59 protein-coding genes and 1 tRNA gene (2 of these 60 cut by a window edge) are annotated in these 57671 nt (G+C 45.3%); 42 read left to right on the top strand and 18 right to left on the bottom strand.

Annotation, left to right across the window (positions count from 1 at the left end; translation table 11 throughout):
• The 3 genes from IPP67_08760 to IPP67_08750 all read left to right on the top strand — a co-directional run.
• Nucleotides 1-1034 carry the 3' portion of a hypothetical protein gene (locus IPP67_08760; GenBank protein ID MBL0339230.1) on the top strand. 580 nt of this gene lie to the left of the window's left edge, so 1034 of the gene's 1614 nt are visible here — the last part of the coding sequence; its start codon lies off the left edge, out of view; the stop codon is at nt 1032-1034.
• 136 nt (nt 1035-1170) lie between these two features.
• Complete coding sequence (locus IPP67_08755) at nt 1171-1584, top strand: Hsp20 family protein (protein ID MBL0339229.1); 414 nt, start codon at nt 1171-1173, stop codon at nt 1582-1584.
• 23 nt (nt 1585-1607) lie between these two features.
• Entirely contained in the window at nt 1608-1826 is a 219-nt protein-coding gene (locus IPP67_08750; GenBank protein MBL0339228.1) for a hypothetical protein, read from the top strand.
• Nucleotides 1827-1969: 143 nt separating this feature from the next.
• Here IPP67_08750 and raiA read toward each other — a convergent pair whose 3' ends face one another.
• The 6 genes from raiA to IPP67_08720 form a co-directional block, all read right to left on the bottom strand.
• Entirely contained in the window at nt 1970-2584 is a 615-nt protein-coding gene (raiA, locus tag IPP67_08745) for a ribosome-associated translation inhibitor RaiA (GenBank protein MBL0339227.1), read from the bottom strand.
• A 203-nt stretch (nt 2585-2787) separates the two neighbouring features.
• The gene (gene lptB / locus IPP67_08740; GenBank protein ID MBL0339226.1) at nt 2788-3570 is read right to left on the bottom strand and encodes an LPS export ABC transporter ATP-binding protein; all 783 of its coding nucleotides are present in this window, start codon (nt 3568-3570) and stop codon (nt 2788-2790) included.
• Complete coding sequence (locus IPP67_08735; protein MBL0339225.1) at nt 3567-4400, bottom strand: hypothetical protein; 834 nt, start codon at nt 4398-4400, stop codon at nt 3567-3569. The genes lptB and IPP67_08735 overlap by 4 nt, the downstream gene beginning before the upstream one ends.
• A gap of 21 nt (nt 4401-4421) precedes the next feature.
• Nucleotides 4422-4988, bottom strand: a complete 567-nt coding sequence (gene lptC / locus IPP67_08730; protein ID MBL0339224.1) for an LPS export ABC transporter periplasmic protein LptC — start codon at nt 4986-4988, stop codon at nt 4422-4424.
• 161 nt (nt 4989-5149) lie between these two features.
• The gene (locus IPP67_08725) at nt 5150-5794 is read right to left on the bottom strand and encodes a ribonuclease D (GenBank protein MBL0339223.1); all 645 of its coding nucleotides are present in this window, start codon (nt 5792-5794) and stop codon (nt 5150-5152) included.
• A gap of 63 nt (nt 5795-5857) precedes the next feature.
• Nucleotides 5858-5944, bottom strand: a tRNA-Leu gene (locus tag IPP67_08720).
• Nucleotides 5945-6200: 256 nt separating this feature from the next.
• Between IPP67_08720 and IPP67_08715 the strand changes: the two genes are divergently transcribed.
• Nucleotides 6201-7142 carry a complex I NDUFA9 subunit family protein gene (locus tag IPP67_08715; GenBank protein MBL0339222.1) on the top strand — a complete coding sequence of 314 codons (942 nt, stop codon included), beginning with the start codon at nt 6201-6203 and terminating at the stop codon, nt 7140-7142.
• Nucleotides 7143-7210: 68 nt separating this feature from the next.
• A complete protein-coding gene (locus IPP67_08710) occupies nt 7211-8059 on the top strand; it encodes an SDR family oxidoreductase (protein ID MBL0339221.1) in 849 nt (282 codons plus the stop codon).
• On the opposite strand, the gene IPP67_08705 is transcribed toward IPP67_08710, so the two are convergent.
• Complete coding sequence (locus tag IPP67_08705) at nt 7993-8784, bottom strand: alpha/beta hydrolase (protein MBL0339220.1); 792 nt, start codon at nt 8782-8784, stop codon at nt 7993-7995. The genes IPP67_08710 and IPP67_08705 overlap by 67 nt on opposite strands.
• A gap of 15 nt (nt 8785-8799) precedes the next feature.
• A complete protein-coding gene (locus IPP67_08700; protein ID MBL0339219.1) occupies nt 8800-9345 on the bottom strand; it encodes a cytochrome c family protein in 546 nt (181 codons plus the stop codon).
• Nucleotides 9346-9789: 444 nt separating this feature from the next.
• Between IPP67_08700 and IPP67_08695 the strand changes: the two genes are divergently transcribed.
• Both IPP67_08695 and IPP67_08690 read left to right on the top strand, forming a co-directional pair.
• Nucleotides 9790-10509 carry a hypothetical protein gene (locus IPP67_08695; protein MBL0339218.1) on the top strand — a complete coding sequence of 240 codons (720 nt, stop codon included), beginning with the start codon at nt 9790-9792 and terminating at the stop codon, nt 10507-10509.
• 79 nt (nt 10510-10588) lie between these two features.
• Nucleotides 10589-12001 carry a DUF4139 domain-containing protein gene (locus tag IPP67_08690; protein ID MBL0339217.1) on the top strand — a complete coding sequence of 471 codons (1413 nt, stop codon included), beginning with the start codon at nt 10589-10591 and terminating at the stop codon, nt 11999-12001.
• 547 nt (nt 12002-12548) lie between these two features.
• Here the strand turns inward: IPP67_08690 and IPP67_08685 are convergent.
• The 5 genes from IPP67_08685 to IPP67_08665 form a co-directional block, all read right to left on the bottom strand.
• The gene (locus tag IPP67_08685; protein MBL0339216.1) at nt 12549-12911 is read right to left on the bottom strand and encodes a hypothetical protein; all 363 of its coding nucleotides are present in this window, start codon (nt 12909-12911) and stop codon (nt 12549-12551) included.
• A gap of 347 nt (nt 12912-13258) precedes the next feature.
• Nucleotides 13259-14179 (bottom strand): Hsp33 family molecular chaperone HslO, encoded by a 921-nt coding sequence (locus IPP67_08680; protein ID MBL0339215.1) that lies wholly within the window; start codon nt 14177-14179, stop codon nt 13259-13261.
• A 146-nt stretch (nt 14180-14325) separates the two neighbouring features.
• Nucleotides 14326-15504 (bottom strand): aspartate aminotransferase family protein, encoded by a 1179-nt coding sequence (locus tag IPP67_08675; GenBank protein MBL0339214.1) that lies wholly within the window; start codon nt 15502-15504, stop codon nt 14326-14328.
• Nucleotides 15505-15599: 95 nt separating this feature from the next.
• Nucleotides 15600-16415, bottom strand: coding sequence for an ABC transporter permease (locus tag IPP67_08670; GenBank protein MBL0339213.1), 816 nt, complete (start codon nt 16413-16415; stop codon nt 15600-15602).
• A gap of 21 nt (nt 16416-16436) precedes the next feature.
• Nucleotides 16437-17036, bottom strand: a complete 600-nt coding sequence (locus IPP67_08665) for a hypothetical protein (GenBank protein MBL0339212.1) — start codon at nt 17034-17036, stop codon at nt 16437-16439.
• 320 nt (nt 17037-17356) lie between these two features.
• Between IPP67_08665 and IPP67_08660 the strand changes: the two genes are divergently transcribed.
• The 35 genes from IPP67_08660 to IPP67_08490 all read left to right on the top strand — a co-directional run bounded on the left by IPP67_08660 (nt 17357) and on the right by IPP67_08490 (nt 52435).
• Complete coding sequence (locus tag IPP67_08660) at nt 17357-18628, top strand: mechanosensitive ion channel (GenBank protein ID MBL0339211.1); 1272 nt, start codon at nt 17357-17359, stop codon at nt 18626-18628.
• 82 nt (nt 18629-18710) lie between these two features.
• Entirely contained in the window at nt 18711-19388 is a 678-nt protein-coding gene (locus IPP67_08655) for a sulfite oxidase-like oxidoreductase (protein MBL0339210.1), read from the top strand.
• Complete coding sequence (locus tag IPP67_08650) at nt 19378-19944, top strand: glutathione peroxidase (GenBank protein ID MBL0339209.1); 567 nt, start codon at nt 19378-19380, stop codon at nt 19942-19944. Before IPP67_08655 ends, IPP67_08650 begins: the two co-directional genes overlap by 11 nt.
• 145 nt (nt 19945-20089) lie before the next feature.
• Complete coding sequence (locus IPP67_08645) at nt 20090-20758, top strand: RlmE family RNA methyltransferase (GenBank protein MBL0339208.1); 669 nt, start codon at nt 20090-20092, stop codon at nt 20756-20758.
• Nucleotides 20759-20972: 214 nt separating this feature from the next.
• The gene (gene corA / locus IPP67_08640; protein ID MBL0339207.1) at nt 20973-21947 is read left to right on the top strand and encodes a magnesium/cobalt transporter CorA; all 975 of its coding nucleotides are present in this window, start codon (nt 20973-20975) and stop codon (nt 21945-21947) included.
• A gap of 14 nt (nt 21948-21961) precedes the next feature.
• A complete protein-coding gene (locus tag IPP67_08635) occupies nt 21962-22360 on the top strand; it encodes a DUF861 domain-containing protein (protein MBL0339206.1) in 399 nt (132 codons plus the stop codon).
• Between the two features lie 120 nt (nt 22361-22480).
• Nucleotides 22481-23185 carry an endonuclease/exonuclease/phosphatase family protein gene (locus tag IPP67_08630; protein ID MBL0339205.1) on the top strand — a complete coding sequence of 235 codons (705 nt, stop codon included), beginning with the start codon at nt 22481-22483 and terminating at the stop codon, nt 23183-23185.
• 37 nt (nt 23186-23222) lie between these two features.
• Nucleotides 23223-24632, top strand: a complete 1410-nt coding sequence (locus IPP67_08625) for a PLDc N-terminal domain-containing protein (protein ID MBL0339204.1) — start codon at nt 23223-23225, stop codon at nt 24630-24632.
• A gap of 121 nt (nt 24633-24753) precedes the next feature.
• Nucleotides 24754-25401, top strand: a complete 648-nt coding sequence (locus IPP67_08620) for an IS1595 family transposase (protein ID MBL0339203.1) — start codon at nt 24754-24756, stop codon at nt 25399-25401.
• 107 nt (nt 25402-25508) lie between these two features.
• Nucleotides 25509-25853, top strand: coding sequence for a cupin domain-containing protein (locus IPP67_08615; GenBank protein MBL0339202.1), 345 nt, complete (start codon nt 25509-25511; stop codon nt 25851-25853).
• 350 nt (nt 25854-26203) lie between these two features.
• Nucleotides 26204-27370, top strand: coding sequence for a Re/Si-specific NAD(P)(+) transhydrogenase subunit alpha (locus IPP67_08610; protein MBL0339201.1), 1167 nt, complete (start codon nt 26204-26206; stop codon nt 27368-27370).
• The gene (locus IPP67_08605; GenBank protein ID MBL0339200.1) at nt 27367-27801 is read left to right on the top strand and encodes an NAD(P) transhydrogenase subunit alpha; all 435 of its coding nucleotides are present in this window, start codon (nt 27367-27369) and stop codon (nt 27799-27801) included. The genes IPP67_08610 and IPP67_08605 overlap by 4 nt, the downstream gene beginning before the upstream one ends.
• Complete coding sequence (locus tag IPP67_08600; protein MBL0339199.1) at nt 27798-29258, top strand: NAD(P)(+) transhydrogenase (Re/Si-specific) subunit beta; 1461 nt, start codon at nt 27798-27800, stop codon at nt 29256-29258. The genes IPP67_08605 and IPP67_08600 overlap by 4 nt, the downstream gene beginning before the upstream one ends.
• A 58-nt stretch (nt 29259-29316) precedes the next feature.
• A complete protein-coding gene (locus IPP67_08595) occupies nt 29317-29577 on the top strand; it encodes a hypothetical protein (GenBank protein ID MBL0339198.1) in 261 nt (86 codons plus the stop codon).
• A 101-nt stretch (nt 29578-29678) separates the two neighbouring features.
• Complete coding sequence (locus IPP67_08590; GenBank protein ID MBL0339197.1) at nt 29679-30746, top strand: aspartate-semialdehyde dehydrogenase; 1068 nt, start codon at nt 29679-29681, stop codon at nt 30744-30746.
• 145 nt (nt 30747-30891) lie between these two features.
• Nucleotides 30892-31734: a universal stress protein gene (locus tag IPP67_08585; protein ID MBL0339196.1), complete on the top strand. Its 843-nt coding sequence runs from the start codon at nt 30892-30894 to the stop codon at nt 31732-31734.
• Between the two features lie 199 nt (nt 31735-31933).
• Nucleotides 31934-32305, top strand: coding sequence for a succinate dehydrogenase, cytochrome b556 subunit (gene sdhC, locus IPP67_08580; protein MBL0339195.1), 372 nt, complete (start codon nt 31934-31936; stop codon nt 32303-32305).
• A gap of 10 nt (nt 32306-32315) precedes the next feature.
• Nucleotides 32316-32678, top strand: a complete 363-nt coding sequence (gene sdhD, locus IPP67_08575; protein ID MBL0339194.1) for a succinate dehydrogenase, hydrophobic membrane anchor protein — start codon at nt 32316-32318, stop codon at nt 32676-32678.
• A 1-nt stretch (nt 32679) separates the two neighbouring features.
• Nucleotides 32680-34506: a succinate dehydrogenase flavoprotein subunit gene (locus IPP67_08570; GenBank protein MBL0339193.1), complete on the top strand. Its 1827-nt coding sequence runs from the start codon at nt 32680-32682 to the stop codon at nt 34504-34506.
• Nucleotides 34507-34516: 10 nt separating this feature from the next.
• On the top strand, nt 34517-35293 hold the full coding sequence (locus IPP67_08565) for a succinate dehydrogenase iron-sulfur subunit (protein MBL0339192.1): 777 nt from the start codon (nt 34517-34519) through the stop codon (nt 35291-35293).
• Between the two features lie 26 nt (nt 35294-35319).
• Nucleotides 35320-36504 carry an AFG1 family ATPase gene (locus IPP67_08560; protein MBL0339191.1) on the top strand — a complete coding sequence of 395 codons (1185 nt, stop codon included), beginning with the start codon at nt 35320-35322 and terminating at the stop codon, nt 36502-36504.
• Between the two features lie 73 nt (nt 36505-36577).
• Nucleotides 36578-37543, top strand: coding sequence for a malate dehydrogenase (mdh, locus tag IPP67_08555; protein ID MBL0339190.1), 966 nt, complete (start codon nt 36578-36580; stop codon nt 37541-37543).
• Between the two features lie 82 nt (nt 37544-37625).
• Nucleotides 37626-38795, top strand: coding sequence for an ADP-forming succinate--CoA ligase subunit beta (gene sucC, locus IPP67_08550; GenBank protein ID MBL0339189.1), 1170 nt, complete (start codon nt 37626-37628; stop codon nt 38793-38795).
• 1 nt (nt 38796) lies between these two features.
• Nucleotides 38797-39672, top strand: coding sequence for a succinate--CoA ligase subunit alpha (gene sucD / locus IPP67_08545; GenBank protein MBL0339188.1), 876 nt, complete (start codon nt 38797-38799; stop codon nt 39670-39672).
• A gap of 59 nt (nt 39673-39731) precedes the next feature.
• Nucleotides 39732-42596, top strand: coding sequence for a 2-oxoglutarate dehydrogenase E1 component (locus IPP67_08540; protein ID MBL0339187.1), 2865 nt, complete (start codon nt 39732-39734; stop codon nt 42594-42596).
• Nucleotides 42597-42626: 30 nt separating this feature from the next.
• Entirely contained in the window at nt 42627-43874 is a 1248-nt protein-coding gene (odhB, locus tag IPP67_08535) for a 2-oxoglutarate dehydrogenase complex dihydrolipoyllysine-residue succinyltransferase (protein MBL0339186.1), read from the top strand.
• A 28-nt stretch (nt 43875-43902) separates the two neighbouring features.
• Nucleotides 43903-45312: a dihydrolipoyl dehydrogenase gene (gene lpdA / locus IPP67_08530; GenBank protein ID MBL0339185.1), complete on the top strand. Its 1410-nt coding sequence runs from the start codon at nt 43903-43905 to the stop codon at nt 45310-45312.
• Between the two features lie 257 nt (nt 45313-45569).
• Nucleotides 45570-46136 (top strand): ATP synthase F1 subunit delta, encoded by a 567-nt coding sequence (atpH, locus tag IPP67_08525; GenBank protein MBL0339184.1) that lies wholly within the window; start codon nt 45570-45572, stop codon nt 46134-46136.
• Entirely contained in the window at nt 46137-47666 is a 1530-nt protein-coding gene (locus IPP67_08520; GenBank protein MBL0339183.1) for a F0F1 ATP synthase subunit alpha, read from the top strand.
• Nucleotides 47667-47695: 29 nt separating this feature from the next.
• Complete coding sequence (locus IPP67_08515) at nt 47696-48601, top strand: F0F1 ATP synthase subunit gamma (GenBank protein MBL0339182.1); 906 nt, start codon at nt 47696-47698, stop codon at nt 48599-48601.
• 50 nt (nt 48602-48651) lie between these two features.
• Nucleotides 48652-50076, top strand: a complete 1425-nt coding sequence (gene atpD, locus IPP67_08510) for a F0F1 ATP synthase subunit beta (protein ID MBL0339181.1) — start codon at nt 48652-48654, stop codon at nt 50074-50076.
• 29 nt (nt 50077-50105) lie between these two features.
• On the top strand, nt 50106-50525 hold the full coding sequence (gene atpC, locus IPP67_08505; protein ID MBL0339180.1) for an ATP synthase F1 subunit epsilon: 420 nt from the start codon (nt 50106-50108) through the stop codon (nt 50523-50525).
• Nucleotides 50526-50607: 82 nt separating this feature from the next.
• Nucleotides 50608-51084, top strand: coding sequence for a hypothetical protein (locus tag IPP67_08500; protein MBL0339179.1), 477 nt, complete (start codon nt 50608-50610; stop codon nt 51082-51084).
• Between the two features lie 153 nt (nt 51085-51237).
• The gene (locus IPP67_08495) at nt 51238-52071 is read left to right on the top strand and encodes a ferritin-like domain-containing protein (GenBank protein ID MBL0339178.1); all 834 of its coding nucleotides are present in this window, start codon (nt 51238-51240) and stop codon (nt 52069-52071) included.
• Between the two features lie 199 nt (nt 52072-52270).
• Entirely contained in the window at nt 52271-52435 is a 165-nt protein-coding gene (locus IPP67_08490) for a hypothetical protein (GenBank protein ID MBL0339177.1), read from the top strand.
• A gap of 357 nt (nt 52436-52792) precedes the next feature.
• Here the strand turns inward: IPP67_08490 and IPP67_08485 are convergent, their stop codons facing one another.
• The 5 genes from IPP67_08485 to IPP67_08465 form a co-directional block, all read right to left on the bottom strand.
• Entirely contained in the window at nt 52793-53317 is a 525-nt protein-coding gene (locus IPP67_08485; GenBank protein MBL0339176.1) for an RNA pyrophosphohydrolase, read from the bottom strand.
• Nucleotides 53318-53389: 72 nt separating this feature from the next.
• Nucleotides 53390-54691: a S41 family peptidase gene (locus IPP67_08480; GenBank protein ID MBL0339175.1), complete on the bottom strand. Its 1302-nt coding sequence runs from the start codon at nt 54689-54691 to the stop codon at nt 53390-53392.
• 251 nt (nt 54692-54942) lie between these two features.
• Nucleotides 54943-56223, bottom strand: a complete 1281-nt coding sequence (locus IPP67_08475) for a S41 family peptidase (GenBank protein ID MBL0339174.1) — start codon at nt 56221-56223, stop codon at nt 54943-54945.
• Between the two features lie 5 nt (nt 56224-56228).
• Entirely contained in the window at nt 56229-57479 is a 1251-nt protein-coding gene (locus IPP67_08470; protein MBL0339173.1) for a peptidoglycan DD-metalloendopeptidase family protein, read from the bottom strand.
• A 69-nt stretch (nt 57480-57548) separates the two neighbouring features.
• Nucleotides 57549-57671, bottom strand: partial view of a 2,3-bisphosphoglycerate-independent phosphoglycerate mutase gene (locus IPP67_08465; GenBank protein MBL0339172.1) — the 3' end only. 1419 nt of this gene lie beyond the right edge of the window; the window shows 123 of its 1542 coding nt (coding positions 1420-1542); the start codon falls outside the window, past its right edge; it ends in the stop codon at nt 57549-57551.

Raw genomic sequence — 57671 nt, 5'->3', positions numbered from 1 at the left:
AAGATAAAAGCCTCCTGAATTGGAGAAATTATGCAAAGGAGATAGCTGGTTCTTATTTTTTAACAGTCACCATCGGAATTTGGGTCATCTTATTATTCATGGGTAATCAGCGCCCTTGGGGTGGATATTATGACTATCAAGAATTATGGGCCTTATTAAAGCGGGATTTGTTTTTATTGCCCTTATTGCTTTTCCCCTGGTTATGGTGGCCAAGATTATGGAGGGTGATGAGAACTGAGCCGAATTTATGGCGTGAGCGGCAAGTTACTTATTGTCTGACTGGTGTAGGAGGTTGGGTGCTGGCAATTTACTTTTTGCCGAAGCACGAACTTAGCGCCTTCCTGCCGTTATTGCCTTTTATGGCGATGATGGTTGCCAGGGCTTGTTGTTTGCTGAAAGACCGGATTCGCGATTTCCACGCAATTATTCCGGCATTGGTGCCGTTGATATTTGGAATTTTTGCTTTATTATTTAGTATGGTTCCTTTGGCCCATCTGGATGTGGTGTGGTATGAAATGACGGGAACTGCCGGACTGCCAATCTGGCTGGAGGGAACTAGCTGGAGAGCGTGGGTAATCTTATTGGGGGGTGGGTATTTAGTTGCCCAAATATCCCCTCGGAGATCGTTCTCCCAAGTGACGCAGTTGGCGCTTCTGACCCTTATTTGGGTGGCTGCAATCAATTTGGAATTCTATTTTTCTCTAAATAAATTTTTTGATACCCAGGAAACAGCCCATGCTATCGCCAACCGCCAACAACAAGGACAAGAAATCGCCATAATGGGAACCCATAATCGGCAATTTGATTTTTTAGGGCGATTGCAACAACCGATTCCTGCCTTGTTATCTATGCAAGAAGCATTGGGCTGGGCTGTAGGTAACCCGCAAGGATTGATTTTGATGTATTATGACGGCGACCCTTTCCTGGCCGCTGTACCGGAATATATATCCCCGGGGGGGCAGTACCAGATTATCTTTTGGTCGGCTGTTAAAGTGTTGGCGACCAACGGAAAAGTGTTGGATAATTATCAATGATTGCGTGACGGGTTGATTTTTTTAATCAGGGTTATTATCTCCTGATGGGGAGTTGATGGCAATGCCAGTGCGGGTTGTCTTAAAAGGGATATATCCTTAACTGATCAAAGCTCGCTTTTGGAAGGAGCAGGAAGATATGACAAAAATATCGTTTTTTCAAAATCCTTTTCTTTTGGGATTTGATCAAGTTGAAGAGATGATGATCCGGCTGACCAAACAGGCTGGGGAAAGCGGTTACCCGCCCTATAATATTGAACAAACCGAAAATTCATTAAAAATTATTTTAGCGGTAGCTGGGTTTGCCGTTAACGATTTAGAAATAAATTTGCAAGACAATCAATTAACGATCAAAGGCAAACAAGAAGATAAGGATAAAATATACTTACATCGGGGCATTGCGGCGCGACAATTCCAGCGCAACTTTATTTTGGCAACCGGCCTTGAAATTGTCGGTGCTTATTTAGAAAAGGGGTTGCTAGAAATTGAATTAAAACGTCGGCAGCCTGATTTAAGGAAACAAAATGTGCCCATCCATAAGATCGGTGACTAATCAATCAATCATGAAGGTGTACTATGCAATCCTCTTCTGACAGACTTCGCAAAATCAGCAAAAATGATTTAGAAAAACTGGGGTTAAACGGTTTAGCTTATATCCGCCCAATCATTGTTGATAACGAAACGGTATTTTCTGTGCATGCCGCCGATGGCAGCAGGCTAGGGGTTGTCCCAACGATGGAAGTTGCGATGATAGGGTTGGAACAAGGCAATCTGCACGCTGTCTTATTGCAATAAGCGCAAAATGGGGAAATTTTTAGTGTCCTTTGACGGCACAAACGCCCTGCACAACAAAACCCTTCATAGGGAATTTTTGCTGACTTGTTAAAAAAGGCCGAGAGCCACTGCAAGCATGTTATACCTGGGCGGGAACAGCTGGCCTATCCTCGTTTAGAGGGACGGGAAGGAGAGGTTGGGCTGACAGCCTTTTTATTTCCGTCTGGATCGACCCAGCCGATATTTCCATCGACCCGCCGGTAAACCATATTGAGCTGGCCATGGCTGTGGTTGCGAAACATAAGGGCGGCAAGGTTGGTCAAATCCAACCGCATGACGGCCTCACTGACGGATAGCGTATCAATTTTTGCCTCCATCTCTGCGACAATAGCAGGTTGTATGTCAGCTGTACTGGCCTGTTTATCTGTTTCTGTAGCAGGTGATAAAACAGAATACCAGGCATTTTCGTCGGTTACGGTGCGACGGCGATGGTTTTGTAGCCGCTGCTTATAACGTCGCAACTGTTTTGCCAAATTTTCAGCCGCCAAATCAACGCTGATATAAGCGGTTTCTGCATCCGCTTCTGCCTGGACCAGAATGGATTTGCTGACATGTGAGGAAAGGTGGGCACGAAATTTGTGTCCTTCTTGGGACAGAGTGACTGTGGTGTCAATTGCCTCACCAAAAAATTTCTCATATACATGTTTTAAACGTTCATTCACATGCTGGCGTAAAGCGTCGGTTATTTCCAGATGTTTGCCCTTAACAACAACAGTCATTTTGATCAAAACACAATTTAGGGGTTGATAATAAAGTCATACACGCCGTTAACCGGCTTATATAGGTGCTTAATGCCCCTCATGGTAAAGTAAATTATTCGCCAGTCAACAGGAATTCGTCCCTGGCCCTAAGCAACAGTCATTTTAAATATCATAAGCGTATAGAATAGGTTCAAACAGAGGAAGTGAGGCGCATAGCTTGGTTACGTATTATTAAAAGCATTCCCCAAATACACTTCTCTGACCAACGGATCCTGGATGATTTCTGCAGGCGATCCTTGACGAAGCACTTGACCGCTGTGGATAATATATGCACGATTAACGATTTTCAAGGTTTCTCGGACGTTATGGTCGGTGATTAAGATTCCTATCCCTTGCTGACGCAGCAAAAGAATCAGGGAACGAATTTCGGTAATAGCGATGGGATCAATACCTGCAAAGGGTTCATCCAATAAAAGAAATTTGGGATTGCCCGCAAGCGCTCGAGCAATCTCGGTACGCCGCCGCTCTCCCCCCGATAAAGCAACGGCCGGTGTTTTACGCAAATGTTCAATGGCAAGTTCTGCTAAAAGCTGATCCAACCGCTGTTTCCGCTGTTGCCGATTGGAATAAATAATCTCTAAAGGCACTAAAATATTTTGTTCAACCGTTAATCCGCGAAAAATAGAAGATTCTTGCGGCAAATATCCTAACCCCAATTGGGCTCGCCGGTACATTGGTAACAGGGTGATTTCTTTGCCATTAAGCAAGACACTACCAGAATCTGGTTTGATTAAACCGCTGAGCATATAGAAACTAGTCGTCTTGCCTGCCCCGTTGGGGCCTAACAATCCAACTATTTCGCCTGAATCGATGGCAATCGATACGCCGTGAACAACCGAGCGTTGACGGAATTGCTTGCACAAATTCACGCAACTGAGCGAATTTTTTGCCAAAGTGGTGTTTGGTAAGAGGCTTGGTTCAACCGGCAAATCCGTTTCTTTCATTTATTTATGGGATCAAGCAATAAAAGGGTATTAACCTTTTGTGATGAGCCCGGGGTGGCGGTGATCGATATCGATTCGCTGGCCAAATTGATCAACATGTTTTCGCCCTGCATTTGGTTATTACCTTGAGTGATTTGGGCATGGCCCGACATCAAAATAGTCTTTTCCTGGACGGTATAAACAAGCCGGTCAGCTAAGGCAATGGTATCTTTTTGCTGCAGGCGGACCTGATGGTCAGCTGTCAGCTTTTGGATCCGTGATAACTTATCTGAGGATTGGCTTTTAAACGGCAGCAGGAAAATTTTTATTTCATCGCCTGCAAGTGATAGATTCATTGGTTTATTAGACAAAGTTGGTTTTCCCAACGCCGTTATTTGGTGGACTTCATCAACATATTCAATTTTCCCCAGGGCCGTTAAAATATAATCGCCCAGCCTCACTGAAATGACCTGGCTATCCTGGCTTTGGAGGATGAAGGAAGATCGATCAAAATCAATCGTCGCTTCCGAAGAATTAATCTGGTCTGCTTCGGAAGTAAGTTCTACGTTCCCCTGGGCATGGATTTTCCAGATTTCAAACCCCTTCCCTTGTTTTTTATCCCGGTAATAAGCGGTGACGGTATCTGCCTGTAACTGAAGGGTGCCTCGCATAATTTTGACATTGCCACGAGCAACATAAATTTTTTCTTGTTGGCGAATTTCAACGCCGCTATCCGCCTCAATCGAAAGTGGTTGGTTTTTTAAGGTAAAATCAAAAAGATCTGCCTGTGCTGAATGATATGGAAAAAGGGCAAGAAGTAGGCACCCAAAAATATAATACTGTCTGATCAAGCTAGAAAACCCTTATCATCGTTAATTGTTAATGTGAATGATGGTTTTCCCATTCAAAAAAATGACATTTTGCTCGCGGTCCATCCATAGACCGTCGGCCAATAAATTCCCAAATTCTCCCGCCCCGGTGACTGGTGATTGCGTGGTAATCTGATGATTTGATAAATCGATTTGTAAGGCTGAAGACATAAATTGGAGCTCCTTGCCTAAATGTATCCGGACATTATTGGTCAAACTCAACATTTTTTCACTGCGACGGAAGAAACCTTGGTCGGATGAAAAAGACAATCCCTGATCATCCTCTAGCAAAATATCGCCGCTTAGCTGTTGCAATTGGAAAAGATTGTTTGAGACGTTACCCTCAGCTGACCCCATGACATCGCCGCGTAAAGTAAAGGCGCGGTGATGTTGGTCGGTTCCACGGAAAACAACATCCTGCATCGACAAAAGGCCGTTTTCTTGTTCACTAACGCGGCTTTCTGACAAACGCACATGCGATGTTTGCAGCCGTTCCTGGGATAACCAGAAAATGGCAGCCCCCGCCATAATCCCGAGTACCGGGATGCCATATTTTAATAAACGCCACATCAACATAAAGTGCCTGCCATCTCCACCTTTTGTAAACCCTACATTAAGTATAGTCTATCTGGCTCTTTTATACAACCCTCAACAAGGGCCAAAGATTCAACAAGATCAGGCGGTTGAAGATCGCTAACGTAATCCTTAAGGGCCGGAACAACGCTATAACGTTAAGAATGATGGGCAAAAATGTCCACTTCTTCTAACCCCATCAAATCCAGATGGATGCGGGTATTTAAGAAATGGAAACAATTTTTGGCGATATCTAAACGCCCCTCACGCTTTAAAAGGATATCTAATTTTTCCTTGAGCAGATGCAAATATAAAACATCAGAGGCCGCATATTTTTGTTGATCCGCTGTCAAAGTGGCAGCTCCCCAGTCAGAAGATTGTTGTTGTTTAGATATTTCAATTTCCAGTAAATCTTTGCATAAATCTTTCAATCCATGCCGATCGGTGAAGGTACGCACGAGCTTGGATGCAATTTTGGTGCAATAAACAGGGGTGCAATCAACACCTAGGTAAAACTTGAGTACGTGCAAATCAAAGCGGCCAAAATGAAATATTTTTTGTATAGCCGGATTTTCCAGCATTTTTTTTAAGCGAGGGGCATGATACGGTTTTTGACCGGGCGAAAATTGTACTAAATGGCAAACACCGTCGCCCCCCGATAATTGGATCAGACATAAACGGTCGCGCTGGGGCTTTAACCCCATGGTTTCTGTATCAACCGCAACAGAATGGGTAAAATTGACGCCTTCTGGCAAATCACTCTGATGTAGGAATATTTGCGGCGTTAAAACATTTTGTTGCATTCTTGCTGTAAGATTCCTTGTTGGCGGCTTTTATGTAGCGGTTATCGGCAATCGGTAGTTACATGGTGCCCAGAATAAGACTCGAACTTACACAACCTTGCGGTTACAGGTACCTGAAACCTGCGCGTCTACCAATTCCGCCATCTGGGCATAAACAAAGGTTGAATGATAAGCCTTCCAGGCTGTTATGGGTAAAAACTTACGAATTGTCAACCGATTTACCGCTTCTATCTATCCACGCCATCCCGAGATATGACCAGAACCGGGCGGTTAGGGGACAAAACTAAAAGAAGACCCAAACTATACATTTTTACTTATCCTCCTTTACTTTCAGGCATACATACGAGTAAATTCGGGAGGGTAATATGTTAGTTTATTCTTATAAAAACGAAGAAAAGCGGTCTTTATGATGAAAATGATCACAGTTTTTGGTGGAAGTGGGTTTATCGGACGTTATTTGATCCCGTTACTCGCGAAACAGGGGTTGATGATCAGGGTTGCCGTGCGGTATCCGGAACGGGCGTTATTTTTAAAACCCTTAGGACAATTAGGCCAGATCAAGCTGATTGCCACAAATATCCATGATCCACAATCGGTTGGCAATGTTATAAAAGGGTCGGATATTGTTGTTAATTTGGTTGGTATCTTGTATCAAAGGGGAAGCCAAAGATTTAACAATATCCATGTACAAGCAGCGGAAAATATAGCCAATGCTGCAAAGGAATACGGCGTTCAACGCTTCATCCATGTATCGGCCTTGGGTGCATCAGCGCAATCAGCCTCACTCTATGCCCGGACAAAAGCTGCGGGTGAAATACAGGTAAGGCAAATTTTTCCAGAAACAACCATTATTCGCCCCAGTGTTATTTTTGGCCCTGAAGATCAGTTTTTAAACCGCTTTGCCCGGATTGCCCAACGAAGTTTATTTTTACCTCTTATCCAGGGGCATACGAAATTCCAGCCTGTTTTTGTCCAGGATGTTGCCCAAGCAATCATCCAATGTTTGGCTGATAAAGGTACTCAAGGAAAAACCTATGAATTGGGGGGGCCAAATATATACGAATTTCATCAACTGCTCCGCTATGTATTGCAGGTGACGCATCGGCAACGTTGGTTGTTGAGGATTCCCAGTATGCTTGCGAAAATAGTGGCTTGGCCAGCAGAATTTTTACCCAATCCGCCCTTGACCCGCGATCAAGTTAGGTTGCTGAAATATGACAATGTGGTCCAGGCGCAGGCCCTATCATTCAAGGATTTAGGCATGCAGCCAGCTGCCTTAGAGTTAGTGGCGCCTGAATATCTACAGCTTTATATGTCCCAGCGTTATTTGAAAAATAATGCCTTATAGAAATGGTACCAATCATTAAACCATCGGCCTGTTTTTGTTTCGGCCTTGGCTATACGGCTGGGTTCCTTATGAAAAAACTGCAACACCAAGGCTGGGCAGTGGGGGGCACTGTCCGTGATCCTGAAAAACAGAAAAAACTTTTAGAAAACGGTTGTTCGGCTTACCTCTTAAGCCCCTCACATCCAATCAAAAATTTATCCAGCCTTCTTCAGGGCTATACCCATGTCTTATTTTCCATCCCGCCTGACCGCCATGGCCACGATCCGTTTTTAAGGGATTATCAGGATGCTTTTAGGGAAATGGGGCACCTAGCTTGGATCGGTTATTTGTCAGCAACGAGTGTTTATGGGGATCAACAAGGAAAATGGGTGGATGAAAATACCCCGCCGAACCCCAGCACGGACCGGGGTCATAAAAGATGGTCAGCTGAGAAAGAATGGTGGTTCCTGCATCGACAATCTCAACTGCCCATCCATGTATTTCGTTTATCCAGCATTTACGGCCCTGGCCGGAACGCTTTGGCAAACATTCTTGGGGGGAAGGTCAAGCTGATTGATCAGCCCGGGCAGATATTCAACCGGCTTCATATTGATGATATTATCCAGGTTTTATGGGCTTCCATGCGACAGCCAAGGTCAGGGGCGGTTTATAACTTGGCCGATGATTTTCCTTCATCTCCCGCGGCAGTGATCCGGTATGCGTGCCAGCTGCTAGGGACAGAAGATTTGTTGCCAACCTCCCTAGATGACCCTGCTATCTCTGAAATGACCCGAAGTTTTTATCAGGAAAATAAAAAGGTTTCTAACCGGCTGATAAAGGAGGAATTGAAAGTAGAACTTTTATACCCCTCTTACCGGGAGGGGCTGGAGAATTTATGGATCAAGATGGCAACCGCCTCTAACCATAAAGAAACATGATGGGGCTGTGATAAGCGGTGATCGCCATCTTTGATAATTGTTAAGTGGCTATGGGGGTTGGTAGTTTGCTGTAGAATATCAAAAGACAACTGCCAAGACACTTCCTGATCCAGCAAACCATGGAACAACCATAGAGGGTGCGGTAAGGAGGAAAGTTTGCCATTCCCTAAAATCAGAAAACGCCGGGACTGTTCTAGAAAATAGGTGCTAATAGGGTATGGGGTGGGACTGTAGGGCGAATGGATGGCGGTAGTACCCTGCTGTTGCAAAGCTTGTTTTTGGGGTGCAGATAGGGAAGGCAAGATAAGCTTTTCCGTGAAATCCGGTGCTGCTGCTAAACCAATATGGGCGATAATACGCTGAGGCCTAGATAAACCCATCAAAGCCATTAACCAACCCCCCATGCTGGAACCTACCAAAATTTGTGGCCCCTTTGTCAAACGGTCTAATAAAAACAGGCAATCATCCAGCCATTCTGCGATTGAAAATTCGGCAGCCTCCCCCTCCGATAACCCATGCCCACGATAATCAAACCGTAAAAACTGTTGCCCCCGCTCAGCGCAAAAATCTCTGAGTGACGAGGCTTTGCTACCGGTCATACGGGAATGGAAACCGCCCAGGTAAATGATGCCTGGATTTTTACCGGCAATATATTCATAAGCCAATTGTAACTTGGGCGTTATATGTATTTTTTGAAAATTGGTGCCAGGAATAAGGGAAGGCAAAATCACATGGTAAATTTATGGGGTGGTTGGTAAAGCTAAGGGAGCATCGCTTTGCAAACGCAACCAAGCAATCAGATTGGCACGCTCCTGCAGTTTTTTGAGGCCAGCAAAAGTCATTTTAGTACCTGTAACATACCCTTTCGGGGAGTACAAAAATTGGTTTAATTCTTCATAGCCCCAATTTTTATTTAATGCCAGCATACCTTGGCTATAACTGAACCCCTCTATATGCCCGGTTTTGTTGCCAACAATATTCCACAAATTCGGACCAATCTTATGGGGGCCAGCTTTGGTAAAACTATGGCAACTGGTGCAGCGCTTAGAAATGGCCTCCCCCGCAGCAATATCTGCGGTTGCAAGCAATGCACTGACTGGATCTATAACGGTTGCACCCGTATCCGTATTGTCGCCAGCGTTGGTAGGGACCAGATCTGTTTGGACAGCGGCTTCCAAGGAGGCAGGCTCGTGGATAACCATTTTACCTACCTGCATAGATACCATCAAGGTCAATGCGCCCAATAAAACTGCCGCGGCAATTTTATTAATTTCAAAAGAATACATGCTCTTCATTCCCTTACCTTGGCAATAAGCCATCTAAGCAATAAGCCCAAAAAATTTACAATCGGCAAGATAAAAATTTTCTAGATTTCTGCACCGATACATAAACAAGAAGTTACACCATTCAAAGGCAAATTTTTTTGTAGCTGATTACCCCAATTTCACTTACAATCCCGTTACTTGGAGTAGTCATAATATTTACCAGGCCTGGAGGGCTATGTTGACGCGGCACTATGTCGCATATTGATCATATAAGCACAGATAAGGACTCGATTTATCAACTCCTCATGAGGCTTGATGCGTTCAATTTTTTGCAGTTAACGCCATTTGATGATTTAAAATTGCTGGCCCATTTTATCAACAACACCTTGCATTCAACTCATACGATAGCGCATCTGGCTTTAGAAATAATGGCAAGAAAATTTAAGGAAGACAAAGGACTTTAGAATGATGGGAATAACAAGTTTCTTTTTACGTCCCCGCGGTTCTTGGAAAAACCGGGTTAATTTTTTGGGCAAAAAATGGTTTTTATGGGCTGCTGTTTTGATCAGCCTTTTTGGTTATATTGTACCCACGCAGGCGCAACAAAACCTGGCACAACAGCAGATAAATTATGATGTTTGGCGTAACGGCAAAATAATTGGTTCCTATGTTTTGGCCTTCAATCCCCAAGGAAAACAATTACGGGTGACTGTTGATTGGAACATCAAAATTAATGGAATGATCTTCACTTTATACAGATCCGAACATCATTCGGAAGAAATATGGGAGGGGAAGCAACTGATCTCCCTCATCAGTGCCAGTAATGATAACGGTAAAAGGCGGCAATTTTCATTGAGGCAAAATAACAAAACCGCCGAAATCGTCTTTGATGATCACACCATCACGACCACCCTTGGGTTGTTTCCTACCAGCCTGTGGCAGCCCGATACCATTAAGCAAACAGTCTTGCTCGATACGGTCAAAGGGAAATTAAGGCAGGTCAACATAGAATATCAAGGGACAGAGAATATTATGATTGGGGGCCACTCTTTGCCAACAAAACATTATCTTATTTCAGGCGAAATGACCCGGCATGTTTGGTATGGGATGGATCAAGATATTGTCCAAGTGTCTTTCCCGGCGTCAGATGGGTCGATGATTATCATCCGAAAGCGTTTGCCATAATTTAGCCATAAAGGAACAATATGTTTTTCAAAGGCGCGAATATTTCTTCAAAAAGAAATGATCAACAAAGGAACAGCAAATGAAAACCAAGCAGTTATTTTTATCAACGGTTGCGGCCCTCGGTGTCACCGGTTTTACGGTGCAGGCACAAGAACAGCAAGTGGGTGTGAATGCCCAAAGCCATGTAGCGGTAACGATTTATAACGAGAATTTGGCTTTGGTGCGGGATCAGCGCAGCATCAATTTCCAGAAAGGGTTGAATGACATTGCGTTTATTGAGGTCAGCACCATGATAAGGCCTGAGACCAGCCTATTTCATGTGCAGGGTGGCGGGGTTGAGATGTTGGAGCAGAACTTTGATTTTGACCTGCTGACCCCGGCCAAGCTGCTGGAGAAATCAGTGGGGGGTAAGGTGCGCTTTGCGGTATGGGATGAGGCACTAAAACAGGAAAAGATTGTGGAGGCTGAGGTATTGAGTGTCACAGGTGGGGTGGTATTAAAGATTGGTGACCGCATTGAAACCCAGTTACCGGGGCGCATTATTTATGACCAAGTTCCCGTCAATTTACGGGCGCGGCCGACCCTGGTTTTAAAGCTGGATAGTGAGGTCGCTGGCAGCAAACAGGTGGAGTTGGATTATTTGACCGGCGGATTGGGCTGGAAAGCGGATTATGTGGCCTCATTAAGCGCGGACGAAACCCAACTGAACCTGACCGGATTGGTAACGTTAACCAATCAAAGCGGTATTACCTATGCCAATGCTCAATTACAATTGGTGGCGGGCGATTTGAATTTGGTCAGAGATGGAATGGCAAGTGGCCGTATCCAACCACCGGTTGCCACGAAATCAACGGCAGCGGATCAGTTGCAGCAGGAATCTTTATTTGAATATCATCTATATAGTTTACCTCGCCCAACGACGATTGCCCAAAACCAAACCAAACAGGTGGTGATGTTAACCGGGGAAGGGGTGAAGGTGGTCAAGGAATACCGGTTTGGGGGGATCACTAACGGTTATACCGATGTGATGGGTGACCGGGAGATGGTGAATGCCAGTGTACGCATCCAGTTTAGCAACACCGAAGCTTTTGGTTTAGGATTGCCCCTACCGAAAGGCATCGTGCGGGTGTATAAAAATGACAGTAAAGGACAAGCGATCTTTGTGGGCGAGGATGCCATTCAACACACCCCGAAGGGCGAGGATGTCACGTTAACCCTGGGCAATGCCTTCGATGTGACGGCCCGGGCCAAGCAGACTGATTTTAGTAAGATTGCCAAGAATGTGTATGAAACTGCCTATGAGGTGGAGTTTAAGAATGCGAAATCTGAGGCGGTAGAGGTGACACTGGTTGAAAGCGTTCCAGGTGATTGGCGCGTGTTGCAACAAAGTGTAGTGGGTAAGAAAATAAACGCCAGCCAGATGCAATGGAAGGTTACCGTTCCTGCCAACGGCAAAACCATCTTTACCTACCGCGTGCGGTTAACCTACTAGCCTTATCTAGCCTACCAAAAACTACAATCCAGCCGGACAAGGGTAACTTTGCTCCGGCTTGTTTTTTGTGATGAATGGGCGAAAGGGGGTAACCGCAAATCATCAGGATCTACCTGAAAAAATGGGTTAAGACTGGATTGATGGGGTCGGGAAGGGCAGGGTTGACGGGGCTTTGCAGAATGATCACTTTTTGTTCTTAATTTACCTTACCGTAATTCCTCCTCTTGTCAAGAATTTATGCTTGCTAGCATGTTTGCCGAAATGATTGGCAAAAATAGCCAGGCTGTTCAGTTGATGCTTACGCTATTGCTTAACTAGAATAATGATCAATGAAGCCAAAAAATAGGGAGGGGGATGGTTTTGCCAAAAACCAAATCTCCCTCTCTCTATCTTTTTCTTTTCATTTCTTTTCTCTCTCTTTTCTCTCTCCTCTCTCAAGAGAGGGAGAGGAGAGGACACACAGAACTGTGTACAGAGCTGTACACACACTTATCCTTTGCTATTTCAATTTTAGGAGTTTTGCGGGTTGATAAAAGCCAGCCTCTCATTATTTGCACTGGAAAGCATAAACATATTGGGTGGATTTAATCCGGCCTTGTTCATGCAAGTAAATAGTGTATTCGCGGACGAGATAAAGGGGACTGTCATCTTTACAATCATTTTTGGCAACAAAAGCCCCAGCTGCATCATCAGGATGTGCCTTGAAGTCATAGGGGATTAACTTATCGAATCCCTCATGCCCACGTGGCCAAATCTTCACCAAATACAGCTGATAACCCGCTTGATTATAGGATTGATGAATAAGGCGGTAATCATAGCTATAGCCAAATATCGATTTTGTAAGTATAGAATTGCGGCTGCAGCCCCGCAGGGGCATTCTGGCGGTTGGCCAATGCCTCAATTGCGTCATAAAATTCCTTGGTTTCATAAGGCTCGGCTTTTTCCTCACATTAATTTTTTGCGTTTCTGATCCGACATCAGGTGCATGCCAAAAGCTTGCGACATTCCAAAACAATCAAGCGCCATGGCAATCAAAGCTGCCCGTTCAAAACCCATTTCAGTTTTTTGGTAATAAATGCAATAAAAAAGTAATAAAAATACATAAAATTTGTAATAAGAATTATTTTATGTTTTGATTTGTGGAATAGTGCAAGAATCACGGCAATCAATATTGCTTCCTCTGATGATACAAAATAATCCAGGGGTCATAAGCGGAAATGTTTGGTTTTCCGATAAATAGAGGAGTTTTGTTTTAAACTAGGATGGTGCTAAATCTTTTTCAGAAAAGGAATATTGGTGATTGCAGAATTCGCAATTTACTGCAATCACGCCATTTATTTGCAATGTTTGAAGTTCAGCGGATGGGAAAGATTGCAAAACCTGGCGGATCTTGGCCTCCGAACAACGGCATTGGGCAATTAGAGGGCGCACTTTATGAAGTGCCAGTAATTGTTCATGAAATAGCAAGTACAGTAACTGCTCGGATGAGATTTTTGTATCTAATATCTCCGATCGTTTTAGGGTGGATAAGTAAACCAAAGTTTCTTGCCATTCTGCGTCACGTTCTGCCTGTTGGTTGGAGTCATGATAGGCGGCGGTGGGCAGGGGAAGCTGCTGAAGCATCAGTAATTTGCCCCGCCATCCTTGGGCATTTTTTGCAATGGCTATGAAAAGGGTGGTGTTGATTTGTTCCGATTGCCGAAAATATTGATGGACACAATCGGTTAGGGTAAGGCCAGTTAATTCAACAATTCCCTGGTAACGTTCGGTATGCGGGCCTTGATCGACCGTAAAGGCAAGATAACCCTGGCCGAATAACTTGGGGACACTTAAAAAGTTATTGGTTTTTTCCATCGGCAACTGATTTTCTTCAAACTGGGCATAACCCCGCAAATGTCCTTGTTCGGTACAATCGACTACCATCAATCTAATAGGCCCAGACCCTTTGATTTGTAAGGTAAAAACCCCTTGATATTTCAGGGCGCTGGATAGGCTTGTGGCCAAAAGCAGGCATTCTGCTAAAGCATAGGCGACTGGGTAGGGATAATGATGCTGCTCAATAATCGTATTGAAACTTTGCTGTAGTTCGATCAAGCGGCCTTGGATATTGGCTTTCTGCAGGGTAAAGGGTACAATACGGTCGGCCAGCAAGTTTTTGAGATCAGTTTTCTGTTTCATTCACGTATTCCACCTCCGGTATCGATTGGGTTTGTCATTGATAAAAAACCGTCAAACAGGGCTACAAATAACAATTTTTACGGAATAGGAGATGATCCATTCTTCCATAGGTATGGAAAAAATAATAATCACAGCGCGCCAGATTACTATTTTTGGCATATCGTCGTTAAAATGGCGATTGCGTGGTTGATATGACTGTCTTCAATAATCAGGGGAGGGAGCAAGCGCACAATATTATCGCCTGCGGTGACGGAGAGCATACCTGCTTCCCTTAAACGGTCGACAAATTCGGTATTGGGGCCGACACATTTAATCCCAATCATCAAGCCTTTTCCGCGAACTTCCGATAATTTTTTAGGGAAGCGTTTAACCAAGCCTTCCAAGGCTACGATTAATTTTTGGCCGATTTCTTGGACATGTTTCATAAAACCGGGTTTTAATAGGATATCCAAAGCCGCGTTGCCAACCGCCATTGCCAAGGGGTTGCCGCCGAATGTGCTGCCATGGCTGCCGGGTTGCATAACCGCCCCGACTTTAGCTGTTGTTAAACAGGCGCCAATCGGGAATCCCCCGCCTAATCCTTTCGCAACGGCAACCAAATCCGGCTTTATGCCCGCCCATTCATGGGCAAATAGCTTGCCGGTGCGTCCCATGCCGCATTGAATCTCATCTAAAAAAAGCAGCAGACCGAATTCATCGGCAATTTTACGGACCTCCCGCAGATATTCCAAGGACAAAGCGCGCATGCCGCCTTCGCCCTGGACAGGTTCAAAAAGGATGCCAGCTGTTTGTGGGGTGATTGCCGCCCGTAATTCATTGAGGTTGCCGAAAGCGACCTGGTCAAATCCGTCCACCACCGGGTCATAGCCTTTAGAATATTTTTCTTGCCCGGTTGCGGCCAAGGCAGCCAATGTGCGGCCATGAAACGCACCTGCAAAGGTAATCAGGCGGTATTTCTGGGATTGTCCGATTTCATCATAATATTTGCGGATGATTTTAAAGCCGCATTCAATTGCCTCAACCCCGGAATTGCTGAAAAATACCGATTCCGCAAAGGAATTTTCAACTAGCCTTTTGGCTAGTGTTTCTTGCCCGGGAATTTCAAATAAATTCGAACAATGCCATAATTGTTGGGCTTGGGTGGTTAAAGCTTGAATTAAATGGGGATGGTTGTGACCGAAAGCGGTAACGGCAATACCGCTGACAAAATCAAGATATTTTTTACCGTCATTGCCAAATAAATAGGCTCCCTCCCCTTTAACGAAAGATAAAGGAGCGCGTTTATAAGTGGGCAGGACAACAGGAAATTGGGGATTAAGGGGCATAAGCAAATCCAGTATCAACAGTAATGATTAATATCAAGTTACAATATATAGGCATATTTGAAATAACAATAAATGGAGGGGGCAAAAAACGACCACTAATTTTTTAAACGGTAACCGCTTTTAAACAATTGATAAACCCCAATGATCATTAATAAATTTGTTATTACCAAAACCACGACCCCAATCCAAATGGAACCGTCTGTATGGCCTGTAAAACCATAACGGAAACCATCAATCATGTAAAAGAAGGGATTGGCATGAGCCACCCCTTGCCAGAAAACCGGCAATTGGTGGATAGAATAGAAGGTACCTGACAAAAAGGCCAGGGGGGTAATAATAAAATTGGTTAAAGCCGCCAAATGGTCAAATTTTTGGGATATCAACCCACCGACAATTCCCAGCAAAGATAAAAGCAAACTAGCCGCAATTCCATGGAAAAGTACCAGGGGCAGGTTATAAATATGCAGGGGGGTTAATATCCAAATAAACAGGCCAACCATACAACCTACCAACAAGCCACGGGTAATACCACCGGCCGCTAAAGCGATGGTTAATTCGGCCGGTCTTAAGGGGGGCATTAAAATATCCACCACATTACCTTGCATTTTCGCAAGCATCAGGGAAGAAGATGTGTTGGCAAAAGCATTTTGTACCATGGCCATCATCATCAGCCCTGGCGGCAGGAAGGCGCCGTAGCTGATATTGTTAATGACAGGGGTGTCATGGCTAATGGCCAGGGCAAAAATCGCATAAAACAACAACGTGCTAACCACCGGTGCAAAGAGTGTCTGCGTCGCTACATTGAGGAAACGCCGAACTTCTTTAAGGTATAACGTCCACAGCCCCACCCAGTTCAACAAACCGAATTCCTGGCGGGAAGGTTTATAAAAATCAATATTTGCAGCGGACATAGGGGTCACTTTCTTCAATGGTTAATTTTTGGCAAAACGGCCAAGTGCCGGTACTAAAATCAGCCCTGCCAAAACCAGCAAATCAAGCGCGATGAGCACCCGCCAGCCCAATAAAAATGGACTGCTACTTAAAATCAAATTCAGCAGAAATACGGCAATCACACTGGCAGCTAAAATGAATAAAATCTGGCAAACAATCATGAAAATGCGAGTATTGCGAAAATACAGCAGCAAGCTGATATAACCCAAATAAGCAGAAAGCACTACCAAAACTAGGGCGGTCTTAACCACTCCCTCCGCATGTTTAGATAGGATAAACTCGCTTGTAAGCCAGGTTGCATAAAGCCATAAAGTTAATCCTGCGACCGAGCAAATAACGCCTAAATACCCGAGTATTTTTAACGAGCGGTCAGGAACCAACAAACTGGAAAACAGAATGGTGGCACTGAACCCCATCACCCCTAGGCTAGTGGTAAAAATTTGGTATTCAATCCCCTGGCGGAAGTCGCTTAGCAAGATCATATAAATACCTACGCCAAGACTTAAAGCAAAAGATATAAGGAAAATATTCTTTAAAATTTTTCGGAAGGAAGGGGAAGGATTGATTGCAGTATCAGTCATGCGGATTTATCCTTATCGAAGGCGATTGGTCAAAAGATATCAGGCGTTTCCTGGATTGTCAAAAAAGATTAGCTATAAGATAGTCAATCCCTTTTTGTCGCCCCAATAGCAAACCAGCAAAGATTAACAAGGAATATCCTCATAAATAACCAAAAATTTGCTTGGGATAGCAATCGTCGTCACTCTTGACGAATGAAGTATAGTCTTTCATATCATAAAAGGAATGATGTATATGAAGCAATGGTTGGCTAGATTAATCAGCAATCATTGAACTTAAGGGGACAAAAATTTTAACTATTGCCGATCTAAGGGAATTTTTCTTGCAGTTTTTTGGCCAATTCCGCCTAGGGGCCGAGTTATTTTTTAGTTATTGGACCAATCTGGCCCAGTTGGCATTGATTGCAGTCTTTGGATTGATTGCTTTTGTAGGCCAGAATTATGTCAAAAACCTCAGCGATCGTCGGCTACAAACAGCAAACTCCCAATCTTTTAAAAAGTTTTTCTGGCAAGCCATCCGGCAGCATCCTTTTTGGTTTTCATGGTCTTCGCTGTTGATCATCGACCTTTTCCTTGCCCTTCCTCTTGTTATTTTTTCAGATTTTTCCAGCCGTATCTTATTCCTGGCATCGATTATTGCTGGTTGGTGGTTGCTTCATCGATTAGTCAAGGAAATGGCACCACAACGCTGGGTTCCGCGGTTACTTCTTTTTATTATTTTCTTTCTATTTTTGTTCCAATTTTCAGGAATTTTACAGCCTATATCGGATTTTCTGGAAAGCATTTCTTTTAATCCCGGCAATCTTAATTTTTCCCTATTATTTGTGGTTAAAGCAATTGTTTGGTTGATCGTTGCCTTGGGTATCACTAGTTTGTGCATGGAAATAATCGAACGTCGCTTACGTTCGGCCCATGCTATTTCTCCGTCCGCCCAAGTATTGCTTGTCAAAATCTTGCGGGTGGTTTTCTATGCGGTTGCGCTTTTAATCGTCATTGGCGGATTGGGGATCAATCTAACGGCCTTGACGGTTTTTTCAGGAGCGATCGGGGTGGGGATCGGTTTTGGGTTGCAGCGGGTTTTTGCCAATTTGATCAGCGGGCTGATTTTATTGATGGATAAATCCATAAAGCCAGGCGATGTCATTGAGGTTGGCAATAATTTTGGTACCATTACGGCTTTGGCTGGCCGCTATGTGGCGGTACGCACCAATTCGGGTAAAGAAATATTAATTCCGAACGAAGATTTGATCACCCGCCCCGTGATTAATTGGACTTTTACGGATGACCGCTTGCGGGTGGAGATCCCTTTTCTCGTTTCAGGAAAATCAGATCTTATGCAGGCCAAGGAATTGGCAATTGCCGCGGCCGCCAATCGCCGTATCTTGCAAGTGCCAAAACCAGATTGCTTGATAACCGATTTTGGGGAAAAAGGGGTGCAGATGATGGTGCAGTTTTGGATTGGTGATCCGCAAAATGGCATCAGCAATATCCGCGGTGAAGTGATGATGAATATTTGGCAGCATTATCAAAAAGCGAAGGTATTTTTTGTTTTCAATGAAGTAAGCCAAAATACCACATCATCTGCCCCTGCCTAAAATTAATTATGGCAAATCCAAATTATCCGGTAGAATAGAAGGGCAAAAATTTTTCTATCTAATAAATTTTCTAGGTGCGGTGATGACACAAGAGCAATCTCCCGAAGGAACATGGGGAAAAATCAAACAAAAATTGATTGACAGTAAACAGCAATGGGCAAAAGAAAAAAGACTGATCACTGGCAAATCCGGTAATCCTAAGCAAGACCGTTTGCCCCCCGGGCAGCGGGAAGTGAAGAACTGGCCAGTGCTTGACCTTGGCATTCAGCCTGATATTTCAATGGAAACCTGGCAATTGCGGATTGATGGGTTGGTGAAGAAACCGACCACTTGGAATTGGCAGCAATTTAGTCAATTCGCCATTCAGGATTTTACTTCTGATATTCACTGTGTTACGGCTTGGTCTCGTTTTGATAATCATTGGCAAGGAGTTTCAACCCGCGCTGTTCTGGAAGCTGTTGAACCGTTGGACCAGGCCAAATTTGTTATCTGCCATAGCCACGATGGCTACACTACCAATTTAACTTTAGAAGAATTTGCGGCGGAAGATGCGTTGCTTGCATTGGCATGGGAAGGCAAGCCTATCTCACGCGAACATGGTGGGCCGGTGCGGGTGGTGGTGCCTAAACTATATTTTTGGAAAAGTGCCAAATGGCTAAAAAGCGTTGAATTAAGCGATCAGGATAAACCAGGTTATTGGGAAGTCCGCGGTTATCATAACCACGGCAATCCTTGGGAAGAAGAGCGTTATGGTCGGTAAAAAATTATGGGATAGTTTCAAATTAGTAACTGGTATGGTTGTACCACCAGCTTTACCGTTGGATAGCAAAATCTCTGGTCTGCAGGATTTCACCTTTCCCCTGCTGGACGGATCGATTTTGCGTTTAAAAGATCTGGCAAGCCAGGTTGTGTTAGTCGTTAATACGGCATCAAATTGTGGTTTTACCCCACATTATGAAAAGCTTGAGCAATTATGGCAACAATACCAACGGCAAGGTTTTTTGATATTAGGCATTCCTTCGAATGATTTTGCTGGTCAAGAACCGGACTCTAATCAGCATGTGGCTAGTTTTTGTCAAACTAATTTTCATATAAGCTTCCCCGTTACGACCAAACAAGAAGTGACCGGCCAGCACGCGCATTTACTCTATCAATGGTTATATCAACAATTGGGAAAGAAAGGTTGCCCGAAGTGGAATTTCCATAAATTTCTATTTGACCGTCATGGGCATGTACGGGCAAGCTGGTCTGCTTTAACAAGCCCTGCCAGTGCTGCCGTCCGCAAAAAAATTGAAGAATTATTGAAAGAAACATAAGGAAAGATCAGGGTACTGGTTTTGAGAGATGCAGGATTTTTATTTGAGAGAAATCAGGCAGGATTGCTAGAAACAGCAGCACCCTCACAATAACAATCCAATTGAATTTCAGCGATCAGTAAAGAAAATGTGATGAGAAAACGGAATGGTTAAAGGCTTAAAATCAAGCTCACGGTTTTTGGCGGTTCGTGTCAAAAAAACAACGGGGCGCAGCATCTCTTCTGCCCGCTGGCTGCAACGCCAATTGAATGACCCCTATGTCCATGAAGCCCAGAAAGTGGGGTACCGTTCCCGGGCAGCCTTTAAATTGGTGCAACTGGACGATCAATATCATTTCTTGAAACCCGGACAAAAGGTTATCGATTTAGGAGCTGCTCCGGGCGGCTGGACACAAATTGCGGTGGAGCGGGGGTGCAAGGTTATTGCGGTGGATATCCTTGATATGCCGCCAATTGAAGGGGCAGAATTCATCCAAATGGATTTCAGCTTGGCCGATGCGGCGGAAAAACTGCAGAAAAGGGTTGGTAGTAAAGTGCAGGTAGTATTAAGTGATATGGCCCCTAATACTACCGGTCATATCAACACCGATCATTTGCGAATTATGGCGTTGGCAGATGTTTCCTATGAATTCGCTCATCTGATGTTGGCTCCCAACGGCACTTTTTTGGTGAAGTTACGCCAGGGGGGGGCCCAGCAAGAATTGTTGATGAAATTAAAACGTGATTTTTCCCAAGTCCGTCATGTCAAACCCCCTGCCAGCCGACCCGATTCTTCTGAATTGTATCTCCTGGCCCTTGGATTCCGAGGGACTTAGCATTCCAAAAAGTCATTATCGAAAAAGGTTGTTTCAGCTGGATCATCGGCGTATAAATAGGCCAATAGATTCATAACCGTTGGATAGATTGAATGGTCAAAGGATCAATCCTATGGCCCAAAAGGATCAATAATATTGGCAGGGATAGGAGAGCGGGAAGTTCGGGGTATTGCTGTGCCCTACATCTCCCGGAACGAATGAGGGGAAAACAGGAATGAGTTCAATTGCTGGCTTTGCTGTTTATGAGAATGGTATTCGTGTCACTGATGTCACGTTGGAGCAGGTCACCCAGTTAAAATGGGGGAAAGACCGTTTTGTTTGGATTGGCTTACATGAACCGGATGCCGAGCTTTTAGACAAAGTGCAACGGCTGTTCGGGCTGCATGAATTAGCAGTTGAAGATGCCCGTGTTGCCCATCAGCGGCCTAAAATCGAACTCTATGGCAGTTCTCTGTTCGTGGTGTTGCATACCGCCCAGAAAAGTGCTGATAACCCGATTGAATTTGGGGAAACCCATGTTTTCATGGGAAACGGTTATATTGTGACGGTGCGGCACGGGGCCTCATCGGGTTATTCCGAGGTAAGGGCCAGATGTGAAAACCAACCGCATATGCTTAGGAAAGGTCCTGATTTTGTCCTTTATTCCCTAATGGATTTTATCGTTGACCATTATATGCCGATCGTCAGCAATATCAAAGATAAAGTGGAGGATCTGGAAGACGACGTTTTCAAGAAACCGTTCGATTCTACAACCGTTGAGGATATATACGGCCTTAAACGCGACCTCATGGCATTAAAGCGGATTATTTCTCCCCTAACAGAAATGATTAACCGGTTGCTGCGCTTTGATATCACTTTGATTGACCGGGATACGCATGCGTATTTTCGCGATGTGCAGGACCATGTCATCCGGTTGCTTGAAAGTATTGATTCGATGCGGGAATTATTAACATCAGCCTTGGAAGCGCACTTGCTGTTAACCAGCGTCCAACAAAACGAAGTGACCAAGAAATTAGCGGGCTGGGCGGCTATTTTAGCCGTACCGACCGCCATTTGCGGCATTTATGGAATGAATTTTGATTTTATGCCGGAATTGAGGTGGCGGTACGGATATTTTACCGTTACGGGGGCTATCATTAGCATTTGTAGTTATATGTTTTACCGTTTCCGCAAAGCCGGTTGGTTATAGGAAGGCCATATCTCATGAAAAAGCAACAGTCGATTCCCCAACCTTTCTCCCTTTCAACCAACGGTCGACCAGGGGAAATTGCTGTCCCTAAAAAAATTATCCACGGGAAACCAGTCACCACTTCTTGGAATCAATTCACCGATGCCCATGAACAGTTTTTCTGCGGTATTTGGCATTCAACAATCGGTTGCTGGCAAGTTCAATATGATGAAAATGAGTTATGTTTTTTACTGAAGGGCAAGGTCCTATTGACAGATACCGACGGCAACCAACAGGTTTTTCAAGCAGGGCAGGCCTTTGTGATCCCCGCGGGTTTCAAGGGAAGATGGGAAACGATTGAGCCCGTAGAAAAAATTTATGCAATGCATCTAGATGCAAGTAAAGCAATCGATAATCACCAGGCAAAAAAATAAAGTCTGGTAAAAAATTGGCATTTCCCTGGAATATTTGTTATTCTTATTCAGCAACGGAAGATACAGATTATTAACCTTTTCCCGTTAGGGTGAATAAAAAACAATTCTTTGGATGAAATAATGAAAAATTCTTCCTCCTTGCGCTTGGCAACTTATAATATTCACCGCTCGCTTGGGGTGGATGGTGAATTTGCGCCGAAACGGATTGCTAAAGTTTTGAAGACATTGGATGCTGATATTATCGGGTTGCAGGAGGTTGGGTGGTATCACGGTAAAGGGCAACGGATCAACCAGTTTGATTTTTTACGCGCAGCCACGGGTTATGAGATGGTTCCTGGACTGGTTCGGGACCATGAGAATGCCTGTTTTGGCAACGCGTTGATTACGAAATATCCCGTTAAAAGCTATGCCTGCATTAATCTGACGATTGCCGGGTATGCGCCACGCGGGGCCATCCAAGCTATTTTGGAAACAAATGCTGGTGAACTGCAGGTCATGGTTGTGCATTTGGGGCTAACCCCTTGGGAACGTTACCAACAAATGAAAAAAATTGCCGATTTGGTCCGCCATAACCAATCAAAGCGGACGATTGTGATGGGGGATTTCAATCAATGGCTGCAACATACCGAAGCTTCCAGTCAAATCACTAGCCTGTTGCCTAAGCAAATCCATGAATTGACTTTTCCAACTCGCTTGCCGGTTGTAAGGCTCGACCGGATGTTTATGTCTGCTAACATTGAATTACTTAAACAAGGTGCTTTAAAAGATGAAATCACCAAAAAAGCTTCCGATCATTTTCCTTTATATGCGCAGGTCGCTTGGTAAATTTTAAATATCCTATTTCAATTTGGGGCAGGTAATTTTGGTTTTTTGGGAAACATTTCTTTTCCCCTATTTAGGGTGGATAATTGGCAGTATTTTTGCTGTTTTCATCCTTTCCCATATGCTGCACCAGCGCCGCCCCCCTGCCAGCACTGTGGCGTGGTTGCTGGCTATTGTCCTGGTCCCCTATATAGGCATCCCCCTCTATATTTTATTTGGTGGCCGAAAAATACGGCAAATGGCCAAAAAGAAAGAAAGAATCTTGTTAGGGAAATTTGCGGAATTACCCAGCATTTCTGCCAAACCAGCCGATCGTTTTTTACGTTCCTACGGCTTACCGGGCGCAACAAGCAACAATCAAATCCAATTTCATACGGATGGCCAACAATCCTACCAAGCCCTGATCGAATTAATTGACCGGGCCCAATATTCCATCCATTTGGCAATCTTTATCTTAAGATTAGATAAGGTGGGTAAGGATTTGCTCGAACGGTTAGAGAAAAAAGCTAAACAAGGATTGGATGTGAGGTTGCTTTTAGATAGTTTTGGTTGCCGTCATGTCGCTTGGCGATCTCTCAAGCCCTTCCTAGATGCAGGAGGGAAAGTTGCTTATTTTATGCCTTTATTATTCCGTTCAATACGTGCTTATTTGAAATTTCCAGGTAATGCCCATCTTCGCAACCATCGCAAATTGGTGGTAGGGGACGGTATGGAGGTTTGGGCGGGTGGCGCCAACTTTACGGAGGAGTATATGGGAGGGCGACCTTCTAGTAAACGTTGGAAAGATCTAACTTTCACGATTCAAGGAGAGGGGGCCAGGGTTTACCAAGAAATTTTCCGGAAGGATTGGAATTTTGCTAGTGTTGATCAACTGTCGAAGCCAATTGAGCCAAAAAGGACAGTGAAACCAGGCCAAGAAATATTGCAAATTATTCCATCTGGTCCCGATATCCCCGAAGATCCTTTTTACACAACCATTTTGATGGCCAGCTACACAGCAACGGAGCGGATATGGATCCTATCTCCCTATTTTATTCCGGACGAGGGGTTAATGCAGGCTTGGACGGTGGCTATCCACCGCGGTGTCGATGTACGTGTTATTGTGCCTAAAAAATCAAACCACTGGGTGGCGGATGTGGCGCGGGGAAGCTTTCTGCGGGATATCCAAAAGGTGGGGGGGACGGTTTTGCTTCATCACGGCGTTATGATGCACGCTAAAGCCCTGATCATAGATCAGGAATTAGCCGTGGCAGGTTCAGCCAATATGGATCCCCGCAGCTTGTTTTTTAATTATGAAGCGGTTTGCTTTCTTTATAGTCAAGCGGGGATTTCTGGGGTTGAAGCCTATATCGCCTCCTTAATTAAATACTGCAAAGTAGGGGTCAGGCGGGTGAGTAAAATCAGGGAATTCGGCGCCGGTATTATCCGCTTATTTGCTCCCTTATTGTAACTAAAAAACTTGGGTTCATAAGGCCTATGCGACCAGCGGTTGGATAGTGACTCAGTTTGAATTATTTGAGGCATAAATTTTAGGGGCTGTACTAGATAAAAGAAATATCTAGGATAGAAATATGGGACTAAGACATTGTCGTATAAGGGTAAATCATCGGAGGAAACTGATTGAATATTTTGTGATGGAAGTGACGGCACGTTTGGCTGCGGACGTGATTGGTGTCCATCCAAATACAGCTGCTCTTTTTTACCATAAGTTACGTGAGATTATTGCTAAGAAAATTGCGGATGACGTGCCATTTGATGGGAAGATTGAAGTTGATGAGAGTTACTTCGGTGGGGTTAGGAAGGGTAAACGCGGTCGTGGGGCGGCTGGCAAAGTGCCAGTCTTTGGCCTGCTCAAACGTGGCGGTAAGGTGTATGCTGTGCCCGTGCCAGACACATCAAGTAAAACCCTGAAAGCTATTATGGTGAACAAGATCAGGCCTGATAGCGTTGTCTATACCGATGGGTATCGTTCCTATAATGTCCTGGATGTATCGGGGTTTAGGCATTTTCGTATCAATCACTCTCTTGACTTTGTTGATGGTCACAATCATATCAACGGAATTGAGAACTTCTGGAACCAGGCAAAGCGGATCTTGCGAAAATACAATGGCATACCCCGCAAAAACTTCCCCTTGTTTCTAAAAGAATGTGAGTTTAGGTTTAACTATGGTTCACCCAGACAGCAGATCAGACTCCTGCTCAACTGGATCAAATCTTAACTTTATCTAGTACAGCCCCTAATTTTAATATAGCCGTGATAAATTTTGTACGTTAAGCTACATCACAAAGTCTTTTAATTTCTTCACCACTCTATAGGTTACAAATCATGAAAATTACTATCGCTGATGCCTTAGCAAAATTGCCATTGCCCGCAACCGAAAAATGGAAACTCGGTGTATGGGACGCAAAAGTTATGTCGCACGGCACGATGACCGTCGAAATTTTTGCCCCGAAAGAGTTTGATTATCAAACGCCTCATGAACAAGATGAATTGTATATCATTGTCAGCGGTACCGGCCTAATAATTATAGAGGATAAGCATTTTCCGTTTGCGCCAAACGATGTACTGTTCGTGCCTGCAGGGGCGAAACACAACTTTAGCGAATTTACGCCTGATTTTGTGGTGTGGGTGGTATTTTATGGCGTGAAAGGCGGGGAAGTATCGCAGTAGGGGAAAATATAGCCATATTTTTAGGCTTATATTACAGATTTTTTCTGCTTTTTTAGTACCCTTTTCTTTTATATGGCCAAAATTTAGAGATCAAAAAGGGTGACCCAGTTTAAAGATTATGTGAGGCTACCACATAGATCGTGCGTACTGCTCCTGGTCATTTAACTATCTTTCAGCATAGTCATTCTTTCATATGCTAGCAAAACACAGATTTCATAGGATCAATCGCCAAGCTAACCTTTCAAATTGAGTCACTACCAGCGGTTGGGGGACAGTTGACTTCAAACGCAATTCGGTCAAGATTGGAAATCATGCTAAAGAAGTTGTGACAAGACGAGTACAACGATAGGATGTCAACCGTGGTTAAAATTGGTGTTATTACAGAAAAAGCCCTTGATGAAAATCGCGTTGCCGTCAGTCCGGACACAGTCCGCAAATTAAAGGCCTTGGGGGTTGATGTATGGATTGAAAGCGGGGCGGGCTTAAACGCCTCTTTCACCGATGATATGTTTGTTAAAGCGGGGGCCGTTATCCAACCCGAGGCAGCAGCGATTTTATCGCAAATAGATATTTTATTCAAGGTCCAGCAGCCTTTTGTCAACCTGTCCGAACAGGTTAACCAAATCAGTTTGCTCAAAGATCAAGCTATTGTCATTGGACTGTTATCGCCTTATACGCAAGCAGCTTCTTTTCCCTTTTATGAGGCTAGAAAGATCACCAGTTTTTCCCTAGAATTATTGCCGCGGACAACCCGTGCCCAATCCATGGATGTGTTGTCATCACAAGCCAATTTAGCTGGATACAAGGCGGTTTTGGAAGCAGCCGCTGCCTATGGCCGCAGTTTCCCTATGATGATGACGGCAGCGGGCACGATAGCACCAGCCAGACTGATGGTTATGGGTGCGGGAGTTGCTGGTTTGCAGGCGATTGCAACAGCCAGGCGTTTAGGCGCGATTGTTTCAGCAACCGACGTTAGGCCAGCAGCTAAGGAACAAGTGGAAAGTTTAGGGGCCAGCTTTGTTGCCGTGATGGATGAGGAGTTCAAGGCCGCTGAGTCAGCGGCGGGTTATGCTAAACAAATGAGCCAAGCTTACCTGGAAAAACAGGCAGCCTTGATTGCGGAAACAATCAAAAAGCAAGACATAGTGATCACGACCGCCCAAATCCCCGGTCGGCCAGCGCCCAAATTAATTACCAAAGCGATGGTTGAAACCATGAAATATGGCAGTGTGATTGTCGATTTGGCGGTGGAGCAGGGGGGGAATTGCGAATTAAGTAGAGTTGGAGAAATCGTGATCCATCGAGGGGTCAAAATTATTGGCTACAGGAATTTGCCGTCACGCCTGGCTGAGGTTGCATCAAGCCAATATGCGAATAATATCTATCAGTTTTTCTTATTGTTGTTTAATAAAAGCGACCGTTTAGTTCAGATTCCTTGGGATGATGATATTATTAAGGCAACTGCTTTAACTCGTGACGGCCAAATAATCAACCCTGCTTTTCAGGTGAAAAAATGACCCCGAATGAATGGATCGAAAATGCAAGAAAACTGACCGGTCAGGCAGATCAGTTGAATGCAGATATCAAAAACCTGGCCGAACAAGCGAAGCAAATCATCTGGCAACAGGCAAGCGGGGGCAGCCAAGACCATAATCTGGTCATGGCGCTGACCGTTTTTGCCTTGGCTTGTTTTGTTGGCTATTATGTGGTTTGGCGGGTAACGCCCGCGCTGCACTCGCCGCTGATGGCGGTAACGAATGCCGTGTCATCGGTTATTATTGTAGGGGCGTTACTGGCCGTTAGCGACTCTGCCCCGCTTTTCACGCAAATTGCCGGTTTCATAGCGATTATGCTGGCTTCCGTCAACATATTCGGGGGATTTGTCATTACTGCCCGTATGTTGTCCAAATTTCGCTCTAAATCGAACATCAGCAGGAAGAAATCATGAACCCAACCCAATCTGGATTGCTGTATCTGTTGGCGGGTGTTTTATTTATTTTCACCTTGCGCGGGTTGTCAGCGCCAAGCTCTTCCAAATGGGGCAATCTATTTGGGATGATCGGGATGGTACTGGCCATTGCCACCACCATTTTCATCATCCCTGATATCAATATTATTGTAGCGGCCTCTGCTATTCTGGCTGGCGGAGCCATCGGCACTTTTATTGCCTGGCGCTTGCAAATGACTGCTTTACCGCAATTGGTCGCCGCCTTCCACAGTTTGGTAGGGTTGGCCGCGGTTTTTGTGGCTTTGGCTGCTTTTTATGCCCCTGAATATTATGGGATTGCTGTTAAAATCGTCACGGGTCATAGGGAGGTTTTCGACATAGTCAAAGGACCCTATTATGAGCCTCAATACGCGCTGATGATTAAGACCGGCAGTTTGATCGAATTGGCCCTTGGCCTGGCGATTGGCGCCATCACCTTTTCAGGTTCGCTAGTGGCTTTTGGTAAATTGCAGGGAATTGTCGGCGGCTCACCGTTGGTTTTCCGCGGACAACATCTTTTAAACGCCCTTTTACTGGTGGGGACAGCTGCCTTAATCGTCTTCCTGGTGCGTGAACAATCGGATATTCTTCTATGGGCATTAGCCATCATTGCCATTCTGTTTGGCTTTTTGCTGATCTTACCGATTGGTGGGGCCGATATGCCGGTCATTGTGTCGATGCTGAATTCCTATTCCGGGTGGGCGGCTTGCGGCATCGGCTTCACCTTAAACAATTATCTTCTTATCATTACCGGCGCTTTGGTTGGCGCCTCCGGTGCTATCCTAAGCTATATTATGTGCAAGGGTATGAACCGCTCCATTATCAAGGTGATATTGGGTGGGTTTGGCGGGGCTGCGGCTCCCGGCGCTACAGGCCCCAAAGGGCCAGATAAACCCATCAAAACCGGCAGTGCCGAAGATGCCGCTTTCATTATGAAAAATGCCCGTTTGGTCATTATCGTACCGGGTTATGGGATGGCGGTCGCGCAGGCCCAACATATTTTAAGGGAAATGGTCGATCTATTGAAAAAAGAAGGGGTGCGGGTGGCTTATGCCATCCACCCGGTTGCTGGCCGCATGCCAGGACATATGAATGTGTTACTGGCGGAAGCCAATGTTCCTTATGACGAAGTTTTTGAATTGGATGACATTAACCCCGAATTGGCAACTGCTGATGTGGCTTTCGTTATAGGTGCCAATGATGTCACTAATCCCTCCGCCAAAACCGACCGCACCAGTCCCATTTACGGGATGCCAATTTTAGAGGTTGAAAAGGCCAAAACCGTACTTTTTGTTAAACGGTCGATGGCATCTGGATATGCAGGTGTTGAAAATCCCTTATTTTTCCGCGATAATACGCTCATGTTGTTTGGTGACGCCAAAAAGGTTTGTGAAAATATCGTGAAAGCCCTGGCATAGAGCAGCATAGCTGAAAGCTTCAGGCAATCAGTTCAACGAGAATTATAGGAGAAAAAAGATGCGAGTCGATTTTTTGAGAAAAGCCTTCTTTATTTTAGCTTTCCTTGGTTTTGCCACATCGGGCCAGGCGCAAACGGCTGATTGTGCCAGTGATATCAAGCAAGTGCAGACCGCTATGACTAATCAAAAAGATGCGAATGTGACCAAAATGGTGCAACAGATGTTGCGCGATGCCAATGATGAGTTAACGGTCGAAAAAGATGAGGCAGAATGCCGCACCATTATGGCCGAGGCAAAAAAATTGTTGAAGTTGAAGTAATTTTTTTACGGATCCTTGATAACACGATGGCCGCGCCTTAAAAAGCCCGGCCACTGTTATTTTTAGCCACCTATTTTTAATTTTCACAGGTTTTTTAATCGATGACCAATCTACTAAATATCGTTATTGCAGGGGCAACCGGTACCATCGGCAAAGAAGTTCTTGGCATGTTTGCGGAACGTAATTTTCCCTCAAGCCAAATTATTGCCTTGGCTTCTTCCAATTCCATTGGTCAAGAAATTTCTTATGGCGAGGAAAAAATCCTTAAAATTCAAGGATTGGAAAATTTTGATTTCCAAAAGGCAGCATTGGTGATTTTTTGCACCCCTGCAGCTATTAGCCAGAAATATATGGGTAAAGCTTTGGCCGCTAATTGCCGCGTCATTGCTCTTGCAGATGCAACACCCGCGCCCGCTAATAGTTTATATGTGATACCAGAGGTTAATGGTTCCCTTCTTGTCAACCATCAAACGCCGGTCTTCCTGACCCCAAATCCTGGGGCTATCATGTTGGCATTAGTATTACAGCCTTTTATGAAAAATGGTGGGATAGCGCAGGCTGTGGTTACCTTGCTTCAGGCTGTTTCTGGGGGCGGGCGGGAAGCCATGGATGAGTTATTTACCCAAACCCGTGCTATTTACATGAATGCTATCATGCAAAAGCGGCATTTTACCAAACAGATTGCCTTCAATCTTATCCCCCATATTGGTGAATTTACGAAAGAAGGGGGGACGGAAGAAGAGGTAAATACCCTGGATCAGCTTCAGCAAGTTTTCAGCTCATCCCTGCCATTATCGGTAACTTGTGTTCAGGTACCAATCTTTATTGGCTATGCGGCGACTATTCACTTGACCTTGCCCCGATCTTTTTCGTTAGCGGAAGTCAAAAAATTGTTGGAACAATCGCCGGGTATTTCCGTGGTTGACCATCGGCGTGCAGAGGGGTATGTCACACCGGTTGAAACGGCAGGCGAAGAAGCGGTTTTTATCAGCCGCATCCGCGTATCAGGGAATCAGGTAGTATTTTGGATTGCTGCCGATAATTTAAGGCGGGGGGCAGCCTTAAACATTGTCCAAACCGCAGAAAAATTATTAAAGCAAACCCCTTTGATCCAAGAAAATAAGAATATTTTAGGAAAAGCTAAGAAGATCACATCCCCGAAAAAATAGGATGGTTATAGATGAATGGTTGATTTTCCTAAAACTCGGCGTACAGTACGTAATGAGGATAGGTAAAAATGTCAGCCACGAGCGACAATTGGGTAATGGTGGCAAAATAAAACCTATATACACGTCCTTAAAAATGGGGGAAGACATGACAATTAAATCGATTCTAGCTTTAATTACCGGCGAAGAACAAGATGTGCCAACCCTGCGGCAAGCGGTGCAGCAGGCCAAAAATTTTCAGGCACAACTTGATATTTTACATGTAAAACCGGATAGCAGGGAAATAATGCCGATTATCGCGGACGGCATGTCCGGCTTAGCCATTGAACAAATGGTTACATCTGTTTTGCAATCAGCCGACGAACGGGCAAAAAAAGCCAAGGCTACTGCAGAAAAAATCGTTACTGAAAATAGTCAACAAATCAAAATTTCTTTCCAGGTAGTCCAGGGGGCTGAGGCCAATGTTTGGGCTTTGGCGGGTCGCTTTGCCGATATTACCATTTTCAGTCGCCCCGGCAGTAATAATGCCAGTATGGGTAATGGCGGGATAGATGCCATTTTATTCGAAACTGGCCATCCTTCCTTAATGGTTCCACCCGTGAAAGCGGAAGCAAAGAATGCTGATATGACTGCCAACCCGGTTATTGCCTGGAATGGCAGTGTGCAGGCGGTGCGTGCCGTGACGGGGGCTTTACCCTTTCTTCAAAAATCAGCCCTGGTGACCATCTTAAATGGGACTGCCCATGCGGAAATGGGGGGCAATCGATTGGTCAAATGGTTATCCGCACATAAGGTCAAAACCACGGTGAAGAATTTTGATCCGGGCAGTCGGGCTATAGGCAGTGCCTTGTTGGAAGAAGCTGGACTGGTTGGCGGTACTATGTTGGTGATGGGGGCGTACGGCCACAGCAGGTTGCGGCAGTTTATTTGGGGTGGTGCCACCCGCGAGATGCTGCAAATCGCCTCTTTGCCTATTTTATTGGCCCATTAATAATTGGCTGATGATTAATTGATTGTCTGAAAGATTGTTGCATCACGTCTTTAAAAGGACAGGAATATCTGTCCTTTTTCTTTATGACAGGCGGGGTTTGGAAGCCTGATTGCTTATTCCAATTGACACTATTTGACGGGCGCGCTAAACCATTATGGCCAAATTACTGGCTTATTTTGCTTTTATGGTGAGCGATAACATGCCAAGACCCCTATCACCCCATTTACACATTTACCGCTGGCAGTTGACCTCGGTTATGTCAATTCTGCACCGTATGACAGGGATTTCCTTGGTTATAGGCTCCTTGCTTTTGGTTTATTGGCTGTGTTCTGCCGCGTTGGGGGAGGCAGCGTATCAAACCGCCCAGGGGTTTTTAGCTTCTTGGATCGGGTTGATCGCATTAATGGGGTGGAGTTTTGCCTTTTACTTTCACTTTGCCAATGGTGTCCGGCATCTATTTTGGGATATGGGGCGCGGATACAGCCTGCATAGTACGTACCGCAGCGGCTGGCTTGCCATTGCCGCGGCTTTTATTTTGACAATCATGACATGGGTTGCCGTTTTTCTTTAAAAGGGATATTATGAAGGACCTGCATCAAGAACCCCATTCAGGTGAAGCGGTTTCCCATTGGTGGAAGCAACGTCTAACGGCTATCGCCTTGATTCCTTTAAGTTTGTGGTTTGTAATCAGCCTGTTGTTGCATATAAATGCGGATTATCAACATTTCATCTTATGGCTACGCACACCTTGGACAGCAACCTTAATGATTTTGTTTTTAGTCAGCCTATTTTATCATGGATATTTGGGGATCCAGGTGGTTGTGGAAGATTATGTGCCCCATTTGGGTTGGCGGGTATTTTGGCTGATATTTTGTAAATTTATTTGTGTTGGGGTTGCTGTGTTATCGATTGTTTCCGTTCTTCTCATTGTATTAAGGGGCTAAAATGGCTGAGCAGCCTTTTGTTGCTAAACCAAACATCACTGGAAAAGCCTATGCTGTAGTTGACCATTATCACGATGTTGTGGTGGTGGGTGCGGGGGGGGCAGGGCTGCGGGCGACTTTCGGGTTGGCCGAACAAGGATTGAAAACAGCCTGTATCAGCAAGGTGTTCCCAACCCGCAGCCATACGGTAGCTGCCCAAGGGGGGATCAGTGCAGCTTTAGGTAATATGGGCGCTGATGATTGGCGCTGGCATATGTATGATACAATTAAAGGTTCGGATTGGTTGGGTGATCAAGATGCCATTGAGTTTATGGTGCGTGAAGCGGCGCCAGCCATTATCGAACTTGAGCATTACGGTGTGCCGTTTAGCAGGACGGCGGAGGGGAAAATTTACCAAAGACCTTTTGGGGGGATGACTACGGAATATGGCAAAGGAATTGCCCAGCGCACCTGTGCCGCAGCGGATCGTACGGGACATGCCATTCTGCACACCCTATATCAGCAAGCCCTTAGGCATTCTGCCGAATTTTTTATTGAATATTTTGTTTTGGATTTGATTTTTGACGCGCAAGGGACTTGCCGTGGGGTGGTGGCTTGGAATTTAGATGACGGTACCATCCACCGTTTCCACTCTCATATGGTTATCTTGGCAACTGGTGGATATGGGCGAGCTTATTTTTCCTGTACCTCTGCCCACACCTGTACGGGTGATGGCAATGCGATGGTTTTGCGAGCGGGATTACCTTTGCAGGATATGGAGTTTGTCCAGTTTCATCCAACTGGTATTTATGGTGCGGGGTGCTTAATCACTGAAGGGGTCAGGGGTGAGGGCGGATATTTGACCAATTCCGTGGGCGAACGTTTTATGGAGCGTTACGCGCCAGCGGCCAAGGATTTAGCATCGCGTGACGTGGTCAGCCGTTCCATGACCATCGAAATTCGCGAGGGACGCGGTGTGGGCAAATTAAAGGATCATATTTACCTGCATTTAGAACATCTAGATCCCAAGATGATCCATGAAAAATTACCCGGCATTGCGGAAACCGCCCGTATTTTTGCAGGCGTTGATGTAACCCGTCAACCGATTCCTGTTATCCCAACCTGTCACTATAATATGGGCGGTGTGCCTACCAATTATCGGACAGAGGTTGTCACCTTAAAAAATGGCAATCCCGATCATGTGGTGCCTGGGTTGATGGCTATCGGCGAGGCGGCTTGCGTTTCCGTCCATGGGGCCAACCGACTGGGGTCGAATTCATTGCTTGATTTAGTGGTTTTTGGTCGGGCAGCTGCTAAGCGTTGTGCCGAATTGATTAAGCCGAACTCTCCCCATCCTGAGCCGCCAAAAGATGCACAAGATTTATCTTTAAGCCGATTGGATTATTTTAGGCAGGCCAAGGGGAAAACCTTGCCTGCTGCTTTAAGGCTCGAAATGCAGCGGATTATGCAAAATGATTGCGGCGTTTTCCGCAGCGGCGATATTTTACAAAATGGTTTAAAAGCTATGAATGAGGCTTGGGAAAAGCGTCATGACCTGGTGCTGCATGACCGGTCATTAATTTGGAACAGCGATTTGGTGGAGATGCTTGAGTTAGACAATTTGCTGTATCAGGCCATGGCCACCATTCATTCGGCCGCGCAACGCAAGGAAAGCCGCGGAGCACATGCGCGTGAGGATTATCCGCAGCGCAATGATGACCAATGGCTCAAGCACAGTATCATCTGGCTGACAGAAAAGGGTAGACCCACGGTTGATTTCCGGCCTGTCCATTTGCAGCCCTTAAGTAAAGACGTTTCATCCTTCCCGCCCAAAGCACGCGTTTATTAGGGGGTCTGCTATGGCACAATTTAATCTACCGGCTAATTCCAAAATTCAACCGGGCAAAACTTTTAAGGCTGATGGCGGAAATAAAACAAAGAAATTAAAAGTTTACCGTTTTGATCCAGAAGCAGGGCAAAATCCAAGTCTTGACACCTATGAAATTGATTTGGACCAATGTGGCCCGATGGTTTTGGATGCATTAATCAAAATTAAAAATGAGATTGATCCGACTTTAACCTTTCGGCGTTCCTGCCGGGAGGGGGTATGCGGTTCTTGTGCCATGAATATTGATGGGACTAATACCTTGGCTTGCACCAAGTATATCCATGAGATCAAAGGGGATATCAAAGTATACCCCTTGCCCCACATGCCGGTTGTGAAGGATTTGGTTCCTGATCTGAAGGGAATTTATAAACAATACGAATCGATCCAGCCTTGGTTGAAGACCAATGAACCTGCCCCCAACCGCGAACGGTTGCAAACCCCGGAAGAGCGGGCAAAACTAGATGGGTTATGGGAGTGTATTTTATGCTTTTGTTGTTCAACCGCGTGTCCAAGTTATTGGTGGAATGGTGATCGCTATCTCGGGCCTGCTGTTTTGCTGCAGGCTTATAGGTGGATTGCCGATAGCAGGGATACCGCAACGGGCGAGCGTTTGCAACAATTGGAAGACCCCTTCAAACTGTATCGATGCCATACCATTATGAATTGCACCAAGACTTGCCCGAAGGGGCTAAATCCTGCCAAGGCGATCGGTGAAATCAAAAAATTGCAGATGGCGCGGCGACTTTAATTATTGCTGGCAAGGAACACAAATTCGTGGCTGCCCTGGCACCTTTCCCTATCATGCAGCAATATCTGGAGGCGTGCTCAAAAGGGCAATGGCACTTTGAACCCCACCAGGCGGCCGTTATCGAAAAGCTGGATCAATTGGCTAGAGAATTGACCAAACATCGATTAAGGCCCCCTGTGCTCAAGAATTTTTGGCATCGTTTGTTTCATGACAAGCGTAAAGCCTTGCCTCCTCGCAAGTACGGTATCTACATTTACGGAGATGTAGGTCGAGGGAAATCCATGTTGATGGATTTATTTTTTAAGAGCATTCCCATCTTTAGAAAAAAACGCAGCCATTTTCATCAATTTATGGCGGAAGTTCATCAGCAGCTTTGGCTGTTACGGGAACAGCAATCGCCTCAAAAACCAACAACCGAAGGGTTATTAACCCTGTTGGCGCAACAAATTGCCACGGAAATAAGCTTGCTATGTTTTGACGAGTTCCACGTGGCCAATATTGCTGATGCGATGATCTTAGGAAGGCTTTTTAAGGAATTATTCCAGCAAGGGGTTGTGGTGGTCGCAACCTCCAATTGGGCGCCGCGTGATCTTTATAAAAACGGGTTGCAGCGCAACAATTTTCTGCCCTTCATTGATATTATTTTGCGGCATATGGATGTGTATGAATTAACCGGGCCCATTGATTACCGCCAGCTAAAATTGCCGGTTGATTGGCGTTATCTAACACCGTTAACGCCCGAGAATCAGCAGAAAATGGAAAATATTTTTTACCAATTGACCAAAAACAACCAGGTCAAACCAACTCTTTTAAAGTTCCAGTCACGTCAACTAATGTTGCAACGGACAGCAGGCCAGGTTTTATGGGCAGATTTTCAAGAACTATGCCTGGCAAATTTAGGGGCCTCGGATTATTTAGAAATTGCCCAAAATTTTCGCTATGTACTGCTTTTGAATGTTCCCCAATTTTCCGATATCCGCCAACCCTCCCTTCACCGTTTTGTAACCCTCGTTGATGTTTTATATGACAACCAGTGTTATTTGATTTGTACGGCTGAAGTGGAAATTCCTGATTTATACCCTAATAAAGATGGCCAATATATGGGGTTTGGGCGCACCATATCGCGTCTGCAAGAAATGCGTTCAGCGGATTATCCTGCGAACGACGGATCATTTTCGAAGTATGCGTCAGATCTTGACCAAAGGTCATAAAAGGTCTACTCCTTAGCACCGTAAATCGATTGATGATAATGATCATTCAATGAAGAAAGTAGAGGCACTGATCATGGCACGGAAGAAAATTGCCCTAGTTGGGGCAGGCAATATCGGCGGTACATTAGGATTACTCGCAAGTCTTGGGGAATTGGGGGATATTACGCTGATTGATGTGGTTGAAGGTGTTCCGCAGGGAAAAGCCTTGGATCTTGCCCAAGCGAACGCCGTTTTTGGGGCCGATGTCCAGGTCAGTGGCAGTAACGACTATAGCGCCCTGAAAGGATCAGACGTTATTATTGTAACTGCGGGCGTCCCGCGCAAACCTGGGATGAGTCGCGATGATCTTTTAAGTATAAATTGTAAAATCGTTCATGATATCGGTGGGTTCATTAAGCAACATGCGCCTAACGCTTTTGTGATCGTAGTGACTAATCCTTTAGACGCCATGGTCTGGGTAATGCGGGAAGCCACAGGGTTTCCAGCGCGGCGGGTGGTGGGCATGGCAGGCGTTTTGGATAGTAGCCGCTTCAGGTATTTTCTAGCCTCTGAAATGAAGGTTTCCGTTCAAGATGTCAGTAGCTTTGTCTTGGGTGGGCACGGAGATAGCATGGTGCCGTTGGTTCGGTATTCAACGGTTGCTGGCATTCCGTTGCCAGATTTGGTTAAACGTGGTTGGATAAGTGAAGAAAAATTGCAGGCCATTGTCCAGCGCACGAGGGATGGCGGTGCGGAGATTGTTAATCTTTTAAAAACCGGCTCCGCCTTTTATGCCCCAGCGGCTTCCGCCATTGATATGGCAAAATCGTATTTATTGGATAAACGCCGGGTCTTGCCCTGTGCTGCCTATTTAAGCGGAGAATACGGGGTAAAAGATTTATATGTTGGAGTACCAGCGGTAATTGGTGCGAATGGGGTTGAAAAGATAGTCGAAATTGATTTAAACAAAACGGAGAAAGAAATGTTTGATAAATCCGTTATATCTGTTCGGCAATTGATCGATGCCGCCCGGAAAATGATCCCAAACGCTTCCAAGTAATCTTATTTTAATCTGCTTATAGTGTTGTTTATATAATAAAAATTGTCTCTTTTTTGCAAATGGAATACCTTAGGAAAATACGATGAATATTCATGAATATCAGGCTAAAGAGCTGGTTAAGACTTACGGCGTCACTGTTCCCAAGGGCAAGGTTGTCTATACGCCGACTGAGGCTAAAAGCGCTGTTGCGGAAATCGGCGGCAAATTATGGGTAGTGAAGGCGCAAATCCATGCGGGCGGACGCGGCAAGGCTGGTGGGGTGAAGCTTGCCAAATCAGCGGATGAAGCGCAAAAATTGGCCGCGCAAATGTTGGGTATGACGCTGGTTACCAAACAAACCGGCCCAAAGGGACGGGTGGTGAAGCGCGTTTATATTGAGCAGGGCTGTGATATTAAACGGGAACTTTATTTAAGTATGTTGGTAGACCGTGATACATCACGGGTTGTTTGTATGGCATCTGTGGAGGGGGGCACGGAAATTGAGGAAGTGGCCGCCAGCCATCCTGAAAAAATTCTGAAGGTCGTTATTGATCCTGTAACTGGGTTAATGCCGCATCATGCCCGTCAATTGGCTTTTGGGTTACAGCTCAAGGGTGCCCAGGTGAATGCGGCTGTTGGCTTTATCAGCTCACTTTACCAGGCTTTTATTGCATTAGATGCCAGTGTTATAGAAATTAACCCCTTGGTTGTGACGGGTGACGGTCAGTTAATCGCTTTGGACGCCAAGATTAATTTTGATGATAATGCCCTTTTTCGCCATCCGGCTATTGAAGCGTTGCGGGACGAAAACGAAGAGGACCCTGCAGAATTATTGGCAACAAAACATAGTTTGAATTATGTCAAATTAGAAGGAAACATTGGCTGCATGGTCAATGGGGCTGGCCTTGCCATGGCTACTATGGATATCATTAAGCTTTTTGGCGGTACACCTGCCAATTTCCTGGATGTCGGTGGTGGTGCTACTAAGGAACGGGTGACAACAGCCTTTAAACTGATTTTATCAGATCCGAATGTGGAAGGGATACTTGTCAATATTTTCGGGGGGATTATGCGTTGCGACGTGATTGCCGAAGGCATTGTGGCGGCAGCGAGAGAAGTTAGTTTGCATGTTCCCTTGGTTGTTCGGCTGGAAGGAACAAATGTTGAATTAGGCAAAAAAATCCTGCAACAATCAGGGTTGCCGATCGCCTCTGCCAGCAATTTGGCAGATGCCGCTAAGAAAATTGTTCAAGCTGTGCGCGAGGGGAAATAAAATGGCTGTTTTAATTGATCGTAATACCAAAGTTATTTGCCAAGGGTTTACCGGCTCCCAAGGGACTTTCCATAGCGAACAGGCCATTGCTTACGGCACTAAAATGGTGGGCGGTGTAACTCCAGGTAAGGGGGGTACCCAACATCTGAATTTGCCAGTATTTGAGACAGTATCGGAAGCGGTCAAAAAAACCAGTCCTGATGCCAGCGTGATTTATGTGCCACCACCGTTTGCAGCTGATGCTATTTTGGAAGCTATTGATAGCGGCATAAAATTGGTGGTTTGTATCACCGAAGGCATTCCTGTTTTGGATATGGTGAAAGTGAAGCGGGCGCTTTCCGGTTCAAAAACCCGCTTGATCGGGCCTAATTGTCCGGGTGTTATTACCCCTAATCAATGCAAAATCGGCATCATGCCCGGCCATATCCACCGTCCCGGCAAAATTGGGATTGTGTCGCGTTCCGGCACCTTAACTTATGAAGCCGTGGCACAAACAACTGCTGCCGGTTTAGGGCAGTCCACTTGTATCGGGATTGGCGGGGATCCGGTGAATGGCACCAATTTTGTGGAATGTTTAGAAATGTTTATGGCTGACCCAGAGACCGCGGGCATTATTATGATTGGCGAAATTGGCGGATCGGCTGAGGAAAATGCCGCAGCCTTTATTAAGGCTGAAAAGCGTAAAAAACCGATTGTCGGGTTTATTGCCGGAATGACGGCACCGGAAGGACGGCGGATGGGGCATGCCGGAGCGATTGTTTCCGGGGGTAAGGGTGGCGCTAATGATAAGATAGAAGCTATGCGTGCGGCTGGCTTTAAAATCGTTGATTCTCCGGCAGCGCTTGGAGAAACGATGGCTAAGGCTTTAAAGGGTTAAAGGATAGGAAAGTTACCGTAAAATTGGGTAACCATCGGCATAGGATCAGCAAAGAAAGCATGAAACCAGAAGATTATATTTTTTTATCAAGTGCAGATAGTTCTTTTATCAACGACCTCTATGGGCGTTACCTAAAGGATCCGCAGCAAATTGATGGCAGTTGGCAGAAATTTTTTGCGAGTTTGCAAGATGATGCTCGCAACCTGTTGCAAGAACAGCAGGGACCCAGCTGGTCTCAGAAAAAAGCAGTTTCTCCTGAAAAACCAACCGATGCGTTTAAAATGGGTGCAGCCGTTTCTCCTGGCCCCCGTGCAACTGTTGTTAATACGGACGCTCAAGCGACTGCGCGTGATTCGATCCGGGCGTTGATGCTGATCCGTTCCTACCGGGTGCGGGGACATTTGGAAGCGGTCTTGGATCCTCTATCCTTGAAACCGATGGAACGCCATCCGGAACTTGACCCGCATAGCTATGGGTTTACCGATGCCGATATGGACAGGCCGATTTTTATTGACTCCCTGTTAGGGCTGGTGCAACCAACCCTGCGACAAGTGATGAAGCAATTGCGCCAAATCTATTGCGGCCCAATCGGCGTTGAATTTATGCATATCCAAGATCCGGAGCAAAAACGCTGGATCCAAGAAAAATTTGAAGTCAATCAAGGAGAGCGGGCGTTACCTGTAGCCGACCGCAAAAAAATTTTAGAGCAGGTAATTAAATCCGAAAGTTTTGAACATTTTCTCGATAAAAAATTCGTTGCCACCAAAAGATTTGGCCTTGATGGCGCTGAATCAACCATCCCTGCTTTGGAATATATTATCTCGCAGGCGGCGGCCTTGGGTACTAAAGAAGTGGTATTGGGAATGGCCCATCGCGGCCGCTTAAATGTGTTAACCCAGATTGTCGGCAAAAAATTGGCCGCTATTTTTGCCGAATTCCGCGGGGAATCTGTTTATCCGCAAGGTACTCAAGGGTCAGGGGATGTTAAGTACCATTTAGGCGCTTCAACCGACCGCGATTTCCACGGTCGTCAAGTGCATGTATCCCTAACCGCCAATCCGTCGCATTTGGAGGCGGTTAATACCGTTGTTTTAGGAAAAACCCGGGCGAAGCAGCGCCAGCGTGGGGATAGTAATCGGGAACAGGTGATGGCTTTGCTACTGCATGGGGATGCGGCTTTTGCGGGGCAAGGATTAGTTGCAGAAACCTTGGATCTGTCTGAATTAAAGGGATACCGCATTGGTGGTACCATCCATTTTATTGTCAATAACCAGATCGGCTTTACGACTAATCCGATCAATCTCCGCTCCGGCCCTTATTGCTCGGAACTGGCCAAAGCTGTCCAAGCCCCTATTTTCCATGTCAACGGGGATGACCCGGATGCCGTTTGTTATGTGGCCAAATTGGCCGTGGAATTCCGCCATCAGTTTAAAAAAGATGTGGTGGTTGATATGTTCTGTTATCGTCGCTTTGGTCACAATGAAACCGATGAACCGGCTTTTACCCAGCCATTAATGTATAAAAAAATTGCTTCTCACCCCTCTATTGCTAAAATCTACAGCCAACGTTTGCTCGAGGAAAGGGTCTTAACCCAGCTAGAAATTGATCAAATGACCAATTCTTACCAGCAGTTACTGGATGCGGATTATCAAGCCGCTGCATTCCGTACGAGCAAGATTGATTGGTTGGAGGGCGCTTGGAAGGGATTGAACCCAGCATCGGGTGAGGAAAGGGCGGGCAATACCGCGCGGGATGTTGCTATGCTGCACGAGGTTGGTCAGGCTTTAACCACAATCCCAGCCGCCTTTAATTTAAACCGGAAAATTGAACGGCAATTAGCTGCCAAAAAACAATCTTTTGAAACGGGCCAAGGAATTGATTGGGCCACAGCAGAAGCTTTGGCATTTGGCACATTGTTGGTGGAAGGATATCAGGTGCGTTTATCTGGCCAGGATTGCAGCCGGGGCACTTTTTCCCAACGCCATGCCGTTTGGATCGATCAAGAAAATGAGACTCATTATGCACCCCTTAATCACATTAGGTCACAACAACAGCATTTGGAAGTGATCGACAGCCCGTTATCGGAAGCCGGGGTCTTAGGCTTTGAATATGGCTATAGCTTAGCAGATCCAAATGCTTTGGTGATGTGGGAGGCACAATTTGGCGATTTTGCCAATGGCGCCCAAGTTATTGTTGATCAATTTCTTAGCAATGGAGAATCGAAGTGGTTCCGGATGTCCGGGTTGGTGATGTTATTGCCGCATGGGTACGAAGGCCAGGGACCAGAGCATAGTTCGGCCCGATTGGAGCGTTATCTGCAGCTTTGTGCGGAAGACAATATGCAAGTCGTGAATTGCACAAGCCCTGCTAATTACTTTCATGTATTACGGCGGCAAATTCACAGGGATTTCCGCAAACCTTTAATCATCATGACCCCCAAATCGTTGCTGCGGCATCGGCTATGTGTGTCACCCCTGCAGGAGATGGCAACTGGCAGCGCTTTCCAACGGGTTATTGGAGATATCACAGCAGCGTTAAATCCCAAAAAAATTAACCGCGTGGTTTTCTGCAGCGGCAAGGTTTATTATGATTTACTGGAGCAAAAAGAGCAAAAGCAATTATCTAATGTGGCTATCATACGGGTGGAGCAATTATATCCTTTCCCAGTCGAACCTATTAAAAAACAGTTGCAATTGTACGGGCAGGCAGAGGTGGTTTGGTGTCAAGAAGAGCCCAAGAATATGGGGGCGTGGAGCTTTGTGGCGCCTTTATTTGAGGAGCTGCTGTTGCAGCAAAAGCACCGTAGCACGCGCGCTTTCTATGCGGGACGCGCAGCGGCAGCTTCGCCAGCAACCGGCTCAATGAAACGCCATGAGCTGGAGCAAGCCCAATTGGTTAATATCGCCCTGACGGGTAAAGAATGATGTCATTATTATTGTGGAAAAGGAGCAGTGATGCCAACACCGATTAAAGTCCCCGCGATGGGCGAATCAGTTACAGAAGCAACGGTGGCAAAATGGCTGAAAAAAGCTGGTGACTTGGTTGCGGCAGATGAACCGATTGCCGAACTTGAAACCGATAAGGTAACGGTTGAAGTGTTGGCGCCAGTTGCTGGTGTTTTACAAGATTTACAAGTCAAAGCCGACCAAACGGTGATGGTTGGGACGGTTCTGGGCTATGTTGATGAAAAGCAGAAAAACGCCGCTCCTACCTCTGCTGGAAATAAATTGGCGGTAGAGGGTAAAACGCTCGCTGTTGGAAAAACGGAAGCTGTCAAACCCATTCCTTCTGCCATTGAACAGCAATCACCAGCCGTGCGTAAATTGTTGCCAGAAAACAACTTGAAACCTGAGGATATTCAGGGATCTGGGAAAGATAACCGGATCACCAAAGGCGATGTCTTGGCTGCTGCTAAAACAGCGGCACAGCCAAAAGTTACCTCATCTGAAACTTCACCAAAATCACCTGCTGCCGGAAACGTTGCCACCATCCCTTCCGCCTTGCGGCTTGAGGAAAAAGTACCGATGAGCCGCTTACGGCGACGGATCGCAGAACGGTTGAAAATGGCACAAAATACTGCTGCTATGCTGACCACCTTCAATGAAGTGGATATGACGGAAATCAACCTTTTCCGCAGTAAATATAAGGAAGGTTTTGAGAAAAAGCATGGGGTAAAGCTTGGGTTTATGTCTTTCTTTGTCAAAGCTTGCACGCAAGCCTTAAAAGAAATGCCGGTTGTGAATGCAGAAATTCGTGATGATGAAATTGTTTACAAGAAATACTATGATATCGGTGTTGCCGTTGGGACAGAACAAGGGTTGGTGGTGCCAATTGTTAGGGATGCCGATCAATTAACCTTTGCACAAATTGAAAACAAAATTGGCGAACTCAGCAAGAAAGCGCGCGATGGTAAATTATCGATGGATGATTTAACGGGCGGCACTTTTACGATTACGAATGGCGGGGTTTATGGATCTTTGTTATCCACCCCGATTCTCAATCCGCCGCAATCCGCTATTTTAGGGATGCATAAAATCCAAATGCGCCCCGTTGCCATCCAAGACAAGATTGAAATCCGCCCAATGATGTATTTGGCGGTTTCTTATGATCACCGGTTGATTGATGGCAAAGAGGCCGTCACCTTTTTGGTACGGATTAAAGAATATTTAGAAGAACCGCAGCGTTTATTATTTGACGTTTAGCATCACCTGAATGAATGGATAAAGCCAAATGGAAACAGCAATATATGATGTGGCGATTATTGGGGGTGGGCCGGGCGGTTATGTCGCGGCCATTCGTGCCGCGCAATTGGGTAAAAAGGTTGTGTGTATTGATAAGCGAGCCAAGCTGGGCGGGACTTGCTTAAATATTGGCTGTATCCCCTCCAAAGCTTTGTTGCATGTATCGGCGGAATATGAGGCAATCCGTCAACATGTAGCCATTTATGGTATCCAGGTGAAAGAACCCACGATTAATTTAGTAACCATGATGGATTATAAAAATAAGGTGGTTGATGATTTGACCAAAGGGATTGAAGGGTTATTCCGCAAAAATAAGATCACCTTTGTCCAGGGGCAAGCTGTGCTCGATTCGCCCGGCAAAATTATGGTCAGAAATAACAATCAGGAACAATTGTTGCAGGCCCAAAAAATTATTATTGCCACAGGCTCTGAAAGCAGCAATGTTCCAGGTGTAACGGTGGATGAAATAGATATTGTTTCATCGACAGGTGCCTTATCTTTTAACCCCGCCCCTGGCAAATTAGTGGTGATTGGCGGTGGTTATATCGGTTTGGAATTAGGATCGGTTTGGCAGCGGTTGGGCAGCCAGGTTACGGTGGTTGAGTATGCCGACCGGATTTTGCCCAATATGGATCAAGAACTTGCCAAAACTTTCCAGCGGATTGTTACCAAGCAAGGGATAAATTTTGTTTTAGGTACAAAGGTTTTAGGGGTCGAAAAAAAGGGTAAATTGGTGCAGGTGCGTTGCCAAGGGGTTCAAGGTGGGGCAGAACAGGTATTAGAAGCGGATAAGGTTTTGGTAGCCGTTGGGCGCACTCCCAATAGTAAAAATTTGGGTTTAGAAAAATTAGGGGTCAAATGTGATGAGCGTGGCCGGATCATCACCGACAACCATTTCCAAACCTCCGTTGCAGGTGTTTATGCCATCGGCGATGTTATTACAGGCCCCATGTTGGCTCATAAAGCTGAGGAAGAGGGGATTGCAGTGGCAGAAATATTGGCAGGCCAATCGGGACATGTCAATTATGCGACCGTACCCGGAGTGGTTTATACATCACCTGAAATTGCAACGGTGGGTAAAACCGAAGAGGAATTGAAGAAAGATAATGTTTCTTACCGGATCGGGAAATTTCCGCTGCAAGCGAACAGCCGCGCTCGTGCCGTAAGTGAAACCCAAGGTTTTGTAAAGGTTTTGGCTGATGCTGCCACCGATAAAATCTTGGGCGTCCATATTATTGCCCCGGATGCTGGCACATTAATCCATGAATGCGTGGTGGCGATGGAATTTTCAGGTTCAGCCGAGGATCTAGCGCGCAGCTTCCATGCCCACCCCACTTTTAACGAGGCTATTAAAGAAGCTGCCTGGGCAGCGTTTAATACCCAAGCCATCCATATTTAAAAAAATACGATAGCAACGATTCCCTTAGGCCAAATCCGTAAAGCCCTGTCAATTTATAAATTGACAGGGCAGAGGGATTGTGCTTGAAAAAGAGCAGAAAATTTATCACTGTGATTTTTTGGGCATCACCTTACTTTTTTATGGATAAGGCAGGGGTTTGTTGTTGTTTTGTAAAATATAAACATTATATTGATAAATGCTTTGATTGATTAAGTGTAAGGCGACGGTTTTTTGACATTTTAAACGGGCTTGAAGCAATGACGGAACAGGCAAAGACAGCAACGATAGATGGGGTTTCCCGTCGCTATGCCATTGCATTTTTTGAATTGGCGCAAGATGCCAAGAATTCCCAAGAAATGATCGGTCAGTTGCAACAATTTGTAAATTTATTAGCACAAGAAAAAAAATTAGCTTCGTTCTTGACCGACCCTCGCATTGCACCCCCGCGTCAACAATCCCTGATGAATGAACTGACTAAGCAATTGAAAACGGATGAATTGCTTAAAAAGTTCTTTTTGTTATTGCTGCGCCAGCGGCGTTTTTATCTTCTTAAGGAAATTTTCACTTATATACGCCATTTCCAAATCGCAAAAGAGGGTGGGTTTGAGGCTGAAGTGACCAGCGCGCAAGCATTGGATGGTTTGCAACAAGAGGAAGTTAAAAAAATGTTAGCTGCACAAGTTGCCAAGAATGTTCAGGTCAATTTTCAAATTGACCAAAATTTGATTGCCGGAATGAAAATTAAAATCGGCAGTCGGGTGATTGATGCTTCCCTGCAATCTAAATTAGCACGTTTACAACAAATGATGAGAGGAGTCGGATAAATGGATATCCGCGCCGCAGAAGTTTCTGCTATTATTAAACAACAAATAAAAAATTTTGATGCTGGTGCCGATGTGGCGGAGATAGGCCAGGTTCTGTCCGTAGGTGATGGGGTTGCCCGTGTGTATGGGTTTGATAATGTGCAAGCCGGAGAAATGGTTGAATTTGCCAACGGCGTTCGCGGGATGGCCTTGAACCTTGAAACCGACAATGTCGGTGTTGTTTTATTCGGGGAAGACCGGGGCATTAAAGAAGGCGACGTGGTTAAAAGAACCCGGGATATTGTTGATGTGCCGGTCGGTCGCGGATTATTGGGTCGGGTGGTTGATGCCTTAGGCAACCCCATTGATGGCAAGGGGCCTTTGCAAAAAGTGGAACGTCGCCGGGTGGAAGTCAAAGCACCGGGGATCATTGCTCGCCGTTCTGTTCATGAGCCGATGCAAACGGGGTTAAAAGCGATTGATAGTTTGGTGCCGGTCGGTCGTGGCCAGCGCGAACTGATCATTGGTGACCGCCAAACCGGTAAAACAGCTGTTGCCATTGACACCATCATCAATCAAAAGACGGCCCATGCCAGCAATGATGAAAAAAATAAATTATATTGTATTTATGTGGCGATTGGTCAAAAACGCTCAACCGTTGCTCAAATCGTCAAGCAGCTTCAAGATGCTGGCGCTTTGGAATATACGATCATTGTGGCAGCCACAGCATCAGAACCTGCCCCGTTACAGTTTTTAGCTCCTTATAGCGGGTGCACGATGGGTGAGTTTTTCCGCGATAACGGCATGCATGCCTTGATTATTTATGATGATTTATCCAAGCAAGCGGTTGCTTACCGGCAAATGTCCTTGCTGTTGCGTCGTCCGCCCGGACGCGAAGCCTATCCTGGCGATGTGTTCTATTTGCATTCGCGTTTGTTGGAACGAGCAGCGAAATTAAATGATGAAAATAAGGGTGGTTCTTTAACGGCATTGCCCATCATTGAAACCCAAGCTGGGGATGTTTCTGCTTATATCCCAACCAACGTGATTTCAATTACGGACGGGCAGATATTCTTGGAAACCAGCTTGTTTTACAAAGGCATCCGTCCGGCCATTAACGTGGGTATTTCGGTAAGCCGGGTTGGCTCAGCAGCCCAGATTAAAGCGATGAAACAGGTGGCAGGGCGCATTAAGCTTGAATTGGCTCAGTACCGCGAAATGGCTGCCTTTGCCCAATTTGCCTCCGATTTGGACGCCTCAACTCAGCGGTTGCTCGCGCGCGGTGCGCGCTTAACGGAACTTTTAAAACAAGACCAATTCAAACCAATGCCAGTTGAAGAGCAAGTTGTATCTATTTTCTGCGGTGTGCGCGGTTATTTGGATACGATTAAAGCAGATCAGATCATGCGTTTTGAAAATGCTTTCTTGCAAGAAATTCGCTCAAAGCATCCAGGGATTCTTGACTCAATCCGCCAACAGAAAGAAATTTCTGCTAAAGTGGAAGAAATGTTGCGGGCGGTTCTGGATAAATTTGTGAAGGCCTTTGCTTAATTTTTGGTTATTTTTGGTGATACGATAAGATGCCCAGCTTAAAAGATCTCAAGCTTCGTATTAATAGCGTGAAATCAACGCAGAAGATCACTTCTGCGATGAAGATGGTTTCGGCTGCCAAATTACGCAGGGCCCAAGAGCAGGCGGAGGCGTCGCGCCCGTACGCGGAACGGATGCAGCAATTAATGGTTGAATTGACCAAGCAATCTTCCCAATTTGACGACAGCCCTTCTTTATTGAAGGGCAGGGAACAACAAAACATCCATCTTCTGATACCGGTGACCTCGGATCGCGGCTTATGTGGCAGTTTCAACAGCTCCATCGTACGCGCTACCCGCCGCCAAATTCGTGATCTACTGGCGAAAGGGAAAACGGTCAAGATTTTACCCTTGGGGCGCAAGGGACGGGATCTTTTAAAGCGCGAATATGCCCATTTATTATTGGATGCACCCGAATCCATCATGAAATCACCGATTGCTTTTAATCTGGTTGAGGAATTGGTGCGGCAATTGCAGCAGATGTATGAAGCCAGTGAATTTGATGTTTGTACGGTTATCTATAACCGTTTTAAGTCGGTGATCAGCCAGATTGTAACTTTGCAAACCATCATTCCCGTTTGGCAGGAAAGCCTTGATGTAGGAAGCGTGGATAGCAAGAAAGTAGAGATTGCTGAACCGACTGCTCTGTATGAATATGAACCGCAACCCGAACAAATACTCGAGGAATTGTTGCCGCGTAACCTGGCCGTGCAATTATATAAAGCGTTGCTTGAAAGTGCGGCTGGTGAGCAGGGTGCACGAATGGCTGCAATGGATAACGCTACCCGGAACGCTGGGGATATGATCAACCGTTTGACCATTTTCTATAATCGCAGCCGCCAAGCCTATATCACCAAAGAATTGATTGAAATTATTTCTGGGGCCGAAGCGGTCTAATTTATTATCCAAGTTGATATGATATTTTTATCTAAGGGAGCTTCCAAAGAATGGAAAAACAAAAGATTGGTAAGATAAGCCAGGTTCTGGGTGCAGTAGTGGATGTGCATTTTGATCAAGAATTGCCTTCGATATTAAATGCACTTACGACAAAAAACCAAGGAAAAACCTTGGTATTTGAAGTGGCGCAGCATTTAGGCGAAAATACAGTACGGGCCATTGCTATGGATTCAACCGAAGGCTTGGTACGTGGCCAAGAGGTCAGGGATACGGGGCAGCCAATCAATATGCCGGTTGGGCCCGAGACGTTAGGCCGTATTTTAAATGTCATCGGTGATCCGATTGATGAACGTGGCCCTGTAAAAGCTAGTAAAACCATGCCGATTCATCGCTTGGCCCCCAGTTTTGCTGATCAATCTACCCAGGCCCAGATTTTAGTCACTGGCATTAAGGTCGTCGATTTGTTGGCGCCTTATGCCAGGGGCGGCAAAATCGGCTTATTCGGTGGCGCTGGGGTTGGCAAGACCGTTTTAATTCAAGAACTGATCAATAACGTGGCCAAAGCCCATGGCGGCGTTTCGGTATTTGCAGGGGTTGGCGAACGGACGCGCGAAGGCAATGATTTATACCATGAAATGATAGATTCTAAAGTTATTCGTTTGGATGGGCCAGGATCCAAGGTTGCCCTGGTGTACGGGCAAATGAATGAACCGCCCGGAGCGCGCGCCCGGGTTGCTTTATCAGCATTAACCATTGCTGAAAATTTTCGTGACCAAGATGGGCAAGACGTACTGTTCTTTGTGGATAATATTTTTAGGTTTACGCAAGCAGGGTCTGAGGTTTCAGCCCTTTTGGGACGTATTCCATCAGCCGTTGGTTATCAGCCGACCTTAGCCACGGAAATGGGGATGCTGCAAGAACGTATCACCACTACCAAAAAGGGGTCAATTACATCCGTGCAGGCCATTTATGTGCCAGCGGACGATTTAACTGATCCGGCTCCCGCCACCTCTTTCAGCCATTTGGATGCCACCACGGTGTTGTCGCGCCAGATTGCTGAATTGGGCATTTATCCGGCGGTTGATCCATTGGATTCGACCAGCCGTATGTTGGACCCAAGGATTGTTGGCGAAGAACATTATAAGGTTGCCCGCAATGTGCAGCGGGTTTTGCAAACGTATAAATCGCTTCAAGATATTATTGCAATTTTGGGAATGGATGAATTATCGGAAGATGATAAACTAACGGTCTCTCGTGCCCGTAAGATCCAACGCTTCCTTTCACAACCCTTCCATGTAGCCGAGGTCTTTACCAACACCCCTGGGGTGTTTGTAAGCTTAGAAGAAACCATCCGTGGCTTTAAAGGAATTGTTGCAGGCGAGTATGATGACCTGCCCGAATCGGCCTTTTACATGACGGGAACGATTGACCAAGTGGTAGAAAAAGCCAAAAAGATGGCGGCAGAGGCTGCTTAAGGGTCACATAACCGAAAAGGAATGGATGAATGGCAGGGGAAACAATAAAACTTGAGATCATTACCCCAGAAAGAGTTATCTTTAGTCAAGAGGTAACCAATGTGGTCGTGCCGGGAGAATTAGGTGATTTTTCGGCATTGCCTGGCCATGCCCCCTTCATTTCCTTGTTGCGTGCTGGCGTTGTGGTAGTTTTCAATGAAACAACGGTTTTTGAGAAAATATTCGTAAGTGGTGGATTTGCCGAAATTACCCCAAGCCATTGTGCCATTCTTGCAACCCAAGCGGTCAAGGTAGAGCAAATTAACCGTGCCCAATTGGAAAAACAGATCAGCCGCCTGCAAGAAGATCAAAAGGTTGAACCCAAACCAGAGCAGCAAGTTTTTTACGAAAAACAACTGGTTGTTATGCAAGCCCAAATCGACGCTTTAGAGCCGAATGTGTATGGGTAAAAAGTTTTCTTTACAAAGCTTTGGGGTTCTGCAGGGCGGAACAATCGCCTAATCGATACTCTTCATCGTCACGTTAAGAGCCATGGAACAGCAAAACATAAACTATTGGGAATTGCTAAAATCCCATTTTGAGTGCGACGGATCGCTGCGCGATATTTATGTTTTCGAGGCGGATGCGGCCTTATGGGATCTTTTTATTGCACAGATTTTGTCGCATTTTCATCCCCAGTTTTGGCATGGTCCAGAAAAAGGGAAAATACTTTTAAATTTTAAATCCGTACTTCATTTTCGAGACAGAGGCCTAGCCACTACGATGAGATTTTTTCTTGTAGGTAATATCGAGGTCAACTGCCACTTCTTTGAGGATGATAAGATAGAAATGGATATAGCGCCGGAAGAAATTCATAATGAAACAGCTTTCAATACGTTGTTATCCTTTCTGTCCTGGTTATCCGATGCTTTACATCGCACCACTCACCTCACTTACGAAAATTCACCAGAATGGATCATTTTAAGCATGGGAAGGAACGAGATAAAAAAGCCTAAATATAATCTATAGGAAAGCTTTCTAACTCTTGCCGATTTTATGGCTTTACTAAACTTTTGCTTTCTTCTATTGGTGGGGAGTATATTTTTTTTGTATCCAAAAGATAACTCTTATGCTATGTTTTAGGGGTTTTTAGATTAAGAGAAACCAACAGGTGCTGGAAAAATGAAAAACTGGACTCTTGATGATATTTCTTGGCAGGATTTTAACCCTCACCTCGTCAAACCCGAATTAGTACCGATTGTCAAGGCAGCCAGCATGGTTGAGTCGAATGCTGCAGACTACGCGACTTACCTCAAAAATGTTTTTCATGATGATTTGGAATTTCAAGATGCCGCCAGAGATTGGGCGGTTGAAGAAGTCCAGCACGGCCAAGCTCTAGGGCGTTGGGCCGAAATGGTTGATCCAACTTTTAACTATCAATCCTGTTTCAAGCGCTTTGCTGAAGGGTATAAAATTGCCGTCAACTCCTCTGCCTCCATTCGCGGCAGTCGCAGTGGAGAATTAATTGCCCGCTGTATTGTTGAAACTGGCACCACTTCTTACTATACTGCCTTAAGGGATGCCAGCCAAGAGCCCTTGTTGAAAGAAATATGCCGCCTGATTGCGGCGGATGAATTCCGCCATTATAAATTGTTCTATATCCATTTGAAACGCTATCTGAAGAAAGAAAATGTTGGCAAGCTACGACGGTTAATCATCGCGTTGGGCCGAATGTGGGAATCTGAAGGTGATGACGAATTGCCTTATGCTTATTATGCCGCTAACAGTGTGATGGACAACAGTTACAGCCATTCCCGATATTCAGCGGAATATGGCGCCAGGGTCTATCCTTTATATCAGCAATATCATTTGCGTAAAGCCAGCAGCATGGTGATGAAGGCGGTTGGGTTAGAGCCACAAGGCCAAATAAGTCAATTAATGACGAAGGGATTGACGAAGTTGGTTGCTTACCGCGGCCAAAAATTGCGTAAGCAAGTCATACAACCGCAGCTGTAAGTTATACGAATCCTCAATATTTCCCTATCATACTCTACTCCTGTCAGGAACACCGCTACTATTCATCCCCCATTTAAAATATTGCCCAAAAGCGTTTTTTTAAGTTGATCACGCAAGCTGGCTAAAATCTATGATTTTATGGCAGAATCACCACATAAAATATGATGGCTATTTTTCGTGTATAAGAGGTTTTCTCAGAATGAGCAAAATTTATACATATTATCTGCTCACAATTTTATTGTTGGTAGGGGGAATAATGCAATCGCATGATGGGTTGGCGCAAGAAAACAATAATAATGAAGGTCCTGCGGTTAAATTTTTTGAACCTCCCGTACAAGGGGACTATTCCTATCGAGGATTATAGCCTAACAGCGATATAAAGGGGCTTTTGAAAGGTTTGCCAAACCTTTCCCAATCTGTATTTTCCTTAAAATTTTGTCTCTCACTAAGGGGGATATCCCTGAAGAGTATCAGCGACCGGCATTGCGGGCCATGCGCTTTAATCCGGGTTCACAAAAAATCATTTGGGATAAGTTGGTCATTTCGAATGTTGATCCGGTGAGCGAGGGATTTTCAGCCGATCCTCATTCAGATCCTACTTTTACTTTCGTAAAATCAACCAAGTCTGGATCAGTCCCATCCTTACACCAGAAGCTCGGAAAACATCGGACCAGGGAAAAGGTATTCCTATCAAACCCCGTATCTACCCATTACCTTGGGATTAAAAGGGAGAAACAGGATTGCTGGCCAACCATCCTTGTTTCAGCGGTTCAAATTCCTTGACAATTTGTTCGTATAAATCTTTCTTAAAGGGAACGATTAGGTTTGGCAATTCTTGGAATTCCACCCATTGCCAGTTTCGAAACTCAGGATGCGGTGTCTGAATATTGATATCTTGATCTGTTCCCAAAAAACGGAAAGCAAACCATTTTTGCCGCTGACCAAGGTATTTTCCACTCCAAAGTATTTTTTTCAAACCTGGCGGCAACTTATAAGTGAACCACCCGCGGCTTTCCCCTAATAATTCGGCGTTGCGCGTACCGATCTCTTCTTCCATTTCGCGCCATACCGCCTCTAAGGGGGTTTCATCGGCATCAATGCCCCCTTGGGGCATTTGCCAGGCGTCTGATTGCATGTCCAGACGTTGGCCAACCAAAACCTTTCCCACTGGATTGAATAACACAATACCCACTCCAAGGCGATAAACATTTCGGCGCGGTTGACGGCGAATGGTGAAGTGAGACATGATTTTATGAAATATTATGCAACAAAATAAAACCGAAGGGGGAATGCACAGGCCCCCCCTGCAGCAATAAAACTATTTCGGTTTTTTATTTATTAAGGCTAATCCCCGCAATAAGTCAGTTGCCCGCTGTAATTGATAATCAACTGGAGGAGTAGTGGTTGCCGTGGTCGTTTGCCCTTGCGTTGTAGGGTTGTTGGTCGGATTTTCCGTCTGCTCCGGTTTTTGGTTGGGGTTATTCAAGCTGTTTTTAAGGCTTGATTCACTATAAGCCTGGCCTTGTGCAATCGTTTCAATTTTAGCTTGTTCCACCATAATATCCGGTTCAATCCCGATTTTTTGAATCGAACGACCGGAGGGGGTGTAATAAAACTGGGTCGTAAATTTAACCGCCCCGTATCCGGGAAGGGGGATAATGCTTTGAACTGATCCTTTGCCGAAGCTTTTAACACCCATGATAATGGCGCGTTGCTGGTCTTGCAAGGCTCCGGAAACAATTTCGGAAGCGGAGGCGGAACCTTGGTTGATTAAGACAATCAAGGGTAACCCATCGGTCAAATCACCGGCAGTGGCATTGAATCGTTTCATATCGCGGTCATCGCGCCCTTTAACGGAAACAATCTCGCCTTTTTCCAAGAAAGCATCGCTGACCGAGATGGCTTGCGTCAGGAGGCCGCCCGGATTATTGCGTAAATCAAGGACAAAGCCGATCAACTGATTTTTACTTTGTTCTTTTAATTTTTTAATTTCTTCAACCAAGGTTGAGTAGGTATTATCCGTAAATTCGCTGACCCGCAAATAGCCGATATTGCCGTTTTCTAACCTGGAACGAACGCTTTTTTGGATGATTTTTTCCCGAACCAATGACAAATCGAACGGTTCTTGTTGAGGCCTTTTCACGGTAATGGTCACTTTTGTGCCAATCGGGCCCCGCAGTTTAGCCACAGCTTGCTCAAGCGTCAGGCCAAAAACTTGCTCCCCGTCAATCGCAATGACCAAATCACCAGATTGGATGCCCGCTCGGAAGGCGGGGGTATCATCAATAGGAGAAACAACTTTCACAACCCCTTCCTCTAAAACGACCTGCATGCCGAGACCCGCAAAACCGCGAATCTCATCATTCATGGCTTTAAATTCTTTTTCCGTCAAATAGCTGGAATGGGGATCAAGCGATGATACCATCCCGCGGAGGGCAGCTTCAATCAACTCCTGGTCTTTTACGGATTCAACATATTGGGAACGGATTTTCTCAAATACGTTACTGAACAATTCCAATTGCCGGTAGGTGTCGGTCGGTTTTGTCTGGCCCCATAGGGTTAAAGAAAAACTAGCGGATAATAATGCAGAAAATCCCAGCAAACGAATTGATTTTAACATCTTCTTCCCTCTCTAATGCGGGCAAGATTCTGAGCTCTTGCCGTTTTGTCGATGACATAATGCGTGAGGCATATTGCCAGTTAAGTCAATGAAACACTTTTCAATATAGTGAAGTGTGACGGAAAAGCCAAGATATGAAAATAAGGTTGATTCACTATTATTAAAATTCTCACCCATCGATATTTTGTAAGTACTCTTCAATTTGTTTAGGAGAATTTTTATCTTTTGTTCTATCAGCTGTACAAAATAAATTAGTGGGATGGGCCCAGTATATGAATTGCTTCTAACATGTTCAGCGCCTGCTGCAATTGGTTGTCTTTCAGTCTCTTACTAGAAACAACGGCAGTTGACGGGTTGGGCGCGGTTTCGGCAAGGGGGTTTTTCAAGGCATTGGGATATTTTTCTTCTGTATATTCGCGGGAGACGATCTCAGGGGTGAAGGTGCCTTGTTCAACAACAATATCTGGTTGAATGCCGCGTATTTGCCAGGACTTGCCGGATGGGCCATAAGCAAAGCTAGTTGTTAATTGTAAAACCCCGCCCCCTTCCATTTCAAAGCGGTTCCAAGCCGTTGCTTTCCCATATGTGCGCACCCCCAAGATAATAGCGCGACCCTGATCTTGCAAAGCGGCAGCTAAGATTTCTGAGGCTGAAGCGCTTTGTTCATTAACCAATATAATTAACGGCAAGCCATCAATCATATCCCCAGGGGTTGCTTGATACCGGTCGGTGCGTTGCTGGTATTCTGAAACAGTCGATCCGATCTCCCCTTTATCTAAGAAAGCGTCAGCAACCAATACCGCTTGTTTCACCCATCCACCCAAATTGCCACGCAAATCCAAAACCATCCCAATCAAATGGTTGCCTGTCTGCGCTTTTAATTTATTCAACTGTTCGACGAATTCCTTATAAGGATCGCCTTCAAAGGTAGTAATTTGGATATAAGCAATATGGTTCCGCTCAATCCTTGAACGGACGATTTTTGATTGGATCAATGCGCGCGTTAGTTCCACGTCAAAAATGGGTTGTTGCCCCCGCTTAATCGAAACGATTACTTTACTATCAATGGGGCCGCGTAACTTGATAATAGCCTGATCAAATGGGATGTTTGAAAGTTCCTGCCCATCAATTTTGACAATCAAATCATCCGCTTGAATTGCCGCCTGGTCCGCAGGGGAACCTTCGACCGGTTCCGTAACTTTAATAGCTCCGTCGGCCATCTCAACAATAACGCCAATTCCCCCGTAACCTGTTTCGGGTTCCTCTTCTGCCGAGATGTCTTTGGAACTTAAATATTGGGAATGGGGATCAAGGCTGGACGCCATTTCTTTAAGTGCCCCCTCAATCAGTTCTTTGTCATCAACCGGCTCTGGATACCCCATGCGGATCATATCAAAAACTTGGTTAAACAGGTTCAGCTGCTGATAAGTTTCCGATAATTTATTTGGCGCGGTTTGCGCTTGCAAGAATCCGGCAGGAATAAGGAGAAAGGCTAACAATCCCCAACTCAAGAAAATTTTGCCCCCTAGCATATGATTTATTCCCTTCGTACAAAATTTAACCAGGGCAACGGATCAATGGGTTGGCCCTGTTGGCGCAATTCAAAATAAAGCCGCGGTTTTTTGCCTGGTGTATGAGCCATGACCCCCATCGGCTCACCTGCTAAAAACCATTGACCAATTTCCGCATCAATTTTACCTAAACCCCCGATTACCGTGTGGTATCCCCGCCCGTGCTCAATAATCAATATTTCACCGTAACTGCGGAATTGGCCGCGGAATTTTATCTGACCGTCAAAAGGCGCTAAGACAGGGGCGCTATTATTGGTTTCAATAAAAAGCCCCCGCAATATTTCAGTGGTATCATAAGTTTTATTAAAAAATCCTACAACTTTGCCTTGGACGGGCGGGGTTAGGGTGCTGGAGCGTGTTGGGAAATTTTGAAAGTTTTTTGGTTTTTCTAACCGAAGGGCGACAACGGAAACGGAAGAATTAGGCTGCGGGTTATGGGATGGTTGTAAAGTTTCAATATCGATTGCCACTGTAAGGTCGGGGGCAGAAGGCAATTCACTGAATTTAGCCAAAAGCTCGCGTAAATCTTTAGCGTCTTGGGTCAATTTATTGACGCGGTCGATAAAATTTTGCCGATCGGAAGAGGGCAGATTATTCCATTGTTGGCGCTGAGCTAAAAGCGCCGATAATTTTTGTTCAACCAGGGCGAAATTTTGTGCGGATTGGTTAATTTGTAAATGTTGGTTAGTGATTTGGAGACGGATTTGTTGCAAATTGCCTAATTCTTTTTCCAAAGCCACGCTGCGTTGGTGTAACTGCTGGATAGTGGTTTCCACCAAAATCGCTGTCCGCACAATATCGACAATGGAATTTTGGCTGAAAGCCAAAGCTTCGGGCGGTGAGGAGGAAATACGGACAAGGATTAAAATCAGCCCGCCAATTTCTTGTTGTTGATTAGCCAAGGTTTGGATTTTCGCTTTTTCGGTTTCTTCCAATTCCTCCAGTTTGTGTTCTAGACCAGCAAGCGTTTGCTGCTGCTGTTGCGCTTGTTTGGAAACAACAATTAACTCCTGACGGATTTTTTCAATTTCCGCTAGGGCCAGATTGGGATTGGTCTGGCCATTCGCCAACGGAACCAGGAAAGGGATGGATAAAAGCCCGATGCTGAGGCCGGGCAAAATTCTTGCTGCCCAAAACATACATAAGTGTCGGATATGTTGGCCAATAACCCACATATTGCGGTAAAAATCTCTATATTTTTCCACCTGGCTTGTCATGGATAAACCTTAGGGTGATGGCGCATCATGAATTTACGTGTCCTTGGTAGTAAAACAGTGATGTTTGGTTTATGGGTCAATAAGGGATTGCCCTTTCATCTCCACGGGTTGGGGTAAACCCAAAATTTGTAATAAAGTAGGGGCAATGTCTGCCAATTTTCCATGATGTAATTGCAATTTTGGTTGGGAATG

This window comes from Rhodospirillaceae bacterium, from assembly GCA_016722635.1.
Lineage (GTDB): Bacteria > Pseudomonadota > Alphaproteobacteria > JAEUKQ01 > JAEUKQ01 > JAEUKQ01.
Note: the sequence above shows the minus strand (reverse complement) of the source record. Positions and strands in the feature narration are given on the sequence as shown.

Bases quoted from the DNA above. Each gene is read 5' to 3' on its own strand.
- IPP67_08665 (MBL0339212.1), bottom strand. From the start codon at position 17,036: ATGACTGATACTGCAATCAATCCTTCCCCTTCCTTCCGAAAAATTTTA.
- IPP67_08600 (MBL0339199.1), top strand. From the start codon at position 27,798: ATGAACCCAACCCAATCTGGATTGCTGTATCTGTTGGCGGGTGTTTTA.
- IPP67_08585 (MBL0339196.1), top strand. From the start codon at position 30,892: ATGACAATTAAATCGATTCTAGCTTTAATTACCGGCGAAGAACAAGAT.
- lpdA (MBL0339185.1), top strand. From the start codon at position 43,903: ATGGAAACAGCAATATATGATGTGGCGATTATTGGGGGTGGGCCGGGC.
- IPP67_08615 (MBL0339202.1), top strand. From the start codon at position 25,509: ATGAAAATTACTATCGCTGATGCCTTAGCAAAATTGCCATTGCCCGCA.
- sdhC (MBL0339195.1), top strand. From the start codon at position 31,934: ATGCCAAGACCCCTATCACCCCATTTACACATTTACCGCTGGCAGTTG.
- IPP67_08500 (MBL0339179.1), top strand. From the start codon at position 50,608: ATGGAACAGCAAAACATAAACTATTGGGAATTGCTAAAATCCCATTTT.
- sucC (MBL0339189.1), top strand. From the start codon at position 37,626: ATGAATATTCATGAATATCAGGCTAAAGAGCTGGTTAAGACTTACGGC.
- IPP67_08650 (MBL0339209.1), top strand. From the start codon at position 19,378: ATGGTCGGTAAAAAATTATGGGATAGTTTCAAATTAGTAACTGGTATG.
- mdh (MBL0339190.1), top strand. From the start codon at position 36,578: ATGGCACGGAAGAAAATTGCCCTAGTTGGGGCAGGCAATATCGGCGGT.
- IPP67_08540 (MBL0339187.1), top strand. From the start codon at position 39,732: ATGAAACCAGAAGATTATATTTTTTTATCAAGTGCAGATAGTTCTTTT.
- IPP67_08620 (MBL0339203.1), top strand. From the start codon at position 24,754: ATGGGACTAAGACATTGTCGTATAAGGGTAAATCATCGGAGGAAACTG.
- corA (MBL0339207.1), top strand. From the start codon at position 20,973: ATGAGTTCAATTGCTGGCTTTGCTGTTTATGAGAATGGTATTCGTGTC.
- IPP67_08695 (MBL0339218.1), top strand. From the start codon at position 9,790: ATGATGGGAATAACAAGTTTCTTTTTACGTCCCCGCGGTTCTTGGAAA.
- IPP67_08495 (MBL0339178.1), top strand. From the start codon at position 51,238: ATGAAAAACTGGACTCTTGATGATATTTCTTGGCAGGATTTTAACCCT.
- IPP67_08565 (MBL0339192.1), top strand. From the start codon at position 34,517: ATGGCACAATTTAATCTACCGGCTAATTCCAAAATTCAACCGGGCAAA.
- IPP67_08675 (MBL0339214.1), bottom strand. From the start codon at position 15,504: ATGCCCCTTAATCCCCAATTTCCTGTTGTCCTGCCCACTTATAAACGC.
- IPP67_08485 (MBL0339176.1), bottom strand. From the start codon at position 53,317: ATGTCTCACTTCACCATTCGCCGTCAACCGCGCCGAAATGTTTATCGC.
- IPP67_08605 (MBL0339200.1), top strand. From the start codon at position 27,367: ATGACCCCGAATGAATGGATCGAAAATGCAAGAAAACTGACCGGTCAG.
- IPP67_08470 (MBL0339173.1), bottom strand. From the start codon at position 57,479: ATGACAAGCCAGGTGGAAAAATATAGAGATTTTTACCGCAATATGTGG.
- atpC (MBL0339180.1), top strand. From the start codon at position 50,106: ATGGCAGGGGAAACAATAAAACTTGAGATCATTACCCCAGAAAGAGTT.
- sucD (MBL0339188.1), top strand. From the start codon at position 38,797: ATGGCTGTTTTAATTGATCGTAATACCAAAGTTATTTGCCAAGGGTTT.
- IPP67_08690 (MBL0339217.1), top strand. From the start codon at position 10,589: ATGAAAACCAAGCAGTTATTTTTATCAACGGTTGCGGCCCTCGGTGTC.
- IPP67_08480 (MBL0339175.1), bottom strand. From the start codon at position 54,691: ATGTTAAAATCAATTCGTTTGCTGGGATTTTCTGCATTATTATCCGCT.
- sdhD (MBL0339194.1), top strand. From the start codon at position 32,316: ATGAAGGACCTGCATCAAGAACCCCATTCAGGTGAAGCGGTTTCCCAT.
- IPP67_08595 (MBL0339198.1), top strand. From the start codon at position 29,317: ATGCGAGTCGATTTTTTGAGAAAAGCCTTCTTTATTTTAGCTTTCCTT.
- IPP67_08655 (MBL0339210.1), top strand. From the start codon at position 18,711: ATGACACAAGAGCAATCTCCCGAAGGAACATGGGGAAAAATCAAACAA.
- atpD (MBL0339181.1), top strand. From the start codon at position 48,652: ATGGAAAAACAAAAGATTGGTAAGATAAGCCAGGTTCTGGGTGCAGTA.
- IPP67_08635 (MBL0339206.1), top strand. From the start codon at position 21,962: ATGAAAAAGCAACAGTCGATTCCCCAACCTTTCTCCCTTTCAACCAAC.
- IPP67_08750 (MBL0339228.1), top strand. From the start codon at position 1,608: ATGCAATCCTCTTCTGACAGACTTCGCAAAATCAGCAAAAATGATTTA.
- IPP67_08590 (MBL0339197.1), top strand. From the start codon at position 29,679: ATGACCAATCTACTAAATATCGTTATTGCAGGGGCAACCGGTACCATC.
- IPP67_08755 (MBL0339229.1), top strand. From the start codon at position 1,171: ATGACAAAAATATCGTTTTTTCAAAATCCTTTTCTTTTGGGATTTGAT.
- IPP67_08715 (MBL0339222.1), top strand. From the start codon at position 6,201: ATGATGAAAATGATCACAGTTTTTGGTGGAAGTGGGTTTATCGGACGT.
- IPP67_08475 (MBL0339174.1), bottom strand. From the start codon at position 56,223: ATGCTAGGGGGCAAAATTTTCTTGAGTTGGGGATTGTTAGCCTTTCTC.
- IPP67_08645 (MBL0339208.1), top strand. From the start codon at position 20,090: ATGGTTAAAGGCTTAAAATCAAGCTCACGGTTTTTGGCGGTTCGTGTC.
- IPP67_08680 (MBL0339215.1), bottom strand. From the start codon at position 14,179: ATGAAACAGAAAACTGATCTCAAAAACTTGCTGGCCGACCGTATTGTA.
- IPP67_08520 (MBL0339183.1), top strand. From the start codon at position 46,137: ATGGATATCCGCGCCGCAGAAGTTTCTGCTATTATTAAACAACAAATA.
- IPP67_08630 (MBL0339205.1), top strand. From the start codon at position 22,481: ATGAAAAATTCTTCCTCCTTGCGCTTGGCAACTTATAATATTCACCGC.
- raiA (MBL0339227.1), bottom strand. From the start codon at position 2,584: ATGACTGTTGTTGTTAAGGGCAAACATCTGGAAATAACCGACGCTTTA.
- atpH (MBL0339184.1), top strand. From the start codon at position 45,570: ATGACGGAACAGGCAAAGACAGCAACGATAGATGGGGTTTCCCGTCGC.
- IPP67_08685 (MBL0339216.1), bottom strand. From the start codon at position 12,911: ATGACGCAATTGAGGCATTGGCCAACCGCCAGAATGCCCCTGCGGGGC.
- IPP67_08610 (MBL0339201.1), top strand. From the start codon at position 26,204: ATGTCAACCGTGGTTAAAATTGGTGTTATTACAGAAAAAGCCCTTGAT.
- lptB (MBL0339226.1), bottom strand. From the start codon at position 3,570: ATGAAAGAAACGGATTTGCCGGTTGAACCAAGCCTCTTACCAAACACC.
- IPP67_08725 (MBL0339223.1), bottom strand. From the start codon at position 5,794: ATGCAACAAAATGTTTTAACGCCGCAAATATTCCTACATCAGAGTGAT.
- IPP67_08700 (MBL0339219.1), bottom strand. From the start codon at position 9,345: ATGTATTCTTTTGAAATTAATAAAATTGCCGCGGCAGTTTTATTGGGC.
- IPP67_08670 (MBL0339213.1), bottom strand. From the start codon at position 16,415: ATGTCCGCTGCAAATATTGATTTTTATAAACCTTCCCGCCAGGAATTC.
- odhB (MBL0339186.1), top strand. From the start codon at position 42,627: ATGCCAACACCGATTAAAGTCCCCGCGATGGGCGAATCAGTTACAGAA.
- IPP67_08515 (MBL0339182.1), top strand. From the start codon at position 47,696: ATGCCCAGCTTAAAAGATCTCAAGCTTCGTATTAATAGCGTGAAATCA.
- lptC (MBL0339224.1), bottom strand. From the start codon at position 4,988: ATGTGGCGTTTATTAAAATATGGCATCCCGGTACTCGGGATTATGGCG.
- IPP67_08570 (MBL0339193.1), top strand. From the start codon at position 32,680: ATGGCTGAGCAGCCTTTTGTTGCTAAACCAAACATCACTGGAAAAGCC.
- IPP67_08710 (MBL0339221.1), top strand. From the start codon at position 7,211: ATGAAAAAACTGCAACACCAAGGCTGGGCAGTGGGGGGCACTGTCCGT.
- IPP67_08490 (MBL0339177.1), top strand. From the start codon at position 52,271: ATGAGCAAAATTTATACATATTATCTGCTCACAATTTTATTGTTGGTA.